The organism is Butyrivibrio sp. VCB2001, from assembly GCF_000423965.1.
Lineage (GTDB): Bacteria > Bacillota > Clostridia > Lachnospirales > Lachnospiraceae > Butyrivibrio.
In genome coordinates this window covers 1-57,671 of sequence record NZ_AUIZ01000017.1, presented here as the reverse complement: position 1 = coordinate 57,671, position 57,671 = coordinate 1, and the positions used below count along the sequence as shown (strand labels likewise).

Here is a 57,671-nt window from a genome sequence, read left to right as displayed (position 1 = left end):
GTTGCACAGTTCGCTGCAGGCGGAAAAGAGATCAAGCAGAAGGATCTTGCTTCTATCGCAATGAGCTATGGTTATGTATATGTTGCACAGATCGCTATGGGTGCTAACATGCAGCAGACCATCAACGCAATCAAAGAGGCAGAGGCTTATCCGGGACCTTCACTTATCATCGCTTATGCTCCTTGTATCAACCAGGGTCTTAAGGCCGGCATGAACAAGGTTATGGATGAGGAGAAGAAGGCTGTAGCTACAGGATACTGGGATATGTTCAGATTCAATCCTGAGGCAGAGAACAAGTTCACTCTTGATTCCAAGCCTGCTACAGAGGACTTCCAGAGCTTCCTTGATGGTGAGGTTAGATACCTTTCACTTAAGCTCAAGAATCCTGAGAGAGCTGCTAAGCTCAATGCAGCTGCTGCAGAGCACGCTAAGGAGCACAGAGCTTATCTTGAGAAGCTGGTTGCTCTTTACGGAAAAGATTGATCTTTCGATCATCTGAGAGTTAAACAGATATAATAAAAACCCCATGGCTGATGGCCATGGGGTTTTTTTATATACATCGTTAAATTTTTGAAAGTGTCTGCACTGCGTTATCTTTGATAACTACAGTGAAGTGCTCAGCCAGATAGTGCTCATCTGCTGTGTTACCGATCTCTGTCTGACCGTACTCGGTAAGAAGAGAGCAGATGTTTGCAAATACTGCACTGTCTATGTCACCCTGATGAAGTATCAGGTAGTACTTACCTTTTGCTTCGTTCTTGTAGAGAGTATTTACTCCACAGAACTTGCGATTAACTATTGCTGCGAATTTAGTAACCTCGTGAAGGGAATTGAATGAGAAGATTCTTGATCCCTTTCTGCTTGGAACGCCCTTTTTCTTGGGGCCGGATGTTTTCTCTTTAACCTTCTTGGAATCTGACTGTGATCCGAAAGGAGTATCGATGAAGTCGCTCATGTTGCTGTGCTGAAGTCTCTTGAAAAGACTCATCACATCCTCTTCCTCATCCTCTTCTTCCTCATCGTACTCGTAGTCTTCATCCTCATCGTCCTCATCCTCGTCCTCTTCATGAACGGAAGGAGCGAAATTGGAGAACCTGGTATCAAGTTCATCCGGATCCTCTACCTTGGTTATTATAAGGACAATACATTCTGAGTTGATGGGAATGGCCTCGATCATAAGTGGAGTATCTTCGGCGTCAAATCCAAACTCTATATTTGCCTGCTGCATCATGTCCTGGAAAAGCTCTTTTGCCTTGTCCGTTCCATATGCAAGCTCAGTAATCTTGAGGTCTCTCTTCGCAAGGTCATCTCTGGTAAGTGTACATCTGATCTGGTGATCGTTTACTTTTTCAATCTTCATGATGCATACCTCCTCTCCTGACTTTGGAATACATAGATATTAAGTGCTTAAATATACTATGTCAATAGGTATATCGTCATTTTAATGCTAAAAACCTACCATCTACATAAAATCTTAAGAATTCTACAAAAAATCTTAAGAAATTTCGACGGTAAATCTTAAGATTTTGCTGTTAACATTGTTTCTTGTGAGGCGCTCCTGCGAGACTTAAGTCCGGAAAGGAGGCGTGATAGGGAAATTTTAAACTTCTATTTTTCTTTTTTCTTACCAATGCGGTAAGATGTCTTAGTAGTTTCAAATATGATTCCCCTAAGAACAAACAACAAACAAAATTCAGACAAACAAAATCTTTTATTTCTACTTAAATTATACCATATTTTGTACGAGTCAAAATATGTAGCGGAAGGATTTGTGGTTGGGCGCTTCTAAATATTAAAATATGTCAACACCAAAAACGGGTATCTGAACTTACCACTTGAGGAATTTATCACGTGTATTGCCTTTTGGGAATCTGGTATCCGAATGGCGAAAGGAAAATCCATAATAACAATCAACCTTTGCAAAATGGACCCCACCATGCACACCAAGTTAGTTTTAACATAGATTGTTAACAGGATAGGAGTACTTTCATTAATGACGTAAACTTAATAGTCTGTTATAATATAGGGCGATTGTAAAGGAGCTAGGATATGAAGAAAAAGATACTTCCGGCGATTATTATAATCGTCCTTATTTTTATTTTTGCAGGTATTTACGTGGGTCAGGAGATGCTCAAGAAGTACTCCTACAGCACAGAGAAGGCTGATCTTGAGGCCTATTTCGGAGTAGAAGGCGATAATGATGTTCCAATCATTTTAGGCAATGAGAAGATCGAAGAGCACGCTAAGCTCTTTGACGGCTACTACTACATGGATTTTGCTTCTGTTCAGAAGTACCTCAATGACCGCTTTTATTACGGAGTAGAGGATGGAACACTTCTCTACACAACACCCACAGCGGTTATTACAAATGTCATCGGCACAAGCGCCTGGTCAGACAGCGAGGGCGGAAGCTCTGAAGAGAGCTACGTTATCTCAAGGCTTGAGGGAGAGACTCTCTACATTGCCCTTGATTATGTAAAGAAATACGCAAACTTCTATTATGAAGGTTTCGATAATCCAAATCACTTACAGCTCACCACAAGCTGGGAGGATGAAGAGGTTGCTACCATCTCCAAGAACACTCAGATTCGCTTAAGAGGCGGAGTAAAGAGTGAAGTCCTTGAGGAAGTAAAAAAGGGAGATCAGGTAATCGTTCTCGAGGAGCTTGAGAACTGGACCAAGGTTAAGAGCGCAGATTCCTTCATTGGTTATGTTGAGAACAAGAGACTTAAGGATAAGACCACAAAGAGCCCTATTCCTGTTGAGGATTATGTAGAACCTGAATTTACAGGAATCTCCAAGGATGGCATGGTTAACCTTGGCTTCCACAACATCGGAGGTGTAGCAGGTAATGATACAATAACCGATGTTTTATCAAACGCTAAGAGCCTTAATGTTCTTTGCCCAACATGGCTTGCAGTAACAGGCAATGATGGAACAATCAGAAGCTTTGCAACATCTTCTTATGTCAACACTGCCCATGACAAGGGCATTGATGTGTGGGTGCTTCTTGATAACTTCACCGGTGGAAGCGAAGTTTCATCCCATGAGTTCTTATCTCACGCATCCAGCAGAGCTGCCATCATCAGCAAAGCTGTTGAGGAGACACAGGCAGTCGGAGCAGACGGCATCAACCTTGACTTTGAGCTTATCGCAACAGAGGATGGTCAGTCCTTTGTTCAGTTCATGAGAGAGCTGTCCATCGCCTGCAGAAAGGCAGGGCTTGTTTTCTCAGTAGATAACTATGTGCCTATGAATTTCAACGATCACTATGATCTTGAGGAGCAGGGGATTTTTGCTGATTATGTCATCATCATGGGATATGATGAGCACTACGGCGGATCTCAGGAGGCAGGTTCTGTTGCTTCTCTTAAATATGTAGAGAACGGTATCATCAAGACTCTTGAAGACGTACCGGCAGAGAAGGTCATCAATGCAGTTCCTTTCTACACCAGAATCTGGCGCACCACAGACGGCAAGGTTTCCAGCGAAGCAGTTGCCATGAAGACTGCCAAGGAATTTATCGCAAACCACAACATCGACATGCAGTGGAATGCAGAGGCAGGACAGAACTACGGAGAATACACACAGGACGGAACCCTGGTTCAGATCTGGATGGAAGATGAGACAAGTATCGGACAGAAGATCGACTCCATGAGAGCCAATAATATAGCAGGAATCGCAGAGTGGTCACTTGGCATGGAATCCCCTGAAGTATGGGATCTCATCGCTTCATATGTAGGTGGCTGATAAGAATTATGAATACAGAGCTTTATAAGATAGAAGAACACAATATTGATGCTGCGGCAAAAGAGATACTGAAGAAGGCCGGAGATATTATAAAAGAAGGCGGGCTTGTTGCCTTTCCTACCGAGACGGTTTACGGTCTTGGCGGAGATGCCTTAAATCCCGAGTCTTCAAAGAAGATCTACGCAGCAAAGGGAAGACCTTCCGACAACCCCCTGATAGTCCACGTGGCAACCATGGAGGATGTGGAGGCAATTGTGGATGAGGTGCCGGAGGCAGCTTACAAGCTGGCAGAGGCCTATTGGCCCGGCCCCCTTACCATGATAATGAACAAGAATGAGAAGGTTCCCCACGAGACCACAGGAGGCCTTGATACTGTAGCAATCCGTATGCCAAACAATGAAATTGCCCTTGAGCTTATAAGACAGTCCGGTGGATATATCGCAGCACCCAGTGCAAATACATCGGGACGTCCAAGTCCCACCCTCGCTAGATACTGCGTAGAGGACCTCTCAGGCAAGATTGAAATGATCATCGACGGTGGCCAGGTTGGCATAGGCCTTGAGTCAACAATCGTGGACCTCACATCAGAGGAGCCCATGATACTTCGCCCCGGTTACATCACTCAGGATATGTTAAAAGAGGTGCTGGGAGAGGTCACAATTGACAGGACCATTATAGATGCAGCTTCGACCGAGAAGCCCAAGGCTCCCGGAATGAAATACAGACACTATGCTCCCAAGGGAAGCCTTACAATAGTTCAGGGAAGCCAGCAGGAGGTAGTGGACTATATAAATTCCAAGGCAAAAGAGGCTATGGCAGAGGGCAAGAGAGTCGGCATCATCGGAACTGATGCGACCAGTACTCTCTACAGTGCAGACGTCATTAAGAGCGTAGGCAACAGAGAAGACGAAGCAACCATCGCCCACGAGCTCTTTAAGGTCCTCAGGGAATTTGATGATGAGAATATTGATATCATGTTCTCAGAGTCTTTTGACGAGAGTGGAATCGGCCAGGCAATAATGAATAGGCTTTTGAAGGCCGCAGGCCATAATGTTATAATACTATAGTGGAAGGAAGTACAAAGAAATGATAGCTATTGCAAGTGATCACGGCGGATTTGATCTTAAGGAATCAGTTAAGAAGCACCTTACTGAGAGAGGTTTTGAGGTCAAGGATTTCGGAACTTATGACAAGAATTCCTGCGACTATCCTGACTTCGGAAGGGCAGCAGCAGAGGCTGTAGCATCAGGTGAGTGTGAGAAGGGAATCGTTATCTGCACAACAGGTATCGGAATCTCAATCGTAGCCAACAAGGTTCCCGGAATCAGATGCGCTCTTTGCAGCGAGACAACAACAGCAAGACTTACAAGAGAGCATAACGATGCCAACGTTCTTGCCATGGGCGGCGGAATGACAGGCGAGCTCCTTGGTAATGAGATCGTAGATGTTTTCCTGGATACTCCTTTTTCAGGCCTTGAGAAGCATGCAAGAAGAATATCCAAGATAGAAAAATAATAATTTTAATCAGGAGGATGCGTATGAGCAAAGTAGTAATTATGGATCATCCTTTGATCCAGCACAAGATTGGATTTATCAGAAGAACAACAACAGGAACAAGAGATTTCAGAGAGACCATCAGCGAGATCGCTATGCTGATCTGCTATGAGGCAACAAGAGATCTTAAGCTTCAGGATGTAGAGGTAGAGACTCCTATCTGCAAGACAACAGTCAAGGAGCTTAAGGGCAGAAAGCTCTGCGTAGTTCCTATCCTTCGTGCAGGACTTGGTATGGTAGACGGAATGCTTACACTTATTCCTACAGCCAAGGTTGGTCACATCGGTCTTTACAGAGATCCCGAGACCTTAAAGCCTGTAGAGTACTACTGCAAGATGCCTGCAGATGTTTCCGAGAGAGAGATTTTTGTAGTTGACCCTATGCTGGCAACAGGCGGTTCATCGGTTGCAGCTATCCAGATGCTCAAGGACAGAGGATGCAAGCACATTCACTTCATGTGCATCATCGCAGCTCCTGAGGGACTTAAGGCTATGCAGGAAGCACATCCTGACGTAGACATTTACGTTGGAGCACTTGACGAGCATCTTAACGAGCACGGATACATCGTTCCCGGACTTGGAGATGCAGGAGATCGTATTTTCGGAACCAAGTAATAGTGGGATTGTAGCAAATATGGGGGGAGATCATATGAAGCGTGAAGACTACATTTCCTGGGATGAATATTTCATGGGTGTTGCAAAGCTTGCAGCCATGCGTTCCAAGGACCCTAACACTCAGGTTGGAAGCTGCATTGTAAGCGAAGATAACAACATCCTTTCCATGGGATATAACGGCTTTCCAAAGGGCTGTTCTGATGAGGAGTTTCCCTGGGACAGAGAAAGCGATGATGAGCTTTGCACCAAGTATCCGTACGTTACCCACAGCGAGCTTAACGCCATCTTAAACTACCGCGGCGGAAGTCTTGTGGGTGCCAAGATTTATGTATCTCTTTTCCCGTGTAATGAATGTGCCAAGGCTATAATACAGTCCGGCATTAAAACGGTTGTATATGACGATGACAAATACAGCCAGACACCGTCAACAAGGGCATCCAAGAAGATGTTCGATGCTGCCGGTGTGAGATATTATCAGTACACAAGAAGCGGAAGGGCCATCAAGATCACTATCTGACACCATGAATCACAGGAAGAGCTTTTTTGCAAAAGACAATTTCATAGCCGGAGTTCTTTTGAAGACGACAGCTCTTTTCTGTGCGGTCATCATGCTCTTTGTAAGCATGCCGATAACTGCAGGTGCCACGGATTCTACCAAGCAGCAGCTTGAGAATGCCAAGAAGGCCAAGGAGCAGACTCAGGGTCAGCTCGAGGATACCAAGGACGACATTGCCGAGATGAATGAGGAGAAATCCTCACTTCAGGGGCAGCTTAACAACTTGAACTCTCAGCTGACTGAGGTCAGTAACAATCTGGAGTCTTTGGAAGAGCAGATCGGCGATAAGGAAACCGAGATCGAGAATACCCTGGCTGAGCTGGAAGCAGCAAGGAATATCGAGGAAGAGCAGTATGCTTCCATGAAGAAGCGTATTCAGTTCATGTATGAGAAGCAGAATAACATGATGCTGGGAATGTTCTTCGGAGCCAACAATTTCGCGGATTTCCTTAACAAGAACAACTATATTGAACAGCTTTCGGCCTACGACCGCAAGATGTTCAATGAATACGTTGAGACCAGGCAGCTCATCGAGGAAAAAGAGGCTGTTCTGGAACAGGAAAGAGAGCAGCTTGAGGATTATAAGGTCAAGGAGCAGGCCGAGCAGAGCAGAGTTTCAGGTCTTGTTAATCAGACCTCCGGATCCATCAAGCAATATGCCAACGATATCTCAGATGCCGAAGCCAAGGCCCAGGCTCTTGAGGATCAGATAAAGGCACAGGAAGCAGACATCAAAAAGCTTGAGGCCAAGCTTGCCGAAGAGATGAGGATGTCCAGACTTGCCAAGAACTCCACCTGGAGAAATATTTCGGAAGTTAAATTTGCCGAGGGAGACATATATCTTCTGGCAAACCTTATCTACTGCGAAGCCGGGTCAGAACCCTATGACGGAATGCTGGCAGTTGGCTCTGTTGTTATCAACAGGGTATTGTCTTCAGTTTATCCGGATACGGTGGTGGGAGTTATTTATCAGAACAAGCAGTTTTCACCGGCATCAAGCGGAAGGCTTGCACTGGCACTTGCCGATGGAAAAGCAACAGCAGCCTGTTACCAGGCTGCCGATGAAGCAATGAAAGGTTATTCGAATGTAGGCAACTGCGTATATTTCAGAACGCCGGTGCCGGGACTTTCAGGAATCAACATTGGTGGGCATGTATTTTACTGATCTTTGCCCTCAGCTTTTATAAGTTCTTCAATAGGGGCCGCAAGTGGCTCTATACCATCTGTATAGATTTCATTCAGGAGCCTGTTCAGGGAGAGCAGGCTCTTTTTAAGAAGAGTCTCGTTTATTAGGCGTTTCTCAAAGGCCTCGGACAGCTCGTCCAGGTCCACAACCCTGATCTTACCTGAGGGGTAAACAACAACGTCAGCAAGAAGGTCTATGATATGAAGCTCGTTTTTGGCTTCGTTCAGTTCATAGTCAACCACATCGAAGTACCAGAAGAGAAGTTCACCGTCTCTTTTTAAGAACTTGCTGATCCTGTAGCCTCTGTCCAGGTAAAAACAGGAATAGCCATCGGAAAAATCGCGGCGCTCCTTGATAACGTGCCACTTGGTCACGATCATGGAATCCGTCCGCTTTAGAATAATATCATCCTTAAGTTCCACGCATTCATCCGGGATGAAGCGCCTGCGAAATAGCGTTAAATTATTCATACAAAAATAATATACTAGCGAAAATTGAAAGTCAATTATGCAGGATAAATCGATTAGACTAACAATATTAAAAACAATCTACTTCATAGTAGTTCTTGTCATAGCGATGCTTGTCGTAAGTCACTTCTCCAATGGGGACAATGCAGATATGTCTGCCCCCATGTCCGAGGCCACACTTCCCATGGTGACGCTTGTCAGTGGGGACAGAGAGGTAAATCCTCTTCACGGCTACACTTCAGAGCTTGATCTTAGTTACCTTCGCGGCACTATAATGCCGATCGGAGCAGCAAGGGATGTTCACTACAAGGTAAATACTTTCGGAAACAAGGTCTGGAACCTTGGCTTTGAAGTCAGGAGCATAGACGGCAAGAGCCTTGTCGAGAACACAGAGATCACGGATTACAAGGAAAACGCTGATTACATCGAAGGCTCTTTTGTCCTGAAAGACCTTATAAACCCGGGGCAGGAGTACATGCTGGTAATCCTCATGGATACTGAGATCGGAAAGGCCAGATACTACTCAAGGTTTGTCTGGACTGAGGACGATTCTAAGTACTACATGGATGAGGAGCTGGATTTCGTTCTGGGATTTTCCGAGGCAACCTTCAGTAAGACAGAGGCTCAGGAGTACACCAAGTATCTTGAGTCCAACGGTGATGGCGACAACACTACCTTCAATAAGGTGAACATTCACTCGAGCTTTAACCAGGTGACCTGGGGAGATATGACCGTTACAAAGCACACTGAGCCGGAGGTATTTGTTAAGGACCTTCATGGACAGACCGGTATCTATGAGCTCATGTACAGGGTTACTATCAAGGATGGCACTGCCAGCAGGCTCTACAACGTGACGGAGTGCTACAGGGTAAGATATACGTCGGACAGAATGTACCTTCTCAACTTTGAGAGGACTATGAACTATGTGTTTGATTCATCTTCCTATGCGCTTGGAACCAACACTATTGCAATGAATATTTCAAGTCCTGACCTTCAGCTGGTGGAGAGCAGCGGCGGAAGCGCCTTTGCTTTTGTCAGTGAGAACAGGCTTTACATGTTCAACAACTCAGAGAGTAAGCTCGCTTACCTCTTTGGTTTCTATGATACAAACAACGATGATCCAAGGACCAGATGGCAGGATCATTCCATCAAGATCTTGAAGGTGGATGAGGCAGGAAACGTAAGGTTCGCTGTTGCAGGTTACATGAACCGCGGAATCCATGAGGGTGCTGTCGGAATCGCAGTCTATGACTATGATTCAGCTATGAACTCTGTGGAGGAGCAGGTCTTCGTAGAGAGCGTTCAGTCTGCAGAGATTCTTTGTAACTACGTTTCGAACATAGCCTACGCAAGCAGCGCAGATATCTTTTACGTAATGCTGGATCAGAATATTTACGCCATAGACCTGCTTGGCAAGTCAGCAAGCCTCGTGGCTCAGAACATCGGAGCAGGAGAGTACAAAATCTCAAGGTCTGAGAGCACCATAGCATGGCAGAGCGATCTAAAGAGCCTTAAGCTCATGAACCTCAGTAACAGAGTGGAGTCAGAGATAAAGGCAGAGCCGGGAGATCACATAATCCTGCTGGGATTTATGGGAGAGGATCTTGTGTATGGTTTGTGTCATGCATCGGACGTTGGCGTTGATACAATGGGCAATCCTCTTTATGCGATGTACAACATAAGGATTGGTGACCTTGATGGAAACATCCTTGAAAACTACCATCCAAGCGACATTTATGTGACAGGCGTGTCAATCGGAGAAAATCAGATAAAGCTCACCAGAGTCGTGAAGGATGAATCCGGTGAGAATTATATTTCAACCTACGACGATCAGATAACCAGCACACTTAAACCGGAGACCGGAAACAATCTGGTTACAGTGGTCTCTGTAGATGTATTTGAGAAAATTGTTCAGATCACAACAAAGAGTGATATTAAGTCCAAGCAGCTAAGAGTTCTTACACCTAACCAGACGCTGTTTGAGGGCAGCAGAAATGTTAAGCCCGATATAGAAAGAGATACCAAGGAAAAGCCTTTCTACTATGTATATGGCATGGATGGAATCAGGGCTATCTATACTAATCCGGCGGATGCTGTCAAACTAGCGAACGATGCGCCTGGCATGGTTGTCAGCGATGACAATGATTATGTATGGCTCAAGGGAAATCTCCTTCGCTCAAACCAGAACATGACCATAACAAGAACCGCCGAGAGCTACGAGGGTATGGATGAGATCAGTTCAACTGCTGTCTGCATCGATCTGATGCTCAGGTATGAAGGTATCAACAGGAATGTTCAGTCACTTCTTGATGAGGGCGAGAGCGTAGTCAGCATCTTAAAGAGCTCGCTCCCGGATGCCCAGATATTGGAACTGGATGGTTGTCCGCTGTCAGCTATGTTATACTATGTCAATCAGGACATACCGGTTCTGGCAATGTTAAATGACGGATCATCGATGCTGGTGATCGGTTTCAATGACCTCAACACGGTGCTTATGAATCCGCAGACAGGCCAGGTTTATAAGTATGGAATGAATGATTCGGACAAGCTCTTTTCCGATAATGGATACCATTTCATCACTTATATAAAATGAAAGGATAGGCAATGACAGATAACAGAAACGACGATCTCGATTTCAGGGAGGTCAATGAAGAAGGGGAGAAGCTGACATCTGATGAGAAAGTAGATGCTCAGGATACTTCTGCTAAGGATTCTTCAAACAATGACAAGACAGAGCAGCCTCAGTACGAGGATGTGTGCTTTGTCTGCAGAAGGCCTGAGAGCAAGGCGGGCAAGATGTTCCACCTTCCCAACAATATATGTATATGTGATGACTGCATGCACAAGACAATGGAGGCAGTCAGCCAGTTTGATTACAATAATCTCTTGAACAACCCGAATCTTATGAATGAGCTTAACAAGAACTCAGGAGGCTTTCCTAACTTTGGCTTCTTTAACATGGACGGGTTTAATGGCGGAAATAACTTAGGCGGTGGAATCCCCAACTCACAGAAGATCAAGAAAAAGAGCGAGAAGGCTGAAAAGCCCGTTATCAACATTAAGGATATTCCCGCTCCTCACAAGATAAAGGCCAAGCTCGATGAGTACGTCATCGGACAGGATAAGGCCAAGAAGGTCATGAGTGTTGCTGTTTACAACCACTACAAGAGAGTTGCGACAGACACCATGGATGAGATTGAGATCGAGAAGTCTAACATCCTGCTCCTTGGACCTACAGGAAGCGGTAAGACATATCTGGTCAAGACGCTGGCAAGGCTCCTTGATGTGCCTCTTGCCATAGCTGATGCTACATCTCTGACAGAAGCCGGATACATCGGCGATGATATCGAGAGCGTAGTAAGTAAGCTCCTGGCAGCAGCCGGCAATGATGTTGAGAAGACCGAGCACGGTATCATCTTCATCGACGAGATAGACAAGATTGCCAAGAAGAAGAACACCACATCCCGTGATGTCAGCGGAGAGTCCGTTCAGCAGGGAATGCTTAAGCTCCTTGAGGGCTCCAATGTGGAAGTTCCCGTGGGTGCCGGCAGCAAGAACGCCATGGTTCCTCTGGCAACCGTTAATACCAGAAATATCCTCTTTATCTGTGGAGGTGCATTCCCGGATCTTGAGGAGATCATAACCCAGAGACTCAACAAGCAGACTTCCATCGGTTTTGATGCTGACCTTAAGGACAAATACGAGAATGATCCGGATATTCTTACCAACGTAACCATTGAGGATCTCAAGAAGTTTGGTATGATTCCGGAGTTCTTGGGAAGACTTCCTATCATCTGCACACTGCGTGCCCTTGATAAAGACATGCTGGTTCAGATCTTGAAGGAGCCCAAGAACGCTATCCTTAAGCAGTATCAGAAGCTTCTTGCGCTTGATGAAGTTGATCTTAGATTTGATGATTCCGCTCTTGAAGCTATTGCCGAGAAGGCTATGGAAAAAGAGACCGGAGCGAGAGCTCTTCGTGCGATCATCGAGGAGTTCATGCTGGATATCATGTATGAGATTCCCAAGGATGAGAACATTGGTCGTGTGACCATCACCAGGGACTATATAGAAGGAAAGGCTTCGCCGATCATTGAGATAAGGGGCGAGAGCGTGCCAAAGCTTCCGAAACTTAATACAGAAGCGGCAAAAGAAGTATAAATAAGTGGGGAGTAAATGGGAGTCAGTGGGGACGGTTCTCTTGGGGAGTCAGGGGGGACGGTTCTCTTTGACTCCCTTTTTCGATAATCAAAAGGTATAAAACACCTAAACAAAAGGGAGTCAAAGAGAACCGTCCCCCCTGACTCCCCAAGAGAACCGTCCCCACTGACTCCCATTGACTCCCTTATTTCAGTTTACTCAAATGTCACAAACGTTCCAGCCTTGCCCTTAAGCGCATCCCCTACAGTACTGATGGATGTGATAAGAACCGAACCGTTATGGTTAGCCTCAAGGAACTCAATAGCTGCCTCAACCTTAGGAAGCATATCAACTTCTCCGAACTCACCGGCAGCGATATACTCTTTTGCCTGAGCAACATTCATCTTAGTGATGGGCTCTTCCTCAGGTGTCTCGAAATTCTTATAAACATAAGGCACTGAAGTCAGAATAATGAGCCTGTCAGACTTAAGGTCTGTAGCGAGCTTGCCGGCAATGGCATCCTTCTCGATGACAGCGGACGCGCCCTTAAGTACATGACCCTGCTGGATTACAGGAATTCCGCCGCCTCCGCAGCAGATGACTTCCTGACCTGCGTCAACCAGTGCTCTGATGGCGTCGATCTCAACGATGTCGATGGGCTTAGGCGCTGCGATTATTCTGCGATAGCCGTTTCCGGGCTCTTCTCTTACAAAATTACCCTTCTTTATCTCAATATCCGCATCTTCCTTGGACATGTTCCTTCCGATGGCCTTGGTTGGCGCATAGAAAGCCTCGTCATAAGGATCAACGGTAACCTGAGTTAGAATGGTGCTGACAGGAGTTGAAATACCGCGGCTTGAAAGCTCTGTCTTTAGCGAATTCTGAATATCGTATCCGACATAACCCTGGCTCATGGCGTTACATACGCACATTGGAGCGGGAGTGTAGTCGATATAGATCCTGTGAAGCTCAGTCATGGCCTTGTGTATCATGCTGACCTGCGGACCGTTAGAGTGGGTGATCACCAGCTGATATCCGGCCTCCACCAGATCTGCCAGGGCCTTTGCTGTGATCTTGGTAGCTGTGAGCTGGTCGTTTGTTGTTACGCCCAGTGCCTCGTGACCAAGGGAAACTACTGCTTTGATGTTGTCCATTTCATCCTCCTATGAGCTATTTAGATAAAAACATTTTAGCTTATCGATATAATATGTGCAAAATGATGATTGAATTTTTCAAAATAGAATTGTATTATATAGCCTTGTCGGTAACTCGTTAATTTTTGTTTGCCATTTCTGTTGGCGGATCGGATATATATGAAGAAAACAAATACCAAGGACCTTACAGTCGGCAATCCCATGGGCCTTATCTTCGGCTTTGCCCTGTCGCTCTTTTGGGGAATGCTGTTCCAGCAGCTCTACAATATCATAGATACAGCTATCGTCTCATGGTTTTTGGGAAAAGAGGCTTACACCGGCGTAGGTACTACCGGAGCCATCAACTTCCTTATCATGGGGTTCTGCATGGGAGTCTGCAACGGTTTTGCCATCCCCGTAGCTCAGAGATTTGGGGCAAAAGACCTAAAGAGCATGCGCAAGTTTGTATCCCATGCCATTATTTTATGCGTTATCCTGGCATCTGTCATGACATTTTTTGTCAGCATATTCTGCAGACAGATCCTTGTTGCCATGTATACACCGGCGGACGTTCTTGACTACGCCTACAAATATATCCTGGTAATATTCCTTGGAATACCGGTTACATATATGTACAACCTGCTCTCGGGTATCATCAGAGCCCTTGGCGATTCCAAGCACCCTGTGCAGTTCCTTATCATTGCATCTATTGTGAACATCGGCCTTGACCTTCTGTTCATCATACCTCTTAATATGGGTATCACAGGTGCAGCCCTTGCAACAGTAATTTCCCAGGGACTTGCGGGAGTTATGTGTCTTATCTTTATTATCAGAAAGATCGAGATACTTCAGCCCTCAAAAGAGGATTGGGTTTTGGACAGCTCACATTTCCTCATCCTGCTTAACATGGGCCTTCCCATGGGACTTCAGTATTCAATCACTGCAATCGGAAGCGTAATCCTTCAGACTGCTATCAACGGACTTGGCGTAGATGCAGCAGCTGCAGTCACAACAGCCGGTAAGGTAGGAATGTTCTTCTGTATTCCTTTTGATGCCCTTGGTTCAACCATGGCAACCTACGGCGGACAGAACGTCGGAGCCAAGCAGCTCGACCACCTTCAGAACGGTCTTGTTGCAGCCATCAAACTGGGATGCGCTTATTCGCTTATAGCTTTTGTTGTCCTTTACTTCTTCGGAAGAAGCTTTGCAATGATATTCCTGGAGGCAGGAGATGTGGCTTGTCTTGATAATGCTCATCTCTACCTGATAATAAATAGTGCCTTCTATATACCGCTGGCTCTTGTAAACATCGTAAGGTTCCTCATCCAGGGAATGGGATTCTCACTCTTTGCAGTACTTGCCGGAGTGATGGAGATGATCGGAAGAACCATTGTTGCGGTGGTTTTGGTGCCTATATTCGGATTCCCTGCCCTTTGCTTTGCAAGCCCCATAGCCTGGGTTCTTGCGGATGCATTCCTGATTCCGGCTTACATTTCTGTGAAAAAGAAACTTGCCCGTATCTTCAGGGGTCAGGTGGAAGTCTACTAAATAATTCGGAAACGCTTTGTGGCGTTTCCGATTTTTTTATTCATTGATATGAGTTGTCATGTGCGGATCAAGATCGGGATTGATCTTGGTGATCCTTCGGTCATAGGTCATAAGACCGTTCACCTCTTCCTCAACATCGCTGACCTGTGTGTAAACTGCTCCGCAGAGTCCCTTTGGAATAAGAGGTTTCATGCTTGCGTTTATAAGGTTGTAATATGCGACGCCCAGAGTATCGAGGTTGTCGTATTTTTTATATCCGTAAATCCTGTCAACACTGCTGTGACCGTCAATGTGGCAGGCAAGTCCGCCGTACTCGGAGATAACAAAGGCGCGCTCTTTTTCCTTCTCTACATCAAGGGGTCTGAAGTAGTTGTGGACGCTTCTGAAATTGCCGCTGCCCTCGTCAAACCAGCCACTGGCCTGGTCGATTGGACGGGAGTCATCAAGCTCTTTTGCCATAATGGTGGCACTTGCGGCGTTGAACTGCCCCCAGCCCTCGTTGAAGAGAACCCAGGTTGCGATGCTCGGTACGTTGTAGAGATAGCTGATGGTGCCCTTCATCTCCCAAAGCCACTCGCTGCGGCCCTCAGCAGAGCCCCTTGAGAAGGTCTTGTAATGGGAAGGACCATCGCTCATGCGGCCGAAGATCTTGGGGAACGCAGTCGGAAGATAGGAGACCACGGGCTTGGCGTAGCTTGAGCCTCCGCTTACCATATCCTGCCAAACGATCATTCCAAGTCTGTCGCAGTGGTAGTACCAGCGCGCGGATTCCACCTTGATGTGCTTGCGCATCATGTTAAAGTGAAGGCGCTTCATTTCCTTGATGTCGTAGATAAGAGCATCGTCTGTCGGAGCTGTGTAGAGTCCGTCCGGCCAGTAGCCCTGATCCAGAACTCCCATGAGGAAGTACGGCTTATGATTTAAGCAGAACCTCGGAGTTCCCTCGCTGTCAGGCTCCACGGTAAAGCTTCTCATGGCAAAGTAAGAAGTGACATGGTCGTCACCAATCTGGATGTGCAGAGGATACAGATATGGGTTCTCCGGAGTCCAGAGATGCGCATCATCTATAGTGAAGTTAAAGCCGTAGTAGTACTGCTCGGGAGCCTTCTGTCCTTCAACCGTGCAGGGACATGTGTCTGAGGCAAAAGACAAGTCTTCCGCAAATTTAGTTTCATAACCGCCTGAAGCTTCTGCTGACTTTATCATTTCATGTCCCGGGAATTTAACGGATACCTTGCCGGGAAGGTTGGTTGAAACTTCGATGAAAAGAGTCTTAAGATCGCTCTCGGGGCGGATGCGGATCTGTTTAATGTATGTAGCCGGAACTTCTTCAATCCAGACAGTCTGCCAGATTCCGCTCTGACAGGTGTAGTACATTCCGCCGCGGCGAAGTGTCTGCTTGCCTCTTGAGTGATAGGAGGAGTCGCTGGTGTCGGAGACTCTCACTGAAAGGTAATTGCCCTCGACAGCTCTTTTATCCTCTGAGAAATTGAGCTGGTCGGTGATATCGATGGTAAAAGGAAGATAGCCGCCCTTGTGGGATGCCACGAAGGCGCCGTTTACATAGACGTCGGCGAACTGATCCACAGCACCGAAATGGAGCAGGATCCTGGAATCTTCATATTTTCTGTTGATGGTGGGAAGAGCTCTTTTGTACCAGAGAAACTGGTCCGGCTCAAGGCGCCTCTCAACTCCGGAGAGCATGGCCTCGGGCGAGAAGGGTACAAGTATCTGACCGTCCATCTGTGACGGTATCTGAGAAGCAAAAGAGTCATTGAGGCTCTTGTTGTCGAATTCCGTTGGTGCCGGGACTATGCAGTAATCCCAGTAGCCGTTTAAGTTTATATAGCTGTCCCTGACAAATTGGGGTCTTGGATACTCGGAAAGTACGTGGTCCTTATCAAGGTTTTCTCCCCAGGGGGTAAAGAGCCTGTTGAGGACGTCGTCTTCATGTGGCTTATCTATACTTCTGAGTGCATCAATGAGGTCCATAGGAACACCTTTCTTAATCTGTAGTAGTTTGCTGCCCTGCAGCTGTTGCGATGAGATCCTGATAGAATGCGCAGTTTGTGGCATTTCTGTATGCGCTGACCCACAGAAGCGGGATGAACATCGTGATCGCGCCAAGGAGATAGAGCGGAATGAAGGACATATTCAGGTAAAAGAGCCTGAAGACATTGCCTTTCATGAGTCTCCTGCTGGTTGCCAGGATCTCTTTTGCCGACCTGTCAGGAAAGTCGTGGAGTATGTAAAACGCCTGGGAGTAGATAAGACCAACGATGATATTGATGATCAGGCCGATTCCAAGAAGTAGGAAGGCGGTCGCCACATCGCTGGCAGCTCTGGTTGCAGCATACCTCATCACGAAGAGCTGTGCAGGAACGCTGGCAATGAAATCAACCAGTACGAAGAGTGCCTGGATGGTCACGGCTTTCTGCGGCTGCTGACGCAGTCCGAAAAAGACATCTGCAGTGGCCACGGGCTGTGAATACAAAAGATTCATGTAAAGATAAGCTCTTCCGGACACAAGTACACCCAGAAGAATGTTTATGATTATGGTTATTAAACTGTTGATGATTATTAAAAGGATGCTTCCCGTACCTGAAACGGTCGAGAAACCGGAGACCAGAAGCTGGATAGCCAGAATAAGCAGATTTGCTCCGATCAGAGTTCCGTATTTTCCGAGTGACTGTTCTTTTGCGATAGCTTTAAGCTCCGCCGATGACTTGTAGTTCAAAGTAAAATGCTCCCCAATAATTCCCCCGTAGTTCATTTAGCCGGCCATGTCGACATTTGCTCCCAAAAGGCCCTGCTTGTTAAGGCCTTTTCTTGCCTGAACATAAGGATTTTCTTCATTGCTGTATGCAATCTTGGTGCAGGTCTCACCACCTGCAACATAGGTACGTCCGCATTCGGGACATACTGCGGTTCTGATAGATACTGAAGCCTGAAGGACCTTGCCATTGTTCATGGCTGCATCCTTGTAGGCGTTGCTCACGTGCTCAGCCTCATGTCCGCGGACTCTGGAAGCTGCTGCTTGTGGGCTTATATGCTGCGCAGATTTAAAAGAAACCATCTCGTCGGAACCGTCCTGATACTTGCGGTTCTTGCAGGTTTCACATTCTGCGGGAGAAACTCTTTTGCCGGGATTGGCCTTGGTTGACTCGCCCGGATTTAATATGGCTTTGCCGGCTCCTTCTGCTGCGGCTGCTGAACCTGCTGCTATTGCGCCGCTCTGCATTCCCATAGCATAAGAGCTGTTGTATGCACTGTATCCACCTATTGCACCGATACCCATAGGCACCTCACTTCCATGCCTGTGCCGGGGATTAGCCGTCTATCTGCACGCCTAATTCCTTAAGCATTTCGTCAAAGCTTACGCCGTTCATCTGCTTCGAGATCGTATTTAGCTGTGCACGGGACTGCGGATCTGTGAGGACAGTGTAGAGGTCGTAGGTAAAAACACCGTATCCGACTACAATACCTATTGATCCATAAAGGATGGCTTTCTTGGCCTGAGGAAGGAGTTTCTCAAGTGTACCCTTACTCAGTATTGCAAGAATTATAGCTACGCCTCCGATGACTACGCCTAAGTTCAAAAACAAACAAAGGGGTATGGAAGCCAGCCCCAACACTAAAGCAGTACCTGCTAAAGCTAAATGCCCATCATTTCCCATCAAAACTTTTCCTCACAAAACCTCATTCTTACTATAGATATTACACTAAAAACGCGTCTTTTTCAATGTTTGTGCGGGATTGCCAAGTCTTGAAAAGTGTCCGAAATGCTTGGTATAATATGGGAGTGCGCATTGTTTATGAAAAATTAAGCTAAATTTCTTACTGTATTTATGCGCACTTCACAGAAATACAGGTATGGAGAGGGTTATATGGACATCGTTTTAAAGATCAAAGAGGAACTAAATGTTGAGAAATGGCAGGTGGAGGCAGCAGTCAAGCTTATCGACGAAGGCAATACCATTCCTTTTATTTCACGATATAGAAAAGAGGTTACGGGATCTCTTAATGATGAGCAGCTCCGTAATCTTGATGAGAGGCTCAAGTACTTAAGGGGCCTTGAGGAGAGAAGAGAGCAGGTTCTTGCTTCTATTGAAGAGCAGGGCAAGATGACAGACGAACTCAGAGCCAAGATCGTAGCTGCTGAGACAATGGTAGCTATTGAGGATCTCTATCTTCCTTACAGACCAAAGAGAAAGACAAGAGCATCAGTGGCAAGAGAGAAGGGCCTTGAGCCTTTGGCAGAGATCCTTCTTGCTCAGGAGACTGATAAGCCGCTTCTTGATGAGGCAGCAGCTTTTGTGGACGCTGAAAAAGGCGTTGAGAATGCAGCTGATGCACTTCAGGGTGCTATGGATATCATCGCTGAGGATGTTTCCGACAATGCTGATTTCCGTACCTACATCCGTGAGGCAACAATGGAGAAGGGTGTTCTTACCAGTAAGGCCAAGGATGAGAAGGAACAGTCTGTTTATGAAATGTACTACGACTATGAGGAGCCCATTACTAAGGTTCTTGGACACAGAGTACTTGCCCTTAACAGAGGCGAGGCAGAGAAGTTCCTTGTTGTTAAGATCGTAGCTCCCGAGGAGCAGATCCTTCAGTTCCTCAACAAGAAGATGCTCAAGAATGAGAACCCTGTGACTACTCCAGTTATCGAGGAGATCAACCAGGATGCATATGAGAGACTTATTGCTCCTGCAATTGAGAGAGATATCAGAAACGAGCTTACAGAGAAGGCTGAAGATGGCGCCATTACTGTATTTGGCAAGAACCTCACTCAGCTTCTAATGGCACCACCTATCGCAGGCAAGACAGTTCTTGGCTGGGACCCGGCTTTCAGAACAGGATGTAAGCTTGCTATCGTAGATCCAACAGGTAAGGTGCTTGATACAAAGGTTATCTATCCTACAGCACCTCAGAACAAGGTTGAGGAGTCCAAGGCTGAGCTCAAAAAGCTCATTGATAAGTACGATGTAGATCTTATTTCCGTAGGAAACGGTACAGCATCACGTGAGTCTGAGCAGGTTATCGTTGAACTTATCCACGAGCTTGACAGACCTCTTCAGTATGTCATCGTTAATGAGGCAGGAGCTTCTGTTTACTCAGCAAGTAAGCTGGCTACAGAGGAGTTCCCTCAGTTTGATGTAGGACAAAGAAGTGCTGCTTCTATCGCAAGAAGACTTCAGGATCCGCTGGCAGAGCTTGTTAAGATTGATCCCAAGTCCATCGGTGTCGGCCAGTATCAGCACGACATGAATCAGAAAAAGCTTGGTGAAACCCTTGAAGGTGTAGTCGAGGACTGCGTTAACAAGGTTGGTGTTGATCTAAATACTGCATCAGCACCGCTCCTTCAGTATATTTCAGGTATCAGCAAGGTTATCGCCAAGAACATTGTTGATTACAGAGAAGAACACGGTAAGTTCGAGAGCAGAGCAGATCTTCTTAATGTGCCCAAGCTCGGACCTAAGGCTTATGAGCAGTGCGCAGGATTCCTCAGGATCGCTGACGGCGAGAATCCGCTTGATGCAACCAGTGTACATCCGGAGTCCTATGAAGCTACCTTAAAGCTCATGGACAAGCTGGGAATTACCTTTGATGATGTAAGAGCAGCTCAGAAGAACGCAGCCAAGGCTGCACTTGAAAAGCCTGCAGCTAAGGCAGAGGAGAAGCCTCGTCCACAGAAGAAGCCTAAGCAGGTTGTTATCAGAAATACTTCAACTGCTATGGGAGCAGCTCTCGCTGCAGCGCTCGCAGGAAGTAACCTCGCAGTCGTAGAGGATGAGAACGCCGGCGGAAAGGGCGCTAAGGGCGGAAAAGGCAAGGAAGCTCAGAATGGCAGCGCTCAGGCAAATGGCAATGGCGCTCAGGGCGCAGGCGCAGGAAGTCTGTCCAGGAAGGTATCTGAGTCTGACAAGAAGAAACTTGCTGAGGAGCTTGGAATCGGTGAGATTACTCTTACAGATATTCTCTCCGAGCTTGAGAAGCCTTCAAGAGACCCTCGTGAGAGCATGCCTGCTCCTATCTTAAGAAGCGATGTCCTTGAGATGAAGGATTTAAGACCCGGCATGGTTCTCAAGGGAACAGTAAGAAACGTTATCGACTTTGGTTGTTTCGTAGATATAGGCGTTCACCAGGACGGCCTTGTACATATTTCTCACATCACCGACAAGTTCATCAAGCACCCGCTTGAGGCTGTCAGTGTCGGAGACATCGTAGACGTTCAGGTTCTTGACGTAGAGCTTGATAAGAAGAGGATCTCTCTTACCATGAAGATCCAGGATCCTGCCAAGGTAGCTGCCGAGGCAGCAGCCAAGGCTGCCGAGAGAGGCAAGAGCGGATCCGGTTCTTCCGGCAAAGGCGCAGGTGCAGGCAAGGCTTCAGGTGCTTCAGCTTCCGGCGATGCAAAGCCCGCAGCCAAGAAGGTTTCCGTTGTAGACCAGCTTGCCAAGGAAGCTGGCATCAAGAGATCAGCACCTGCCAAGAAGGCAGAGACTGCAGGCGATACGCCTGCTACGTCTTCCGCAAGAAGACCTGCTTCTGCAGCAGGTGATGGCCCAGCCACATCTTCAGCCAGAAGACCTGCTAACGCAGATGCTCCTGCAACTTCATCAGCTCGCAGACCTGCTCCATCAGCATCCGCTGATTCCGCTTCTGCAGGCACCGAGGCTCCTAAGAAGTTCAAGAAGAAAGGCATCGTAATCTTCAAGGGTAACGCCAACGACTGATGATGTAGGTGGCGCTCGGCCGGCACAAAACTGCAGCTATTGCTGAAGAGCCCAGACTGCCAATACACCCTTTATGCAAATTTTTCCCCGCGAAGCCATGGGCTCGCGGGGATTTCTTTGTCTTTCTTTGTGAGAGGGCATAGCCGGGGCTCTTTGCTTTTTTTGGAGGTATCGCTTGGCTGGTAGGATATGGGCCTCGGCGTGGGGGTCATCCTCGGCGTTAGGCTGAGTTAAAGCTTGCACAAGAGGATATTTCTATATATATGCTTTGAAGTAGCCTTGAGGTATGGAAAGCCAAGGTATCAAAAATTTGCACAAGAGATATTTCTATATATACGCACTGAAGTAGCCTTGAGGTATGGAAAGCCAAGGTATCGAAAATTTGCATAAGGGGATATTTCTATATATACACTCTGAAGTAGCCTTGGGTTATAGAAATCCGCGGAATCAAAAATTTGTACAAGTGACTATTTCTATATATAAGTTGAAAAGTAGCTTAAGGTTATAGAAATCTGGAAGATCAAAAATTTGCACATATGGCACTTTCTATATATACACAGATAAGTAGCCCTGGGGTATAGAAACGCCGTAGATAAGAAGCAAGGACAGTATGCATATGTTCAAGCAACTAGCTTAGAGAAAAAACTTTTGTATAATCTCTTCTACTTCCAAGAAGTCTAACGGATGCTTGCTATCTTCATAGGTTGTGATCATGTTGACCCCGGGAAGATAGCCGTCTCTGATATAGCGATACATTTTATAGTCGACAGTAGGCTGATAGCTGGGATCGTCACAACGTCCGAAGTGTTCCCAAAGAATGATCTGATGCGTCTTGGGATGCATGATAGTAAAGTCGGTTGCAATTGGATGGCCGTAGATATCATGTATTTCCTCATACCTATATGGGATGTTATGTGAAAATAGAGCCTGTGCAATCTTTGCTTCGGATTTTGAGCGCACCATTTCCCCCTTTGGAGCAGGATGAGTTAAGTGCTCCGGATGATCAGTGCTCTTATTGTAAGGAGCGTATTCCCACTCGTTGGCGATATGACGCTGATCAATTAAAAGCTCTCTATATGGTGAGTCTGGGCCAAGCATTTGGGAACAATCATCAGCGATCCTGTGATTTAGGTAATAATTGATGCACTTAAGCTCATTGTACATGTCTTTTTTCAATTTATTCAAATACTTTTTCTTTGCAAGCAGCTTGGCTTCTTTTATATTCTCTTTCTTTGAAATGTAGGTGTGAACTTTCTTGCCATCTATTGTTCTTTGCTTGTAAAAAAGATTATAAGTCTTATTATCTTTTACCTGCCTCAGGCACAATAAGTTTTCCTCAGGCATTGAAGATAACTTCTTTTCAACTCTCTTAATGTCTTCTTCAAGCTTTTTCTTTCGGTCAATAAAATAAGTAGTCTGATCCAATTATTCAGTTCCTTTCTCTAAATATTTTTTCTTTCTTACTGGTTGAAATGTCCCTGCGAGAGCAGGTAGATATCAAGACACCATCTGAGCAGAATGCTTTTGATGAAGCGTCGCTAGAAAATATAGCAAAAGAAGAGTTACATGTAAATAGATATGAGTCAATCTTAAACAAATCTTAAGAAGTTAGCGATATTACGATTGTATTGGGGACTCATCAGAATTTGGCGATGAAAAGTCCTTGCGCTAATTTTTCTATATATACGCTCCGAAGTAGCCTTGGGGTATGGAAAGCTGATGGTCGAGAAATTTGCACAAGAGATATTTCTATATATACGCATTGAAGTAGCCTTGAGGTATGGAAAGCCAAGGCATCGAAAATTTGCATAAGGGGATATTTCTATATATACGCTTTGAAGTAGCCTCAGGGTATGGAAATGCGCGAGATCAAAAAATTGCACAAGAGACTATTTCTATATATAAGTTGAAAAGTTGCTCAAGGTAATAGAAACCCGGGAGATCAAAAATTTGCACAAAAGGCGCTTTCTATATATACGTTATAAAGTGGCTCTGGGGTATAGAAAAGCAGAAAAACCCTGACAAAAAGAAGACATGTACCGTCATTGATAGCACTGATTAAGTACTCAACACCTCTAATAGACAAATCTACCCTCAACAAATCCAATAAGAATTTCACCAAACGCGCCTGCGCTGTAATTAAATTCCCAAAACACCCGAATTTAAGAAAAAAAATCAATTAGCCCTATTGATTTTATTTAAGCCATGAGGTATTATTCATTAACGGACTTCAAATAACTTAAAGTCCGCGCAATAAAATATTGTTAATGTTCTCTTATTCAGAGTGGTGGAGGTACATAGGACCTGTGAAGCCACGGCAACCCCTTGACGTAAGATCAGGAAGGTGCCAACCTGAGCGTGCAACTTTCGAGGCCGCAAGGCCGAGATACAACGAGCAATAAGAGGATCTGAAACCCAAATCAGTTCCGCTTGTTTGTGTCTTGCACGCACCAAACAAGCGGTTTTCTTATGTATGGCAAAAGAGACCCGTAATGATCTCTGATCTGCCATATCGCATCGGCGCAGGAAGCGCCAGAAAGGAATTTATAATGGATAAATTTATTTTCACATCCGAATCAGTAACAGAAGGACACCCCGACAAGATTTGTGATAACATTTCAGACGCGATCCTTGATGCCTGCATGGCACAGGACCCTATGAGCCGTGTTGCATGCGAGACAACAGCTTGCACAGGTTTCGTACTTATCACAGGTGAGATCACAACCAAGGCAGTAGTTGACTACGCTAAGATCGCAAGAGAGACAGTATGCGAGATCGGTTATGATTCATCAGAGAAGGGCTTTGATGGCAACACATGTGCTGTTCTTGTAGCACTTGATCAGCAGTCAGCTGATATCGCTATGGGTGTTGACAAGGCTCTTGAGGCTAGAGAGAACCAGATGACAGATGAGCAGATCGAGGCAATCGGTGCCGGTGATCAGGGTATGATGTTTGGTTATGCTACAAACGAGACAGAAGAGTACATGCCTTACGCAATCAGCCTTGCACACAAGCTCACAAAGAGACTTACAGATGTTAGAAAGAACGGAACACTTCCTTACCTTCGCGCTGACGGTAAGAGCCAGGTTTCAGTTGAGTATGATGAGAACGGTAAGGTAAAGAGACTTGAGGCTATCGTTATCTCAACTCAGCACGATGAGAAGGTTACACAGGAGCAGATCCACGAGGATATCAGAAAGCACGTTATCGATCCTATCGTTGATGCTTCACTTGTTGATGACAACACTAAGATATACATCAATCCTACAGGTCGTTTCGTAATCGGTGGACCTCAGGGTGATGCCGGACTTACAGGACGTAAGATCATCGTTGATACTTACGGCGGAGCAGCTCGTCACGGCGGCGGAGCTTTCTCTGGTAAGGACTGCACAAAGGTTGACCGTTCAGGTGCTTACGCAGCAAGATACGTTGCTAAGAACATCGTAGCAGCAGGCCTTGCAGATAAGGCTGAGATCCAGCTTTCATATGCTATCGGTGTTGCACAGCCCACATCAATCCTTGTAGATACATTCGGAACAGGTAAGGTTTCTGATGAGAAGCTTACAGAGGCAGTTCGTAAGGTATTCGATCTTCGTCCTGCAGGAATCATCAAGATGCTCGACCTTCGTCGTCCTATCTACAAGCAGACAGCAGCTTACGGTCACTTCGGCCGCAACGACCTTAACCTTCCTTGGGAGAAGCTTGACAAGGTTGAGGAGCTCAAGGCAGCCGTTCAGTAATCCGATCAGTTAAAAGACATTTATGAAGAAGATACATTTGATGAATATTCATCGGATGTATCTTCTTTTTGGTTAGTCGAAATTATTGATATCACTGAAATAAAAAACGTGCAGATCATCTGATCTGCACGTTCTCTTTGCCGAATCTTTTTTCCAGAGATTCCATCATTACTTTATCAGCTTTTATTGCAAATGCCCTTCCGAGCTTCTTGATCTGCCTTGTGGATGAAAGGAAAATAGCAACTTCATCATTACCGTCACTTGCCTTTATAAGCTCATTTAGATCTGCAGAAACAGCTTCGTAGCTGTCTTTATCCGCAAACCTTATCCACACAGTCTTTGGCACCTCATCAAAGGTGAGCACCTTGTCGGCGATCAGCTTGGCATCACGCTCATCTTCAACAGACACGCGGCCTTCAATGAAGACCTTTCCGTCCTGATTAAGCCTTGGCGCATTGCTCTCATAGGCCTTGGGGAACACGATGACTTCCGTGGTTCCGACCATATCCTCCAGTGTAACAAAGGCCATCACCTGGTCGTTCTTGGTGTATTTGATCTTCTTGTCAGCGATGAGTCCGCCTATTGTGGCTCTTGCTCCGTCGTGGACCTTCGGCACACCGGTCTCTTCATCAAGATAGAAGTCCGTGGTGATGTTGGTGATCTTTTTTCTCCACATGTCAGCGTATTCCTCAAGGGGATGACCGCTGACATAAAAGCCCAGAACCTCTTTTTCAAATTCCAGCATCAGCTCTTTGTCGAACTCACCGACGTCCGGCATAGGGATCTGGTACTGGCTCTTGTTCTCTTCGCCGGCGATATCGAACAGCGACATCTGCCCAGCCATGGAGTTCTTGCCTGAGTTGTGGAGCTTGTCCATGATCTGTCCGTAGATGTGCATCTTCTGCTTACGGGTTCCGGGGAAGCAGTCCAGAGCACCGGCTTTAATGAAGTTCTCCACGGCACGCTTATTGACATCGGTGTCAGAGGAATCCATCCTGGTCAGGAAATCATTGAGATCCTTAAAGGGACCTCTTGCCTTTCTCTCGCGAACGATGGCGTTTATGACCGGCCTTCCGACGCCCTTTATTGCAGTAAGGGCGTACAGTATAGCCTTTTTCCTGCCCGGAGCACTGGTCACAACCGATCCGGGGATAGGTGTTTCGCCCTCTGCTGCATCTACCTCTGCCACAGAGAATCCGTCATAACCCTGGTTGATATCAGGGGGCAAAAGAGATATATGCATATTCCGGCAGGTCATGATGTAGCCCGAAACTTTGCCGGGGTTATCGATGACGGAAGTCATAAGAGCAGCCATGAACTCAACGGGATAGTAGTATTTAAGCCATGCTGTCTGAAGTGCGACAACTGCGTAGCAGGCAGCGTGGGACTTGTTGAAAGCATACTTTGCAAAGTCCATCATGGAGTCGTAGATGCTGTTGGCAACCTCTGCTGAGATGCCCTTGGATGCGCATCCCGGAACGCCCTCATCGGCATTACCGTTTACGAAGTTGGCTCTTTCAACCTCCATGACTTCCTGTTTCTTTTTACTCATGGCACGGCGAACCAGATCCGCACGTCCCAGCGTGTATCCGCCCAGCTGCTGAACGATCTGCATAACCTGCTCCTGGTAGACGATACAGCCGTAGGTGGGCTTGAGGATTGGCTCAAGCTCGGGAGTGGCGTAGCTGATGGCGCCAGCATCGTTCTTGCCGGCGATATATTTCGGAATGAAGTCCATAGGACCCGGGCGGTAGAGCGAAACTCCGGCTATGATGTCCTCTAAGGACTGAGGCTTAAGCTCCTTCATGAAGGACTGCATTCCTGCAGACTCCAGCTGGAATACGCCATCGCAGTGTCCGGAACCGATGGAATCAAGAACCGCAGGGTCATTGTAATCAATCTCATCTATATTAATGTAATTGGCATCACCGGGCTTGGCTCCCAAAGACCTGTTGGCAAACTCGGTAGCGTCCTTGATGACTGTAAGGGTCCTAAGGCCCAAGAAGTCCATCTTAAGAAGGCCCAGATGCTCAATGGTGGTCATGGTAAACTGCGTCGTGATGTTACCTTCAGCTGACCTTGATAACGGAACCAGGTCCTCGGCGGGAGACTGGCAGATAACGACACCGGCAGCATGGATTGAAGTGTGCCTTGGAAGGCCTTCCAGCTTCTTGCACATATCGATCAGCTTGTGCACTGTCGGGTCGGACTCGTACTGATTTCGAAGCTCCGGATTCATGGCAAGAGCCTTATCCAGAGTGATGTTTAGCTCCGTCGGCACCATCTTTGAAATCTGATCGCCAAAGCTGTAGGGAAGATCCATGACTCTTGCCACATCCCTGATAACACCCTTGGCTGCCAGCGTACCGAAGGTTATGATCTGCACTACCTTGTCGGCGCCGTACTTCTCGGTAACATAATCTATTACATCCTGCCTGCGCTCGTACTCGAAGTCCACGTCGATATCGGGCATGGACACACGCTCAGGATTAAGGAATCTCTCAAAGAGAAGATCATACTTGATAGGATCAATGTTGGTTATGTGCATGCAGTAGGAGACGATACTTCCGGCAGCAGAGCCTCTTCCGGGACCTACAGCGATTCCGTTCTCTCTGCAGTAGTTGATGTAGTCCCATACAATAAGGAAGTAATCGACATAACCCATGCGCCTTATGACACCCAGCTCGTAGTCAAGACGCTCTTTTAACCTGCCATCATCATCCGGGTATCTCTCGTGAAGACCGTCCATGCAAAGCTTGTTGAGGTAAGTCCAGGAATCGTATCCTTCAGGAACCTCGTAGTGTGGGAGCTTGGTAACGCCAAACTCGATCTCCACATGACACCTGTCGGCAATCTTCTGCGTGTTCTCAATTGCTTCAAGAGCATAGGGGAAAAGAGCTTTCATCTCCTCTTCACTCTTTATATAGTACTGACCGCCTTCATAGCGCATGCGGTCCTCATCTGAAACCTTCTTGCCGGTCTGGATGCAAAGGAGAAGATCGTGTGCCTCTGCGTCATCGGCGTAGGTGTAGTGGCAGTCGTTGGTGGCAACCAGAGGAATATCAAGCTGCTGAGACAGAGCCATGAGAGTGTTGTTTACCTGGCGCTGCTCGGGAATTCCGTGGTCCTGGAGCTCCAAAAAGAAATTGCCGTGGCCGAAGATGTTATCGAGGCGCATGGCAGCTTCCTTGGCCTTCTCAGGAGTACCTTTTAAAATGTTCCTCGGAATCTCGCCTGCAAGACACGCTGAAAGCGCAATTATACCCTCGTGGTATTTCTCAAGAATCTCCATGTCAACACGTGGCTTATAATAGTAGCCTTCAGTAAAGCCGCGGCTGACGATATGGGAGAGGTTGGCGTAACCGACGTTGTTCTCGGCAAGGAGGACCAGGTGATAATACCTGTCATCGCTTACGGAAGTCTCCTTGTCAAAACGAGAGCCGGGAGCTACATATACCTCACATCCGATAATGGGGTTGATGCCTTCCTTCTGGCATTGCTCGTAGAAGTCAATGACTCCGTACATAACGCCGTGGTCGGTGATGGCGCCGGCATTCATGCCAAGCTCCTTAAGGCGCTTCACATATTCTTTTATCTTATTGGAACCGTCCAAAAGAGAGTATTCTGTATGGACGTGCAGATGCGTAAATGACATTGTAAATCTCCCCCAAAGTGATAGTGAAATTATAACATTTTCTGCACAAAAATGTTAAAAATAACTAAATCGGAAACATTTCCATTGCAGATTTTATGACGCTGCGGTAGTATAATAGATTAGGAAACGTTAATAATGTAACGATTTACTTTTTTAGAGGAAATATAGAGGATATTATTATGGCTAAGCAGATCAAGACTATCGGCGTACTTACAAGCGGTGGCGATGCACCCGGAATGAACGCAGCGATTCGTGCAGTTGTTCGTAAGTCTCTTGCCAACGGACTTAAGGTTGTTGGTATCAAGAAAGGCTATCAGGGTCTTTTAAATGAAGAGATCGTAGAGATGGACAGACGAAGCGTTTCAGATATCATCCAGAGAGGTGGTACAATCCTTGGAACAGCTCGTTGCATGGAGTTCACAACACCTGAAGGTCAGGCTAAGGGCGCAGAAATCTGTCGTAAGCACGGCATCGACGGAATGGTAGTTATCGGAGGAGACGGATCCTACCGCGGAGCTCAGAAGCTTTCAGCTCAGGGCATCAATACAGTTGGTATTCCCGGAACCATCGACCTTGATATCGCTTGCACAGACTATACAATCGGATTCGACACAGCTATCAACACAGCTATGGACGCTATCGACAAGATCCGTGATACATCATCATCCCACGAGAGAGTTTCAATCGTAGAGGTTATGGGACGTCACGCAGGATACATCGCACTGTGGTGCTCAATCGCCAACGGTGCAGACGACATTCTTCTTCCTGAGAAATACGACTACAACGAGCAGCGCATTATCGATAACATCATCGATAACCGTAAGAAGGGTAAGACCCATCACATCATCGTTAACGCAGAGGGTATCGGACATTCAACATCAATGGCTCGTCGTATCGAGGCTGCTACAGGACTTGAGACAAGAGCTTCAATCCTTGGTTACATGCAGCGTGGTGGTAGCCCAACCTGTAAGGACCGTGTATATGCTTCAATGATGGGATGCTATGCAGCAGACATTCTTGCAGCAGGCAAGACCAACAGAGTAGTAGGTTACAGAAACGGTCAGTTCGTAGACTATGACATCGATGAGGCACTTGCAATGAGCAAGAACATCAACGAGTACATGTACGAGATTGCAAGAACAATCTGATCATAAAGAGAGCATTAAGTGGACTTTTTTGTGTTTGTCTAGCACAAAACAAAAAAGTCCACTTTTTCTATTTGTGCGCATCTGCTAAAATCTGCTTATGAAAAATCAAAAACAAGTCAGTTATGAAAAGAGAATAGTAAGGCAGTATCTTCTGCTTGTTGTAACACTTATATTGATGCTTGCTACCCTCGTGGCCGGGGGCCTGTTTTTCAGATTCTACAGAACAGGCATGGTGTCTCAGGCGGAGTCCAATGTCTATGACAAGTATTACGTCATGATCACCGATAACTACAAGTCGGATTTCTGGCAGTCAGTATATAAAGGAGCTTTTGAGAAGGCCAAGGAGAGCAATATCTATGTGGATCTCTTCGGTGAGCAGTTCAGCAAGGATTACTCCGTGGAAGAGCTGATGGAGATAGCCATTGCATCAGAGGTTGACGGCATAATAGTCTATGCTAACGAAACCCTTGAGATGTCTCACGTTATAAATAAGGCTGTGGACGCCGGAATCCCGGTTGTTACACTGTACGGCGACTGCACAAGGTCTGACAGGCTCAGCTTTATCGGAGTCGGAAGCTATAGTATAGGTAAGATGTACGGCGGTCAGATCATCGACATCATCAAGGAGAAGCGCCGTGAGGAACTCATCGAGTCCGAGACCATCGAGGACAGAAGCCAGATCAAGATAACGGTGCTGGCTAATGCAGATACCAAGGACACCGGACAGAACATCATCATTTCAGGAATTCAGGAGACCATCAATCAGGACAACGTAACAGATTCCGAGTACCTGGTTTCAATCGTCACCGTAGATAATACCAACAGCTTTTCGGTTGAGGAGTCCATCAGGGATATCTTCCTTGGGGAGGAGATTCCTGATGTTATCGTGTGCCTAAACGAGCTCAGCACAGTCTGCACCTATCAGGCTGTAGTTGACTTTAATATGGTAGGAGAAGTGAGTATCCTCGGATATTATGACTCCGAGGCGATTGTCAATGCCATTGAAAGAGGGGGTGTCTATGCCACTGTTTCCATTGACGCAGCCCAGATGGGCGAGTACAGCGTTACTGCTCTTACCGACTATCATGAGTTCGGAAACATAAGTGAATACTACCTTGCGGACGTTACCCTCATCAATCAGGACAACGTTGAACAGTTTAAAGAGGAGGACGGAGATGAATAAATTCCTAAACCGCCCCCTTCAGTTCAAGATCATCAGCGTCTGCGTTTTTGCAAACCTCATAATCTTCGTGGTTAATATCTTCATGATCCTTGGGATCAACAACATGTCAAAAGACATGGAGATGGTATATCAGGATAACCTCTCTTTGAACCGCTTATCTGAGGCTCTTACAGAGGTTCAGGATTCAATGACTGAGTACTTAAGTTCCAAGACCAGTGAATCACTTGAGGAGTACTACCGCGATGCTCAGGCTTTTTCGGACCTTGCCCAGGCTCTTGATGACAACGTAACAGACCTGACCTTCAGCCGCATGGAGCGCAACATCCGCTACATGTCCCAGAATTATCTGGAGGAGGTTGCCCAGACCATCGAGGCCAAGCGTGGCCGAAATGTAGAGAAATACAGAAACTATTACGAGAGCAGCACAAGGCTCTATGAGGATATCGATGAGTACATCACCAGTCTTAACATCGAGCTCTTTGCTGTAAACTCCGGTAATTACCTGGCTATTCTGAAGGCTTTCAGACGCTTTGAAGTCGTAGGCGTGATCGTTATGACGCTGGTAATGATCGGAAACGTAATCATCATCACCAACTTCGTAAGGACCATGATCATGCCTCTTAAGAATCTGGCAGATTCAGCGGACGAGGTATCGGAAGGAAACTTCGATGCAACAATTCCACCTGCCATGTATCACGATGAGGTCGGCATAGTTATCAATGCCTTTGGCAAGATGGTTGTCAGCATCAAGGATTATATTGAGAAGTTAAAAGAGAGTATGGCCCACGAGAGGTACATGCAGGAAAAAGAGCTTATCATGGAGGCCAACCTTAAGGACGCGCAGCTCAAATACCTGCAGGCCCAGATCAATCCGCACTTCCTCTTCAACACCTTAAACGCCGGCGCACAGCTGGCCATGATGGAGGGTGCTGACAGGACCTACGAATACGTGCAGACCGTGGCAGACTTTTTCAGGTATAATGTACAGAGTCAGAAGAGAGATGTAACCATCAGGGATGAAGTAACTCTGGTGGACAACTATATCCAGATCCTTAACGTAAGATTTTCCGGTGACATCGGCTATGAGAAACAGGTTGACGAAAGGCTCCTTGACCTTGTAATGCCCAGCATGATCCTTCAGCCCATCGTCGAGAATGCGGTAAATCACGGCATCAGAGAAATGGCCGGAGCAGGTCGCATCACCCTTAAGGTTTACAGAAAAGATGACAGTGTCTGCATCAGCATCAGCGATAACGGTAAGGGCATCAGCCAGGAGACTATAGACCAGCTGCTTAACGGAAGCTTCAGCCATATCGAGGACAGCTACGACAACAACGGAATCGGTATGGACAACGTAATCTCCAGAGTCAGGATATTTGCTGAGGATGATGATGCCATCAACATCATCAGTCACGGCGAGAATAAGGGCTGCGAAGTTGTGATCATACTTCCCATGGGAGGCAAAGAATGTATAGAGTGATGGTTTGTGATGACGAAGGTATCGTCATCGATTCCATGAAATTCATAATAGAAAAAGAGTTTGGCGGAGCCTGTGAGGTTGCCTGCGCAAAGAGCGGAAGGAGCGTCATAGAGCTTGCTGAGAGCTTTCGCCCTGACATCGCAGTGATAGATATTCATATGCCCGGCATTAACGGCATCGAAGCTATCAAGGAGATGAAGGTCTTTTGCCCGAATACCATCTTCATTGTAATGTCGGCCTACGATAAGTTCGACTACGCCAAGGAAGCCATCGCTCTGGGAGTTATGGAGTACATAACCAAGCCCATGGAGAAGATGAAGGTCGTATCTGTCCTTAAAAGAGCTATGGCTCAGATTGACGGCGACAGAGAAAAGCGAAGGGGCGACCTTCTTATTAAAGAGAAGCTCGAGACCGTAGAGCCCATCATCGAAAACGGACTTATCTATGACATCCTTCTGCAGGAGCATTTCGACGAGGATATCGAGAGCTACAGAACGATCCTCGGCATAACCGAGAACTACGGATACATGCTGGCACTGGTCTGTGGAGATTCCCAGGTCGGAAACCACATGACCAATGCGGTAGGAAGCTCAGTCAAGATCTCCGGCCGTTATCACGAAATCCGCGAGGGAGTGAAATCTCTTTTCAAAGGAAAAGTCGGAAACGTAATGGCCAACAAGATCGCGGTGCTCATTCCCTGCAGCGAGCCAAAGCTTGAGTATAACGAGAGAACCGAGCTCATCGACAGAGCAAGGGAGCTGGCAAGGTATCTTCGCAAGAAGACGGACATCAGCTTCAGAATCGGAATCGGCGGAGTCAAGCCCCTTAGGGAACTTGGGGATTCCTACAGAGAGGCGCTTAATGCACTTATCGCCACAACAGGTTCTGTTGCGCACGTGGACGACCTTGTCATAAACTGCGACTACGAGGAGGATTATCCCAAGAGCATGGAGAAGCCTCTTTTCGAAGCAATCTCCAAGGGAGATCTTAACGAAGCCCAGGTAATGACTGAGAAGTACGCCGACTGGATGTGTCAGAGAGCCATGGACGGAGACCTTATGTCCATGAGGCTCAAGGCCCTTGAGTTTGCGCTCTACGCTGAGCACCTGTCTTATCAGAACGGTGGTCAGACCTATCACTACTCGGGGAGAAAAGACTATCTTCCGCAGATCATGGAGCTTAACAGCCCAGACGAGATCAGGGACTGGTTCACCGACAAGGTGATGAATGCCTGCAGGAATGTAGTAAGCAAGCGCCAGGAGAGGTCCGGCGACATCATAAAGACTGCAAGGAAGTACATTGAGGACCACTTTGACAAGGACATTTCACTTGATGATGTATCAAGGGTTGTAAACATTTCGCCCTACTATTTCAGCAAGGTCTTCAAGGAAGAGTGCGGACTTAACTTTATAGAATACCTGACCAACATCAGGATTGATAAGGCAAAAGAGCTTTTGGAGAAGAGCAATCTGTCGATCAAGGAGATCTGTGTTTCCTGTGGATATACGGATCCCAACTATTTCAGCAGGAGCTTTAAGAAGAACGTGGGGGTAACTCCTACTGAGTATAAGGAGAAGTTGTATGAACAAAAGGGTTAAGCGTTTATTGGGGAGAGCGCTGGCTGTAGTTCTAATGGGGGCTGTGCTTAGCGGCTGCGGAGCAACAACAAACAATGGCAATGCCGACGGCGCTGTAGAAACTGACAAGATTGAGATAGGAATGTGCTTTGATTCCTTTGTTATTGAGAGATGGCAGAGGGACCGTGATGTCTTTGTCTCATCGGCAAAAGAGCTTGGGGCGGAAGTCAACATTCAGAACGCCAACGGCGATGTTGAACAGCAGAAGCAGCAGATCGACTACTTTATAAAGAAGGATGTGGACGTCATAGTTATCATCTGCATTGACCCGGAGGAGCTTGTAGACAGCATTAAAAAGGCTCACGATGCGGGAATTAAGGTTATTGCTTACGACAGGCCCATTCCGAATGCCGGCGTTGATCTCTATGTGTCTTTTGACAATGAAAAAGTCGGTGAGCTCATGGGAGAAGCCATGGTAAAGGCAGGACTTGCAGGTGGCAAGGTTCTTATGATAAACGGATCTCCCAAGGATCAGAACGTTCCAATGGTCAGAGAGGGCTTTATGAACGTGATGAGAAAGAACGGCGTGGAGATACTCGATGAGTATTACTGCGATGGCTGGAAGGCTGAACTGGCCAGTGGCTATGTTTACAGCTATCCGGAACTGGTCAAGGAAGCGGATGGCATCATGTGTGGCAACGATGACCTGGCCAGCCGGGTTGTCTTTTCCCTTGCTGAAATGAGACTTGCAGGCAAGAAGCTGGTATGCGGACAGGATGCGGACCTTGAGGCCTGTCAGAGGATAGTCGAGGGAACTCAGATCATGACTGTGTATAAGCCCATTGAGAAGCTGGCCCAGAAGGCGGCGGAGGCAGCAGTTGCTCTCGCAGAGGGAAAAGAGATCGAGGATGAGGGTCTTTCGGAGATGAGAGACGGAAGTGAAAAGATCCCATACCTTAAGATCGAGCCCATCGGAGTTACCAAAGATAACATTGATGAAGTCATAATCAACAGTGGATTTCACTTAAGAGAAGACGTCTACCTTAATGTCAAGGGATAAAATTTCATTTTGGTGTTGTTATAGCACAAATTTGTTTCATATGAAGTCGTGCCAGCAAAAAAATGCTAGCACGGCTTCTTTTTTGTCTTGTCCCAAGTTAAAAATATGCTTGATGTCGCAATTTATTCCTATGAATTCTATGGTAATTTACTATTGTAAAGCGCAGACAATGGTCTGCATAAACTATTCAAACCTTATAGGGAGGATTATTGCAATGAAGAAAAAGATTTTAAGTGGTATCCTTTCAGCTGTTATGGCAGCTTCACTCCTTGCAGGATGTGGACAGGCTGCACAGACAACAACTGAAGCTCCTGCAGCAGAGCCTGCAGCAACAGAAGCACCTGCAGCTGAGCCGGCAGCAGAGCCTGCAGCAACCGGAACAGGCAAGGTTGGTGTAGCAATGCCTACCAAGGACCTTCAGAGATGGAACCAGGACGGTGCCAACATGGAAGAGCAGCTTAAGGCAGCCGGATACGAAGTTGACCTTCAGTACGCTTCTAACGACATCGCTACACAGGTTTCTCAGATCGAGAACATGATCTCATCTGGCGCACAGGTACTCGTTATCGCATCTATCGATGGTGATTCACTCGGCACAGTACTTGCACAGGCTAAGGAAGCTGGCATTTCAGTTATCGCTTATGACCGTCTTATCATGAATTCAGACGCTGTTTCTTACTACGCAACATTCGATAACTACATGGTAGGAACAAAGCAGGGCGAGTACATCGAGCAGCAGCTCGACCTCAAGAATGCAGCAGGTCCTTTCAACATGGAAATCTTCACTGGTGACCCTGGTGACAACAACGCTAGATTCTTCTATGGCGGAGCTATTGATGTTCTTAAGCCTTACATCGACGAGGGCAAGATCGTAGTTAAGTCCGGTCAGGTTGACTTTGATAAGGTTGCTACAGCTAACTGGGCAACAGAGAACGCTCAGTCAAGAATGGATGCTATCATCTCAGCTAACTACGCTGATGGCACAAAGCTTGATGCAGTTCTTTGCTCAAACGACTCAACAGCACTCGGTGTTACAAACTCACTTGAAGCTAACTACACAGGTGATTGGCCAATCATCACAGGTCAGGACTGTGACGTTGCTAACGTTAAGAACATGATCGCTGGTAAGCAGTCAATGTCTATCTTCAAGGATACAAGAACTCTTGCAGCTAAGACTGTAGAGATGGTTGACGCTATCATGAAGGGTTCAGAGGCTCCTGTAAACGATACAAAGACATACGACAACGGAACAGGTATCATTCCTTCATACCTTTGCGAGCCTGTATTCGCAGACGTTAACAACTACAAAGAGCTCCTCATCGATTCTGGTTACTACACAGAGGATCAGCTCAAGTAATTTAAATTTGGTAATTTAACAATTACGTTTTCCCAAATTGAACATAGGCGGGCCGTAAATGACCCGCCTTATGTTCGCCCTAAAATGATTGCACGGAAATGGAGGAGGGCATCGTGGCAAAGATAGATCTGGAAAAAGAGAAGGCGCCGAATACGATTGTATTGGAAAAAAATACCGCGCCAAAAACAGTACCCCAAAAGACTGCCAATGCGAAGATATTACTTGAAATGAAGAATATCACCAAAACCTTCCCTGGCGTAAAGGCCTTAGATAACGTAAACCTTCAGGTTGAAGAAGGTGAAATCCACGCGCTGGTAGGAGAGAACGGTGCTGGAAAGTCCACTCTTATGAATGTCCTTAGTGGAGTTTATCCCTTCGGATCATATGAGGGTGATATAGTTTATGACGGAGAGGTTTGTCAATTTAATCAGATCAAAGACAGTGAGTCAAAGGGTATAGTTATCATCCATCAGGAACTGGCTCTTATCCCTTATATGACAATCGCTGAGAACATGTTCCTCGGAAACGAGAGAGGAAACAAGATAAAGATCAACTGGCATGAGACCAATGAACTTGCCAGAAAGTATCTCGACATCGTAGGTCTTAGAGAGGGTACACAGACCCTTATCAAGGATATCGGTGTTGGTAAACAGCAGCTTGTAGAAATTGCGAAGGCTCTTTCAAAGGATGCAAGACTTCTTATCCTTGACGAGCCCACATCTTCACTTAATGAGACAGATTCAAAGGCACTTCTTGACCTGCTCCTTAAGCTGAAGGCAGAAAGAGGTCTTACCTCTATTATTATTTCCCACAAACTTAACGAGGTTTCATACGTTGCTGACAAGATCACAGTTATCCGTGACGGTTCAACAATTGAAACTCTTACCAAGGGCGTGGATGATTTCTCCGAAGCAAGGATCATCAAGGGAATGGTTGGTCGTGAACTTTCAGACAGATTCCCGAAAAGAGAGCCTCACATCGGAGAGGTAAAGATGGAGATAAAGAACTGGAACGTTTATCATCCTCTTTATAAAGAAAGAAAAGTCGTTGACAATGTTAACTTATATGTTAAAAAGGGCGAGGTTCTCGGAATCTCAGGTCTTATGGGAGCTGGAAGAACAGAGCTTGCCATGAGCGTATTTGGGAAAAGCTATGGGGAAAACATTACCGGACAGACTTTTATTGATGGAAAAGAAGTTCATCTTAATACTGTAAGTCAGGCAATCAAGAACGGACTTGCATATGTTACAGAAGACAGAAAGGGAAATGGACTTATCCTGTCTAATCCCATAAAGATCAATACAACCTTGGCTAACCTTGACGAAGTAAGTAATAGAAAGGTTATTGATAAGCACAAGGAATACTCAGTAGCAGTAGAGTATAAGGACAAGCTTAAAACAAAATGTCCTACAGTAGAACAGAATGTTGGAAACCTCAGCGGTGGAAATCAGCAGAAAGTTCTTTTGGCAAAATGGATGTTTGCAGATCCTGAAATCCTTATCCTTGACGAGCCTACAAGAGGTATCGACGTAGGTGCTAAGTACGAGATCTACTGCATTATCAACCAGCTGGTAGCTGAAGGTAAATCAGTCATCATGATTTCTTCAGAGCTTCCTGAAATCCTTGGTATGTGCGACAGAATCTATGTTATGAACGAAGGAAAGATGGTCGGGGAGCTTGATGCAAAAGATGCAACCCAGGAAAAAATTATGACTTATATCTTACAGTCATCTGGAAACGAGGAGGAGAATCATGAATAAAGATCAAATTTTAGGATTTTTGAAAAAGAACACCATGGTGTTCGTTCTTGTAATAGTTTTAGCGTTCTTTTCATTTATGACAGGCGGAGCAATCCTGCTTCCCATGAATGTAAGTAACCTTATTTCACAGAACGCATACGTATTTGTTCTTGCAACAGGTATGCTGCTCTGTATCCTGACCGGTGGTAACATCGATCTGTCAGTTGGTTCAGTAGTATGTTTCGTTGGTGCCGTTGGTGCAACACTTATGATGAACTTTGGTGTTCCTGTATGGCTTGCAATCATTATCATGATTGCTATCGGAACAGCAATCGGTGCATTCCAGGGCTTCTGGATCGCGTTTGTACGTATCCCTCCTTTCATCGTAACACTGGCAGGTATGCTTATTTACAGAGGTCTTTCAAACGTAGTACTTAATGGCCTTACAGTTTCAATCAAGGATCAGACAAGCTTTGTAAATCTGTTCGGTGGTGGTGCTAACTGCTATATTCCTGATTTCTTAGGCGGCGGAGCACTTAACCTTACATGTCTCTTTGCCGGAATCATCGGAGCAACAATCTATGTGCTTCTTCAGGTTACAGGACGTATCAAGAAAAAGAACTCCGGTTATGAGCTTGAGAACATCGTAACATTTACAATAAAGACAGCAGTTCTGGCAGCAGTACTTGTAGCATTTGCTTACAGACTTGCTCAGCACAAGGGTATTCCTTCAGTTCTTATCTGGGTACTCATCGTAGTATTTGTTTACGGATACATCACAAGCAACACAACAATCGGACGTTACTTCTACGCAGTAGGTGGTAACGAGAAGGCTACAAAGCTTTCAGGTATTGATACAAACAAGGTTTACTTCCTTGCTTACACAAACATGGGATTCCTTGCAGCACTTGCAGGTATGATCACAATCGCTCGTCTTACATCTGCTCAGCCTACATACGGCCAGAACTACGAGATGGACGCTATCGGATCCTGCTTCATCGGTGGAGCTTCAGCTTACGGTGGAATCGGAACAGTTCCCGGCGTTATCGTTGGTGCGGTTCTCATGGGTGTTATCAACCTTGGTATGTCACTTATGGGCGTTGATGCCAACATGCAGAAGGTTGTAAAAGGTATCGTTCTTCTTGCAGCCGTTATCTTCGACGTAGTATCAAAGCGTGGCGGAAAGTTCGTTGTAAAGAACTGATTTTAGAAAAGGTATTTCCAATAGGGTATAGAACCGGGGCACTCTTGCCCCGGTTTTTTTGTGGGGGAGTCAGTGGGGAGTCAGTGGGGACGGTTCTCTTTGACTCCCTTTTGTTTAGGTGTTTTATTCCTCTTGATTATCGAAAAAGGGAGTCAAAGAGAACCGTCCCCACTGACTCCCCCACTCTCCCTCAAATGTGCTATACTATAATCTACTACCCAAATGTTTCAAAAGAGGTATCACCATGATCACAAGTACATCCAACGACCGCGTCAAGAAGGTCGTAAGTTACGTAGAAAAGAGCAAGGCCCGTCGCGAGGACGGCGTCTTTGTAATAGAAGGAATGAAGATGCTCAGGGAAGCTCCCGTTCTTCAGGTTTCCGAAGTATATGTCACAGAGAAGTTCGTCTCCGGCGCAAGCGAAGAGGACAAGGAAATTCTCTGGAGATATGGCGCGGAGGAGGTTTCCGAGGAAGTCATGAAGAAGATGAGCGACACCCAGACACCTCAGGGAGTCCTTGCGGTAATAAGGCAGTATGACTACACCTTGGAGGAGGTCATCGAGGGCTACAATCAGGAGGCTGCAGAATCGGGAAAAGAGAATGCTCCGCTCCTTCTTGTTCTTGAGAATATCCAGGATCCTGGAAATCTGGGCACCATGCTCCGTTCAGGAGAGGGTGCGGGAGTTACAGGCGTCATCCTCAGCAAAGGCTGCGCCGATATATACAATCCCAAGGTAATAAGATCCACCATGGGCTCCATTTTCAGGATGCCATATATATATGTAGAAGATGTTCCTTCTTTGGTAAAAGAGCTGACGGCTAAGGGCGTACACACCTATGCAGCCCATCTTAAAGGGGAGAAGAACTACGACGAGTTCGATTACACACAGCCAACAGCTTTCCTTATAGGTAACGAAGGAAACGGACTGACCAAAGAGACTGCAGATGCGGCTGAGATCTATGTCCTCATTCCCATGAAGGGAGAGGTGGAATCCATGAACGCAGCCACATCATCAGCAATACTTACATTTGAAGCTTCCAGACAGAGGAGGGGGTAAAGGAAATGACAGTAGGATTTATCGGATTAGGAAACATGGCAAAGGCAATGATCGGCGGCATTTTGCAGAAAGGCCTCATGGGACCCAACGAGATCATAGGCTCAGCCAACACAGAGGAGACCTGCCATAAGGTAGCAGATAAGTTCGGAATTCAGACAAGGAACTCCAACGCAGCAGTTGCCAAGGAGGCAGACATCATTGTTCTTGCCGTTAAGCCTCAGTATCTCAAGGTTGTTATCGCAGATATCATGGACAGCGTCGATGAGAACAAGGTCATCGTTAGCATCGCAGCAGGCAAGACCATTGCATGGATTGAGAACGAGTTTGAAAAGCCCACCAAGATCATCAGAGTAATGCCCAACACACCTGCTCTTGTAGGCGAAGGATGTTCTGCTGTCTGCAGGAACGATCTTGTAGACGACAATTCCTATCACTTCGTAAAAGAGCTTTTGGAGAGCTTTGGTAAGGCATATACCGTGCCTGAGTCACTGATGGATGTAGTGGTTGGCGTAAGCGGATCATCACCTGCATATGTCTTTTTATTCATCGAAGCCATGGCAGATGCAGCAGTAGCCGGCGGAATGCCAAGAAAGCAGGCCTATGAGTTCGCTGCACAGTCAGTACTTGGCAGTGCCAAGATGGTCCTTGAGACAGGCAAGCACCCTGGAGAACTTAAGGACATGGTATGCTCACCTGCAGGCACTACAATCGAGGCTGTAAGAGTCCTTGAGGAAGCAGGCTTTAGAGGAACCGTGATGGATGCTGTAACAGCGTGCATCGACAAGAGCAAAAGCCTGTAATTTTCACACTTTTTTGACACAAATTTAATAGAAATTTGACAAAATGGCTCATCTTTGCTATTATTACCTCCGAATTGTTTAAATCTTAATATGTTGCAATATCTTTGTAACAAATTTAAATAAAAAAGAGGATAGCAATCGGTATGGATAACTCACGAAAGTTATTCTCCGGGGCCACTAAGACCATGGCAGTACTTTTCCTGGTTGTGGTAATGTTTTTTACCCAGAGTATAACAGTAGAGGCAAGACGCACTTCAAACTATTTAGAACTTGCTACAGGAATTACAAATATTATCAGTCCCATCGCTCCACTTGGAATTGACAGCGAAGCCCCTGAGGTTAAGGCTGCTGAGAACGCAGAGAAGTCTGCAGCATCCGAGAGCAGCACAGAGAGTGCTTCAGAGAGCGAATCATCAAATCTCGTGATGGCCAATGTCAGCAGAGTGATGAATGTCAGGGAAGAGCCCAACGAAGACAGCGCTAAGGTCGGAGTTCTTTACAAGGACTGCGGAGGTAAGATCTTAGACAGACAGGACGGATGGACCAAGGTTCAGTCCGGAGATCTTATCGGATGGGCCAAGGATGAATATCTTTTATTCGATGAGGATGCTGAGGCACTTGCTCAGGACGTTGGTAAGCAGATAGTTACCAGCAACGGAACAGCTCTTAACATCAGGGCTGAGGCTTCATCAGATGCCGAGGTTGTTGGCGTTCTTGCAGAGAACACCTTCGTAGACCTTATCGAGGATACAGGCGATGGATGGATCGCCGTTGATTACAACGATGAGACCGGATATGTTCAGGCTGATTATGTTACATCAACCTTCAAGATCGACTCCGGTGAGACCATAGCAGCCATCAAGCTTCGTGAGGAAGCTGAGAAGAAGGCAGCACTTACCAAGAACCGCGGAGCAGTCAGCGCAGATGCTGATGAGGTCAAGCTTCTGGCAGCTCTTATCCAGTGTGAGGCAGGTAACCAGCCTTATGAAGGTAAGGTCGCTGTAGGTGCGGTAGTTATGAACCGTGTTAAGTCAGGCGGATACCCGAGCAGTATTTACGGTGTAATCTATGCATCAGGTCAGTTCACACCTGCTCTTAACGGAACCGTTGCAAGAGTTTACAACTCAGGCAAGATCAGCGATTCCAATTACCAGGCAGCTCAGGCAGCCATAAACGGTGAGACAACCGTCGGCGGAGCACTTCACTTCAGACGTGTAAACGGAAGAGAAGGAATCATCATCGGAGCACACGTATTCTGGTAATTTGGGGTGCACTAAATAAAGCATATATGATAGAATGTAGGGGATTGCTAAGCGCAATCCCCTTTTTGACCCCTAGGGACGGAGTCAAGGGCTCATTTTTATATTTGGAGGAGGAGCATCATGAATTTGTACGGAAGAGATTTTCTGAAACTGCTGGATTTTACCACTGAAGAGATAGAGTACCTCATTGACCTGGCTGCAGAGCTCAAGGACAAGAAAAAGAACGGTATTCTTCACGACGAGCTAAGAGGCAGAAACATTGCCCTGATTTTCGAGAAGACCAGTACCAGAACAAGATGTTCCTTTGAAGTTGCAGCTCACGACCTTGGAATGGGTTCAACCTACCTTAATCCCACAGATTCCCAGATCGGCAAGAAGGAGAGCATCGCAGATACAGCGCGCGTTCTTGCCAGCATGTACGACGGAATCGAGTACAGGGGCTTTGAGCAGGAGATAGTTGAGACTATTGCTAAGCACAGCAAGGTACCGGTATGGAACGGTCTTACCAACGAGTTCCACCCAACACAGATGCTTGCTGATGCCCTTACAATAAAAGAGCATTTCGGACGCCTTAAGGGAATCCACCTGGTTTACATGGGCGATGCAAGATACAACACAGGTAACTCACTGATGGTTCTTTGCGCTAAGCTGGGCATGCACTTCACAGCAGTATCCAACAAGAAGTACTTCCCATCTGAGGATCTTGTTAAGACCTGTCAGGAGATCGCAGCACAGACTGGTGCAGTAATTGATTTCTCCGAGGATGCCATTGAGGGAACCAAGGGTGCTGATGTTATCTACACCGACATCTGGGTATCCATGGGCGAGCCCGACAGCGTATGGGAGGAGAGGATAAAAGACCTTGAGCCATACCGTGTAACTATGGACATCATGAAGAACGCCGGAGACTCCTGTGTATTCATGCACTGCCTGCCATCCTTCCACGACCTCAACACAGGCATCGGAAAAGACATAAAGAAGAAGTACGGTCTTGACGAGATGGAAGTTACAGACGAAGTATTCGAATCAGATCGCTCTATCGTATTTGAGGAGGCTGAGAACCGCATGCACACCATCAAGGCAGTAATGTATGCGACCCTCAAGAAATAATGCTAAGTAAAGAACATATAAGCGAACAGCTGCACACAAGATGGGCAGCTGCAAACATTTGGTATAAAGACATAACGGACTCCACCAACGATGATGCAAAGCGCCTTGCAGAAGAAGGTGCGCCTCACGGAATGCTGGTGGTTGCAGACAAGCAGGAACAGGGCAGAGGCTCACGCGGAAGAAGCTGGGAGACTCCAGCCGGTGCAAACATCGCCATGAGCCTTATAGTGCGTCCCAAGGTCCCAATAGAGTGCGTATCAATGCTCACTCTGGTTATGGGACTTTCCGTTGCAGAAGGCGCGGAGCAGGCCATAAATGAGAGCATCTCCGAAAGCTCTTTTACTTGTAATATAAAATGGCCCAATGATGTTATCCTGGCAGAGCGGAAGATCTGCGGAATCCTGACGGAGCTTCACATGGAGCCTTCGGGCGAGATGTCAGACGTGGTCATAGGTGTTGGCATAAACGTCAATATGGCGCGCTTTCCGGAAGACATTAAGGATGTGGCAGGATCTCTTTTAACCGGATGCGGACGACCTATCGACAGGAGCCTTGTGGTGGCCCGGGTCATGGAGAGATTTGAGGAGAACTACGAGAAGTTTGAAAAGACCCATGACTTATCGCTTCTTAAGGACCAATATGAAAAGAGACTGGTGAACAAGGGACTAAGAGTGATGCTCCTTGATACCAAAAAGCCTTCGGAAGTAAAAGGCAGAGAAGAAGTAGAAGAGAAATTTGCAGAGCCCCAAAATGAGCAGGGAGAAGCCCTTGGAATAACGGATAAGGGCGAGCTCATTGTCAGAATGGATACCGGAGAGGTGCGTGAAGTTACCGCCGGGGACGTTTCTGTCAGAGGACTGTACGGATATGTATAACAGGAGGCTTAAGATATGATCTTAGTCGTTGATGTAGGAAATACGAATATTACTTTCGGTGTTTTTGACGGAGAGGAGCTAAAGAGCTCGTTCCGTATGATGAGCAAGACCGACCACACTTCAGATGAATACGGAATTCAGATGCTGGAGATGATGGGCCATAACGGCATTGATAAGGAGCAGATAGAGGGCGTTATGATCGCCAGCGTTGTTCCTCAGGTCATGCACGCTCTGGTCAATGCCATCGTTAAATACATAGGCAGGAAGCCTTATATTGTGGGACCCGGAATCAAGACCGGCATCAAGATCACCACAGATAACCCGAGGGAGATCGGACCTGACCTTATCGTTGACGCAGTTGCTGCCTATGAGATTTACGGCGGACCTGTGCTGGTAGTTGACTACGGTACAGCAACCACCTATGTTCCGGTCAATGAAAAGGGCGAGTTCTTTGCGGGCGTTGTATCACCGGGCATCAGGATTTCAGCCAAGGCCCTCTGGGAGGGAACAGCCAAGCTCCCTGAGATTGAGATCAAAAAGCCCGATTCAATACTTGCAAGGGAGACCATCTCCAGTATGCAGGCGGGACTTATCTATGGACAGATCGGCCAGTCCAAATACATCATCGAAGAGATGAAGAGAGAATCAGGCCTTAAGGATATGAAGGTTGTAGCAACGGGCGGCCTTGGAAGGCTTATTTCAGAGCTTACGGAGGAGATCGATATCTACGATCCTATACTGACCCTCAGGGGCCTTCAGATCCTCTATGAAAAGAACCGTAGGAACAAGCCACAGAACAAGGAATTTGATGATCAGAATCAGCCCGAATAAGGAGTTTATTTAATGAGTGCCAAGGAATTTGAAGAAGAATATAACAAAGAGTTTGAGGAAGACCTCCATATAGATGAGATGCAAAAGACCAACAAGGGACGCGTCTTTGAGCAGGCAGCAGGCGGAAGGATAGTTCTGTGCGGAGCCAACGCCTACGAGCAGAAGTATTACTTTAACCCGCTGTTCAAGCAGATCCCTGACAGCATCAAGAAGGAGCTCAACATTATCAGCGTCCTCTTTACCCAGGAGGCAGGCGGTATCTTTACCATTGTCTTTGAGGAGGACGGCAGCGTTTCAATCGAGACCAATGCTGATGAAGAGGATATCACCTATGACGAGATCACAGCAGGGCTTTTAGTGGGAGAGGTCAGGAGAAAGAGACAGGACCTGTTCGAGGCGCTTGGAATCTACTATAAGATTTATGTGCTGGGTGAGAAGGCTGCAGATGCATTGGATGAGGAAGAAGAAAACGGCGCGTTTTAATTAGAAAGACTTTATGGCAGGATATGGTAAGCTTCAAATAGGAAGCGTAACACTTGATAACAACATAATCTTAGGACCCATGGCAGGCGTTTCCGACCTGCCTTTTCGTGTGCTCTGCAGCGAGATGGGAGCCGGCCTTGTGTGCATGGAGATGGTCAGCGCCAAGGCTATTATTTATAAGAACAGAAACACCAACATGCTGCTGGAGATCCATCCGGATGAGCATCCGGTTTCGCTACAGCTCTTTGGCTCAGAGCCCGAGATAATGCAGCAGGCAGTTGAGATGATAAAGGACAGACCCTACGATATCTTAGACGTCAACATGGGTTGTCCCGTGCCGAAGGTTGTAAGCAACGGCGAAGGCTCTGCTCTTATGAAGGATCCGGCCCTTATTGAAAAAATAGTGTCGGCACTGGTTCAGGTTTCTGACAGGCCTGTTACTGTCAAGATAAGAAAGGGCTTTACCGAAAACAGCGTTAACGCCGTTGAGTGTGCCCAGGCAGCAGAAGCCGGAGGGGCAGCAGCTGTGGCTGTTCACGGAAGAACAAGAGAGCAGTTCTACTCAGGTAAGGCCGACTGGGATATCATCAGACAGGTAAAAGAGTCTGTGAAGATCCCCGTGATCGGTAACGGAGACGTGGTTGACGGAGAGAGCGCCAAGGCTATGTTTGAGCAGACAGGGTGCGACGGAGTCATGGTGGCAAGGGCAGCCCAGGGCAATCCGTTTATCTTCAGGGAGATCAAAAGCTTTTTTGAAAAAGGCGCAGCCTGTGAGAGACCAAGCAGGAAAGAGGTCTACGACACAGTCATAAGACATGCCGATATGCAGCTCAAGTACAAGGGTGAGTACATCGGAATCCGCGAGATGCGCAAGCACGTGTCCTGGTACACCTATGGAATGCCCGGAAGTGCAAGGTTCAGGAACGAGATAAACCAGATGACAGACATGGATACACTCAAAGAAGCATGCGGTAAAATAATGCTCCCGCCTAGTGTTGACACATAAAATAAATAACAGTATAATAGCAAAGTTAAAAAATGAAATTAACTATTTTTCAGATATATCTTTTTATGAAGGGTAGGGCAGAGTATTATGGAAGCTAAAAAGAACATTTTAACTAAAGAGGGACTTGCGAAGTACGAGGACGAGCTCCACGAGCTTAAGACAGTCAAGCTCAAAGAGGTTGCTGAGAAGCTCAAGGAAGCAAGAGAGCAGGGCGATCTTTCAGAGAACGCTGAGTACGACGCAGCTAAGGATGAGCAGCGTGATATCGCAGCAAGGATCGAAGTGATCGAGAAGATCCTCAAGAATGCGGAAGTTATTGATGATTCAGATGTTGACACAAACAAGATCAGCATCGGATGCACAGTTAAGCTTAAAGATCTTGAGTTCGACGAGGAGATTGAATACAAGATTGTTGGTTCATCAGAGGCAAACAGCCTTAAGGGCAAGATCTCAAACGAGTCACCTGTTGGTAAGGCACTCATCGGTGCCAAGAAGGGACAGACAGTTTCTGTAGAGACACAGGCTGGCGTCTTCAAGTATAAGGTACTTGGCATTCAGAGATCAGAGGTCTGATAAGAGACTTTAGATAACACGAGCCGGCGATAGCAATTCGTCGGCTCTTTGTACAATATGAAAGACACATATTACGGAGGAAAAAAGGTGGCAGAGAATAATCAGCAGAACAATCAGCAGAATGCACCTGCAGAGGACGTAGGACGTCTTCGTCAGGTAAGAAGAGATAAGCTTACTGAGCTCCAGGCTCAGGGAAGAGATCCTTTCCAGATCGTTAAATACGACCAGACACATCACACACAGCAGGTAAGAGATAACTTCGAGGCTCTCGAGTTTGTAGCTCCTGTAGACGAAGAAGGCAAGGCAGTAGTAGTTCCTATGTCAGATATTCCTGCAGATAAGCTTGTATCCCTTGCAGGTCGTATGATGAGCAAGCGTGTAATGGGTAAGGCATCTTTTGCTAACCTTCAGGACAGAGACGGACGCATGCAGCTCTACGTTTCAAGAAACGATCTTGGAGATGAGGCTTATGCTGATTTCAAGAAGATGGATATCGGTGACATCATCGGTGTTAAGGGCTTTGCTTTCAGAACCAAGACCGGTGAGATTTCAGTTCATGTAAAAGAGCTGACTCTTTTATCCAAGTCTCTTATGCCACTTCCTGAGAAGTTCCACGGACTTACAGATACAGAGATCAGATACAGACAGCGTTACGTTGACCTTATCATGAACGAAGAGGTTAAGGAGACTTTCAAGAAGAGAAGTGCTATCCTTCGTGAGATCCGTAACTTCCTTGCAGAGCGTGACTTCCTTGAAGTTGAGACTCCTATGCTTGTTGAGAACGCAGGCGGAGCAGCTGCAAGACCATTCGTAACACACTACAATGCCCTGGATGAGGAGCGTAAGCTTCGTATCTCTCTTGAGCTTTACCTTAAGAGACTTATCGTTGGCGGCCTTGAGAGAGTATATGAGATTGGCCGTGTATTCAGAAACGAGGGTGTAGATACAAGACACAATCCTGAGTTCACACTTATGGAGCTCTACCAGGCATACACAGATTATGAAGGAATGATGGAGCTTACAGAGTCCATGTTCCGTTACCTCGCTGAGAAGGTTTGTGGTACAACACTTATCAAGTACGGCGACAACGAGATCGACCTCGGCAAGCCTTTCGAGCGTCTTACAATGAACGATGCCATCAAGAAGTACGCAGGCATCGACTTCGATACAGTTAAGACAGATGAGGAAGCCAAGGCTCTTGCCAAGGAGCACCACATCGAGTTTGAGGACCGCCACACCAAGGGCGACATCATCAATCTCTTCTTCGAGGAGTTCTGCGAGAAGAACCTGATCCAGCCTACATTCATCATGGATCATCCTCTTGCTATTTCACCTCTTACCAAGAAGAAGCCTACAGATCCTGAGAAGGTTGAGCGTTTCGAGCTCTTCATCAACACATGGGAGATGTGCAACGCATACTCAGAGCTCAACGATCCTATCGATCAGCGCGAGCGTTTCGCAGCTCAGGATGCCAACGCAGCAGCCGGCGACGAAGAGGCTGAGCACACAGACGAGGACTTCCTCAATGCCCTCGAAGTTGGTATGGCTCCTACAGGTGGTATCGGCTACGGTATCGACAGACTTTGCATGCTGCTTACTGATAGTGCTACTATCAGAGACGTGCTGCTGTTCCCGACCTTGAAGTCGAGCAAGTAATATAGTGCGTCTTAGAAAGTACAGGGAATCCATAGGAGTCCATATTCGTCCAATCAGGCAACTTTTTGACAGTTCCTTCATTGGACTCCTACGGAGCTATACGACGTTCTATGGATAATAATCGAGAAATCAAAGGACGCGCTATGACGAATTTTGGGGTTGGTCAAGGCCCTGAGGAATAGTCGGTTTATTTTTTGTAACAGTTTTAGCGGCGTATTTTTGATAAATTTGCAATCTTTTAAAACAGAATCTGCATCTTAAGCCACATTTCTTTTCAAAGAGAGATGTGGCTTTTTATCTTTTAGTTCATTTCATTCGTTTTACATCTCGTAACACCCAAAAGGAGGTTACAAGATGGTTCACAAATCAAATTCTCCACCGGATCTTGATAAGTATATCAAGGGAAAACTGCATAACTTCGTCACATATGAAGATGGTGCAAGGCTCTACAGCATTCCTTACTGGAGTTTCGTAAACTCAGTAAAGGAAGCAGGGGCCAATAGGATGATCAGACAACGGGTACTGGTAGATCAGGACATCTATGAAAAATTTATTGAAGATAATTGCCGGTACGAGGAAACGGTAAAGGAGAACAAGGAAATGCCTAAAAGACGAATTGTCCCTAACCTGGAGGAAATGGTTAAAAAGGGAAAAAAGAAATATGTGCGTTACCAGGAAGGCGCTGAGCTCTACTCAATGGGGCTTCATACTTTCGAAAAGCTGGCAAAGGACGCAAGAGCCACAAGAAAGGTAAGAGGAGTTGTTCTGTGTAACACGGAAAAGATAGATGAGTTTATAGAATCATGTTGGGAGGAGGACGATTTTTATGAGTAAGGTTATCAGCGTAGCAAACCAGAAAGGCGGTGTGGGAAAAACCGTCACCAGCGTAAATTTAGGGATTGGCCTTGCAAGAGAAGGTTATAAGGTCCTTATGATCGACGCGGATCCCCAGGGGAGCATGAGTATCAGCCTTGGCTGTGATGAACCCGACAGACTTGATTATTCACTTGCTACAGCACTTGTAAATATCATCAATGACGAGCCTGTAGATGTGACAAAAGGCCTCATCCATCATCCTGAAGGTGTGGATCTGATGCCGGGAAATATAGAACTCTCAAGTTTAGAGATCAGCATGACCGGAGTTATCAGCAGGGAAACAATTCTTAAAGAATACGTAGACAAGGCCAGAGAAGTATATGACTTCATTATTATTGATTGTATGCCTTCTCTTGGAATGATGACCATTAATGCCCTTGCATGTGCGGATTCAGTAATCATTCCGTGCCAGGCTGCATATCTTCCTGTAAAGGGCCTGCAACAGCTTATAAAGACAATTGGAAGAGTAAAGCGTCAGCTCAATCCCAAGCTCGAAATCGATGGAATTCTCATCACTATGGTAGATAACAGGACAAATTATGCAAAAGACATTTCTGCTCAGATTTACGAAGCTTATTCATCAAGTATAAATGTTTTTGAGACAGAGATCCCGTTATCAGTCAGAGCTGCTGAAATAAGCGCTTCTGGAAGCAGTCTCTACGTATATGATCCAAAAGGAAAAGCAGCATTTGCTTACACATCATTCATAAGGGAGGTAATGGACAATGGCACAAAGAGTTGGACAGAAAGTAAAGCTATCTAGTATTGATGAGCTCCTGGGCGTTCCAAGCATGGAGGGAACAGTAGATCTTGATGTTATGACCATTTATCCCTTCGAGAATCATCCTTTCAGAGTTGTAGATGATGAAAAGATGGATGAGCTTGTGGAGAGCATCAAGGAAAGTGGCGTTCTCACTCCGGTTCTTGTAAGACCGGATGATGAGGGCAATTATGAGATGATCTCGGGGCACAGACGCTTACATGCGGCAAAGAGAGCAGGGCTACGTAAGATTCCGGCAATCATCAAGGAAATGACAAATGATGATGCGACAATTGCCATGGTTAATGCCAATATGCAGAGGGAAGAGATTCTTCCTAGTGAAAAGGCTTTTGCTCTAAAGATGAAGATGGATGCAATGAAACATCAGGGGAAAACAACTTCGTCCACTGAGTGGACGAAGTCGCGTGCAGGAGACGAAGCTGGAGAAGCTCATGGATTACACAGATCTCAGGTACACAAATATGTAAGGCTCACATACTTGCTCCCAAAACTTTTAGATATGATTGACGAAGGAAGACTTGCTGTGGCTATTGGAGTAGAAATCTCCTATTTCAACCACACCTACCAACAATGGCTCTGGGAATACATCCACGAAAACGGCATGATCAAGCAGGAACAGCTCATGGACCTCCGCCAATACCGAGATGATGACTCTCTCACCCAGGAACAGATGATAGACATACTTATACAGAAGAGAGCAACTCCTCAGATCAAGAAAAAAGTCACATTCAACGAGAGGAAACTCAACAAGTATTTTCCCGCCTACTACTCTCAGCCTGAGATCGAGAGGATCATGATCAGTCTCTTGGAGGAATGGAAAAGAACTCATGAAAGCGAGGGCTCAGAATAATGATGGAATATTTTTATGGTGCACAGTCAGCACAGTTTGCTTCAGTGGAGATTCCCAAGGAGCTTCTGACAGGGAAGGTGTTTTCTTCCCTGTCTCCCGGAGCCAAGCTTATGTACGCAGTGCTTCTTGACAGAATGCGTGAAGCCAAAAGGCATAGTTGGTATGATGAGCAGAACCGGGTGTATATCCTTTATCCACTGAGAAGATTGGAAGAAGACATCGGCTTTTCCAGACACACAGTAATCGATTGTATGAAAGAACTTGAAGACATTGGACTGATATTGCGACTACAGGAAAAGGGAAAGCCCAATAAGATCTACGTCAAGAATTTCAACAGACAAAAGATATTTCAGCTGATTGGGTAGTGCAAATATTGCACCACTATACGTCATAGAACGTCGTAGAAAGTCATTGAATGGAGGAGAAAAGAGCTTTGAACGACAAGATAACATTTGACTATTTTTATGGTCAGGAATCTGAAATGCATGCTTATTACAGGCTGCCTAAGCTTCTTTTTACAAATAAGATATTCAGAAACATGAGCTCTGATGCCAAGATCCTGTATGGCCTGATGCTGGATAGAATGTCGATTTCGCAGAAAAACAAGTGGATAGATAGCGAAAATAGGGCATTTATCATATATTCACAGCAGGAAGCCATGGAAATGCTGGGCTGTAAGGAGAATAAGGCTATAAATCTTTTTAAGGAGCTGGAGGCTATAGGGCTCATGGAACGCAAGAAGCAGGGCCAGGGAAAAGCAGCTTTGTTGTATCTGAAGGACTTCGTTGAGGAAAATCCAGAAGAAGTTCAGACCCGGGAAAAACCAATGTCTGAACAAAATGATGAAGTTTCAGACATGGGAAAAACCAAGGTCAAGACCTTTGAAAAACCAATGTCTAGAGATGGGAAAAATCAAGGTCTAGACATGGGAAAAACCAACCCTAATTATAATAAAACGAATAATACTAACTTAATTAAAATAACAAATCATATCACATCGATGGAGCCGGATCTGAATGATGACTACAGAGCGTATTATGAGATCCTCAGAGAAAACCTCGATATGGATACCATGATAGAGCGTCATCCGGAATACAGGGATGAACTTGAAGGAGTCTTTGACCTGATCCTTGAGACAGTTCTTTCCACTCAGAAGACAATCTGGATTGCCAAGAACGAGTATCCCAAGGATCTGGTGAAGTCCAAGTTCCTAAAGCTCAACCACATGCACCTTGAGTACGTGATCGACTGTCTTAAGAGTAACACCACCAAGATCACCCACATCAAGAACTACATGCTGGCAGCACTGTTTAACGCTCCTTCAACCATGAGCAGTTACTATCAGGCAGAGGTTAACCATAACATGTACGGCACATGATCGGTATATTGACAACATTGTACAACACTCATATAATTTAACTGTGAATGAACATAAAACAACACTCATGGAGGACAAGGTTATGCCAAGAGTTAATTTAGCAATCACACAGGAATTATATGATCAGATCGAGAAAGCAGCCAAGAAGGAGAACGTAACCGTCAACTACTACATCTGCGATATGTTGGAGGAGAAGTTCGGCAAAAGAACTGTCTATGACTATACACTTGCCATCAACAACATGATCGCTGAGGCCAAGACAATGAAAGCAGAATTCGTCCTGGCAGATCTTCCAACCTTCGCAGGTGTGAACGATGTTCTTATTGAATACGACATAAAAGAGTCACCGGCCCAGGTCAGATCCCGTCTTGGCAAGATGTTTACAGAAGCAGTCAAGAAAGGGAATGCCAAAGGCATCGAGAGGGCTGTGATTGAAAGAAACGGAGTAGAAGAGTTTAAATCTGCTTCAAGAGCTGCTGTCTACTGTAACAAACTGTATAAACAAAAGACAAGCAACAAATAATGGCCAGGTGCTTTGGTCATAGAATGGAGGCATAAATGATAGCGGCAATATTTGAAATTCTGTTGGTCTTGGCATTGGGAGTGATTTTTATACTGTTGTTTGGTCTTCTAAGGGCATTACCTTTTATGACAGGGCTCTTAGGATCTCTTTTCCTGCTTCTGGTATTCCCAGGGCTTAAAGACATTATTCCCGGAGAAACTAAACTCAGCGTGATAACACTTATTGTTGTGATAGAGTTGTTAATAGCGCTCCTTACATTTAATCAGCAGACCAGTGGACCGATGATTGTGTTTTCCAGCCTCATGTTCGTTGACCTGATCATGGGCCTAAGTTACAGTTTATTCGAATGTGCATCTTGGCAGAAAGCCACGTTTGTGACCGTTGCATACCTGGCTGTGACTTATTTTATATTAGTTTCCAACTGCGATTCTCTCAAAGTCGACAGGGATGATTGCAGAAACATACTTGCCAGTTTGGTTGTGGCATGTATGTATGCTGCCTCAGTTGGCGCAACGCTTCTTGTAATACTCGGTGCAATCTGGGAGAAGTTCGTCAAGATTAAGTTCTCTGAGGGATTCTATAACGCTTATGACAGGATTGGAATAGCCGTAATTTGTACAGCTATGATTGTTACAGCAATAGGCAGTGTAATAAGAGATAGAGTGACGGCATGAAAAGCCGGCTTTGAGTCAGAAGAAAAGTGAAATGGAGAATGATATGATCAGAAAACCTACGCATCCAGGAAAAGTATTTGCTGAAGATGTGTTAAAACCACTAAATCTTTCCGTTACCGATGCAGCGAGAATGCTTGGAGTAAGCAGAAAAGCGTTATCAGAGTTTGTTAATGAGAAAGTATCTCTTAGCCCGGAGATGGCCATTAGAATAAGCAAGGCAACTAATACATCTCCGGAAAGTTGGATGAATATGCAGCAGAAACTAACACTATGGACAGCACAGCAAAATGAACCATCAAATGTAATACCTTTTCCTCTGGATGCAGTAAAAGATGGATGATTGCAATAGCTCTGGGATCAAGATTTGATTAGTTGATGTCCGTAGCTATTTTATTTTTGTCTGAAAAAAGGTATGATAATCCATAAGTTGTCGGAAAAGATGATAGGTGAGGGGAGAATGAAAAGGTTAATAAGCAAGATTCTTGCTGGAATACTCATTAAATATCATAAGCAATAGATCACAAATAAGATAAATGAATATGCCTACGTAATTGCCATGTAGTTGTTTATAACAGCTATGTGGCTTTTTTATATCATAAATTAGTTGACAAATACAACTAATGATTTTATCATTTAAATTCATAGGAGGGCATTCGATGGATAAGGTAAAACTATTTCGAGAAAGTACCAGAGAATTAGAACGTAATCTTGAGAAGCTAAACAGTTCTGATTGCTGTCAATGTAACGTTAATACATCTCAATGCTTTCTGGTTGTTGAGATAGGCAGAAAACCAGGAATATGTGTAAAGGAACTTGCTGAACTTCTTAAGATGGATAAAAGTGCTGTAAGCAGATCTGTAGAAGAACTTGTCCAAAAAGGATATGTTTTGCGAGAACCTTCAAAAAGGGACCGTAGGTGTGTAGTGCTTAATCTGACTGATGAAGGAATGGCAAGATTCAATACAATAGAAAAAGATATGAATTTGAAGTTTGAGAGAGTCTTTTCAATGATTCCAAAGGAAAAACAGAGTCAGGTTTTAGAGGCATTGAATATCTTTAATGATGCGATAAAAAAATCGGAGGTGGAATGCTGTGATTAGAGAAATGAGAGATGAAGACTGGGGGACAGTATCAGAGATTTACAAGCAGGGATTAGAAGAGGGAACATCAACTTTTAATACAGAATGTCCTAGTTTTACTGAGTGGAACGAGGGTCACGTAAAGAATTGCAGGTTTGTTTTTGAGGAAGAAGGGAAGGTTGTAGGCTGGATAGCGTTAAGTCCTTCTTCGAGTAGGTGCGCATATAAAGGCTGCGTTGAAATGAGTGTATATGTTGATAGAAACTATAGAGGTCATGGGATAGGAACAGCTTTGGTAAATACGATTATCCGAGAAGCTGAGAAAGATGGATATTGGAGCATATATTCTGCAATATTTTCAATTAATAAAGCAAGTATAGCCTTACACAAAAAATGTGGTTTTAGGGAAATTGGCTATAGGGAAAGAATAGCTAAAGATCGATTTGGAAAATGGCAGAACACAACTCTTATGGAGTACAGAGCTTCATAATTAGTTTATAGGAGAAGCTACTTATGACTATTGAAGAAAAAGCAAACAGGATTATTGAAGATATACGTAATGAAAAAGGCGTAAATCCTATCAAGATGTTTAAGTCAATGGCAAAAAAGAGTATATAAGCATACATGGGCCAGAGCATCATATATTAGATGGGGCATGTCTTTTAATGGCTTATCATAATGCAGGTGGCAAAATAGATATAGACTCTGCTTTGGAGAAGCTTTTGAAAGAAGGACTCCGGATGCCGGGAGCAATGTGCGGACTGTGGGGAATATGCGGAGCGATAACATCTATAGGAGCAGCCCTTTCTATCATTGATGGTACAGGACCACTTTCTGAGGATGGCACATGGGGAGATCACATGGCATTTACATCAAGCGCCATAGGAGAACTTGGCCAGATAAATGGTCCAAGATGTTGTAAAAGAGATGCTATGATTGCGTTCAAGCATGGAATAGAGTACGTAAGACAGCACTACGGAGTGCAGATCGAATATGAGAAGCAACACTGTGAGTTCTCATCGCAGAACCAGCAGTGCATCAAAGAAAGATGCCCTTTCTTTGGATAATGGAAAGCTTTTGGTTTCGGACGATTTAGAAATTATGGAACTTTGAATTTCAGGATAATGAAATAAGCAAATCGGGATTAGTGGAGTAGAACATGGATAAAAAAAGGGCTTTGTCTGGCGCCATAACATTTATAACCCTGATGGGAATCGTAAGTCTGTTTTCGGACATGACTCATGAAGGCGCCAGAAGCATATTGGGCGAATATCTGAACCTCGCAGGGGCATCCGCTGCAACCATCGGATTTGTGTCCGGTATAGGAGAATTGTGCGGGTATTCACTAAGGCTCATATCCGGATTTATAGCAGATAAAACGAAGAAATACTGGACATTTGTTATCACAGGCTATGTAATACAGGCTCTTGCGATTCCTGCACTGGCACTCGTACCTGAACATGGCTGGATTTGGGCCTGCGGTCTTGTGATCCTGGAGCGTATCGGAAAAGCGATAAAAAAACCTGCCAAAAACACATTGGTAAGCTTTGCGGCAAGCGAGATCGGAACCGGAAAAGGCTTTGCCTATCAGGAGTTTCTGGATCAGCTTGGCGCGTTTCTCGGACCGGTACTGCTTTTTGTAATAGCTCTTGTAAAAGGTACAGACGACCTTTTTACAACATATAGGATCTCTTTTGCGATACTGCTTGTTCCTGCAATGATCACCATAGCTCTTGTTTTGACAGCAAAGATAAGATACCCTGATCCGGAGATCTTTGAAAAGCAGGAAGATAAACCGGCAAGCTTTGAATTCAGGAAGTCATTTGTTCTGTTCATGGCGGCCATCTGCTTTTTTGCTTTTGGCTTTGCAGACTTCACCCTGATTACACTTCATTCGGCTAATACCGGAGCATTTAATGAATCCATGCTCAGCCTGCTATATGCTGGGGCAATGGCTGTGGATGCCTTTGCTGCACTATTCTTTGGCTGGCTTTATGATAAGGTCGGGCTGAAGGCTCTG

50 protein-coding genes, 1 pseudogene and 1 riboswitch (1 of these 52 running past the window's edge) are annotated in these 57,671 nt (G+C 45.8%); of the genes and pseudogenes, 42 read left to right on the top strand and 9 right to left on the bottom strand.

Annotated features, from left to right (window positions below; genetic code table 11):
• A protein-coding gene (nifJ, locus tag G589_RS0114095) for a pyruvate:ferredoxin (flavodoxin) oxidoreductase (RefSeq protein ID WP_026522576.1) crosses the window boundary here: on the top strand, positions 1-483 show its final stretch. Its footprint begins 3,048 nt before the window's first position; the window shows 483 of its 3,531 coding nt (coding positions 3,049-3,531); the start codon falls outside the window, past its left edge; the stop codon is at positions 481-483.
• A gap of 79 nt (positions 484-562) precedes the next feature.
• Here the strand turns inward: nifJ and G589_RS0114090 are convergent, their stop codons facing one another.
• Positions 563-1,360, bottom strand: coding sequence for an adaptor protein MecA (locus G589_RS0114090; protein ID WP_026522575.1), 798 nt, complete (start codon positions 1,358-1,360; stop codon positions 563-565).
• Between the two features lie 689 nt (positions 1,361-2,049).
• Here G589_RS0114090 and G589_RS0114085 point away from each other — a divergent pair.
• The 6 genes from G589_RS0114085 to G589_RS0114060 are packed head-to-tail and all read left to right on the top strand — an operon-like array spanning position 2,050 to position 7,639.
• Positions 2,050-3,750 carry a glycosyl hydrolase family 18 protein gene (locus G589_RS0114085; protein ID WP_026522574.1) on the top strand — a complete coding sequence of 567 codons (1,701 nt, stop codon included), beginning with the start codon at positions 2,050-2,052 and terminating at the stop codon, positions 3,748-3,750.
• Positions 3,751-3,758: 8 nt separating this feature from the next.
• Positions 3,759-4,817, top strand: a complete 1,059-nt coding sequence (locus G589_RS0114080) for an L-threonylcarbamoyladenylate synthase (RefSeq protein ID WP_026522573.1) — start codon at positions 3,759-3,761, stop codon at positions 4,815-4,817.
• A 19-nt stretch (positions 4,818-4,836) separates the two neighbouring features.
• Positions 4,837-5,265 carry a ribose 5-phosphate isomerase B gene (gene rpiB / locus G589_RS0114075; protein ID WP_022770747.1) on the top strand — a complete coding sequence of 143 codons (429 nt, stop codon included), beginning with the start codon at positions 4,837-4,839 and terminating at the stop codon, positions 5,263-5,265.
• 23 nt (positions 5,266-5,288) lie between these two features.
• Positions 5,289-5,918, top strand: coding sequence for a uracil phosphoribosyltransferase (gene upp / locus G589_RS0114070; protein WP_022770748.1), 630 nt, complete (start codon positions 5,289-5,291; stop codon positions 5,916-5,918).
• A gap of 34 nt (positions 5,919-5,952) precedes the next feature.
• A complete protein-coding gene (locus G589_RS0114065; protein ID WP_022770749.1) occupies positions 5,953-6,435 on the top strand; it encodes a deoxycytidylate deaminase in 483 nt (160 codons plus the stop codon).
• A 4-nt stretch (positions 6,436-6,439) separates the two neighbouring features.
• Positions 6,440-7,639, top strand: a complete 1,200-nt coding sequence (locus G589_RS0114060) for a cell wall hydrolase (protein WP_081669061.1) — start codon at positions 6,440-6,442, stop codon at positions 7,637-7,639.
• Here the strand turns inward: G589_RS0114060 and G589_RS0114055 are convergent.
• Positions 7,633-8,082, bottom strand: a complete 450-nt coding sequence (locus G589_RS0114055) for a DUF402 domain-containing protein (RefSeq protein ID WP_242826456.1) — start codon at positions 8,080-8,082, stop codon at positions 7,633-7,635. The two genes, G589_RS0114060 and G589_RS0114055, sit on opposite strands and share 7 nt — an antisense overlap.
• Positions 8,083-8,167: 85 nt before the next feature.
• Between G589_RS0114055 and G589_RS0114050 the strand changes: the two genes are divergently transcribed.
• Both G589_RS0114050 and clpX read left to right on the top strand, forming a co-directional pair.
• Positions 8,168-10,720 (top strand): hypothetical protein, encoded by a 2,553-nt coding sequence (locus tag G589_RS0114050; RefSeq protein ID WP_051192402.1) that lies wholly within the window; start codon positions 8,168-8,170, stop codon positions 10,718-10,720.
• A gap of 11 nt (positions 10,721-10,731) precedes the next feature.
• Positions 10,732-12,288: an ATP-dependent Clp protease ATP-binding subunit ClpX gene (gene clpX / locus G589_RS0114045; RefSeq protein WP_026522570.1), complete on the top strand. Its 1,557-nt coding sequence runs from the start codon at positions 10,732-10,734 to the stop codon at positions 12,286-12,288.
• 194 nt (positions 12,289-12,482) lie between these two features.
• Here clpX and arcC read toward each other — a convergent pair whose 3' ends face one another.
• Positions 12,483-13,421, bottom strand: coding sequence for a carbamate kinase (arcC, locus tag G589_RS0114040; RefSeq protein WP_026522569.1), 939 nt, complete (start codon positions 13,419-13,421; stop codon positions 12,483-12,485).
• A gap of 159 nt (positions 13,422-13,580) precedes the next feature.
• On the opposite strand from arcC, the gene G589_RS0114035 reads away from it, so the two are divergent.
• Positions 13,581-14,948, top strand: a complete 1,368-nt coding sequence (locus tag G589_RS0114035) for an MATE family efflux transporter (RefSeq protein ID WP_026522568.1) — start codon at positions 13,581-13,583, stop codon at positions 14,946-14,948.
• A 36-nt stretch (positions 14,949-14,984) separates the two neighbouring features.
• Here the strand turns inward: G589_RS0114035 and G589_RS20080 are convergent, their stop codons facing one another.
• Genes G589_RS20080 through G589_RS0114015 form a run of 4 tightly spaced genes read right to left on the bottom strand, consistent with a single transcriptional unit; the run spans position 14,985 to position 18,583 of the window.
• Positions 14,985-16,940, bottom strand: a complete 1,956-nt coding sequence (locus G589_RS20080) for a glycoside hydrolase family 2 protein (protein ID WP_035776178.1) — start codon at positions 16,938-16,940, stop codon at positions 14,985-14,987.
• 13 nt (positions 16,941-16,953) lie between these two features.
• Positions 16,954-17,685 carry a DUF975 family protein gene (locus G589_RS21320; RefSeq protein WP_051192401.1) on the bottom strand — a complete coding sequence of 244 codons (732 nt, stop codon included), beginning with the start codon at positions 17,683-17,685 and terminating at the stop codon, positions 16,954-16,956.
• A gap of 36 nt (positions 17,686-17,721) precedes the next feature.
• Positions 17,722-18,246 (bottom strand): hypothetical protein, encoded by a 525-nt coding sequence (locus G589_RS0114020; protein ID WP_026522567.1) that lies wholly within the window; start codon positions 18,244-18,246, stop codon positions 17,722-17,724.
• A gap of 31 nt (positions 18,247-18,277) precedes the next feature.
• A complete protein-coding gene (locus G589_RS0114015; RefSeq protein ID WP_155832554.1) occupies positions 18,278-18,583 on the bottom strand; it encodes a hypothetical protein in 306 nt (101 codons plus the stop codon).
• Positions 18,584-18,835: 252 nt separating this feature from the next.
• Here G589_RS0114015 and G589_RS0114010 point away from each other — a divergent pair.
• Positions 18,836-21,242 (top strand): annotated as a pseudogene (locus G589_RS0114010) (Tex family protein); the annotation flags it as partial.
• Positions 21,243-22,324: 1,082 nt separating this feature from the next.
• On the opposite strand, the gene G589_RS0114000 reads toward G589_RS0114010, so the two are convergent.
• The gene (locus G589_RS0114000) at positions 22,325-23,116 is read right to left on the bottom strand and encodes a hypothetical protein (RefSeq protein ID WP_026522564.1); all 792 of its coding nucleotides are present in this window, start codon (positions 23,114-23,116) and stop codon (positions 22,325-22,327) included.
• 847 nt (positions 23,117-23,963) lie between these two features.
• Positions 23,964-24,096: riboswitch (SAM riboswitch) on the top strand.
• Between the two features lie 144 nt (positions 24,097-24,240).
• Between G589_RS0114000 and metK the strand changes: the two genes are divergently transcribed.
• A complete protein-coding gene (gene metK / locus G589_RS0113995; protein WP_026519462.1) occupies positions 24,241-25,431 on the top strand; it encodes a methionine adenosyltransferase in 1,191 nt (396 codons plus the stop codon).
• A gap of 115 nt (positions 25,432-25,546) precedes the next feature.
• Here the strand turns inward: metK and G589_RS0113990 are convergent, their stop codons facing one another.
• On the bottom strand, positions 25,547-29,086 hold the full coding sequence (locus tag G589_RS0113990) for a DNA polymerase III subunit alpha (protein ID WP_026522563.1): 3,540 nt from the start codon (positions 29,084-29,086) through the stop codon (positions 25,547-25,549).
• Between the two features lie 179 nt (positions 29,087-29,265).
• On the opposite strand from G589_RS0113990, the gene pfkA reads away from it, so the two are divergent.
• The 30 genes from pfkA to G589_RS0113835 form a co-directional block, all read left to right on the top strand.
• Positions 29,266-30,234, top strand: a complete 969-nt coding sequence (gene pfkA / locus G589_RS0113985) for a 6-phosphofructokinase (protein ID WP_022769828.1) — start codon at positions 29,266-29,268, stop codon at positions 30,232-30,234.
• A 97-nt stretch (positions 30,235-30,331) separates the two neighbouring features.
• Positions 30,332-31,417 carry a substrate-binding domain-containing protein gene (locus tag G589_RS0113980; protein WP_022769830.1) on the top strand — a complete coding sequence of 362 codons (1,086 nt, stop codon included), beginning with the start codon at positions 30,332-30,334 and terminating at the stop codon, positions 31,415-31,417.
• Positions 31,410-32,897 (top strand): sensor histidine kinase, encoded by a 1,488-nt coding sequence (locus G589_RS0113975; RefSeq protein ID WP_022769831.1) that lies wholly within the window; start codon positions 31,410-31,412, stop codon positions 32,895-32,897. The genes G589_RS0113980 and G589_RS0113975 overlap by 8 nt, the downstream gene beginning before the upstream one ends.
• Positions 32,885-34,495, top strand: a complete 1,611-nt coding sequence (locus G589_RS0113970) for a helix-turn-helix domain-containing protein (protein ID WP_026522562.1) — start codon at positions 32,885-32,887, stop codon at positions 34,493-34,495. The genes G589_RS0113975 and G589_RS0113970 overlap by 13 nt, the downstream gene beginning before the upstream one ends.
• The gene (locus G589_RS0113965) at positions 34,479-35,534 is read left to right on the top strand and encodes a sugar ABC transporter substrate-binding protein (RefSeq protein ID WP_026522561.1); all 1,056 of its coding nucleotides are present in this window, start codon (positions 34,479-34,481) and stop codon (positions 35,532-35,534) included. Before G589_RS0113970 ends, G589_RS0113965 begins: the two co-directional genes overlap by 17 nt.
• A 214-nt stretch (positions 35,535-35,748) precedes the next feature.
• Positions 35,749-36,891, top strand: coding sequence for a multiple monosaccharide ABC transporter substrate-binding protein (gene chvE, locus G589_RS0113960; RefSeq protein ID WP_022769835.1), 1,143 nt, complete (start codon positions 35,749-35,751; stop codon positions 36,889-36,891).
• A 227-nt stretch (positions 36,892-37,118) separates the two neighbouring features.
• The gene (gene mmsA / locus G589_RS0113955; RefSeq protein ID WP_026522560.1) at positions 37,119-38,651 is read left to right on the top strand and encodes a multiple monosaccharide ABC transporter ATP-binding protein; all 1,533 of its coding nucleotides are present in this window, start codon (positions 37,119-37,121) and stop codon (positions 38,649-38,651) included.
• Positions 38,641-39,834 carry a multiple monosaccharide ABC transporter permease gene (mmsB, locus tag G589_RS0113950; RefSeq protein WP_035776176.1) on the top strand — a complete coding sequence of 398 codons (1,194 nt, stop codon included), beginning with the start codon at positions 38,641-38,643 and terminating at the stop codon, positions 39,832-39,834. Before mmsA ends, mmsB begins: the two co-directional genes overlap by 11 nt.
• A gap of 244 nt (positions 39,835-40,078) precedes the next feature.
• Complete coding sequence (locus G589_RS0113945; protein ID WP_026522559.1) at positions 40,079-40,894, top strand: TrmH family RNA methyltransferase; 816 nt, start codon at positions 40,079-40,081, stop codon at positions 40,892-40,894.
• 5 nt (positions 40,895-40,899) lie between these two features.
• Positions 40,900-41,694: a pyrroline-5-carboxylate reductase gene (gene proC / locus G589_RS0113940; RefSeq protein ID WP_026522558.1), complete on the top strand. Its 795-nt coding sequence runs from the start codon at positions 40,900-40,902 to the stop codon at positions 41,692-41,694.
• A 143-nt stretch (positions 41,695-41,837) separates the two neighbouring features.
• On the top strand, positions 41,838-42,956 hold the full coding sequence (locus G589_RS0113935; RefSeq protein ID WP_026522557.1) for a cell wall hydrolase: 1,119 nt from the start codon (positions 41,838-41,840) through the stop codon (positions 42,954-42,956).
• A 120-nt stretch (positions 42,957-43,076) separates the two neighbouring features.
• Positions 43,077-44,066, top strand: coding sequence for an ornithine carbamoyltransferase (gene argF, locus G589_RS0113930; protein WP_026522556.1), 990 nt, complete (start codon positions 43,077-43,079; stop codon positions 44,064-44,066).
• Entirely contained in the window at positions 44,066-44,941 is an 876-nt protein-coding gene (locus G589_RS0113925; protein ID WP_051192400.1) for a biotin--[acetyl-CoA-carboxylase] ligase, read from the top strand. Before argF ends, G589_RS0113925 begins: the two co-directional genes overlap by 1 nt.
• Positions 44,942-44,956: 15 nt before the next feature.
• Positions 44,957-45,772: a type III pantothenate kinase gene (locus G589_RS0113920; protein WP_026522554.1), complete on the top strand. Its 816-nt coding sequence runs from the start codon at positions 44,957-44,959 to the stop codon at positions 45,770-45,772.
• A gap of 12 nt (positions 45,773-45,784) precedes the next feature.
• Complete coding sequence (locus tag G589_RS0113915) at positions 45,785-46,255, top strand: DUF6145 family protein (protein WP_022769847.1); 471 nt, start codon at positions 45,785-45,787, stop codon at positions 46,253-46,255.
• Between the two features lie 13 nt (positions 46,256-46,268).
• Positions 46,269-47,261, top strand: a complete 993-nt coding sequence (gene dusB, locus G589_RS0113910; RefSeq protein ID WP_026522553.1) for a tRNA dihydrouridine synthase DusB — start codon at positions 46,269-46,271, stop codon at positions 47,259-47,261.
• 87 nt (positions 47,262-47,348) lie between these two features.
• Entirely contained in the window at positions 47,349-47,834 is a 486-nt protein-coding gene (gene greA, locus G589_RS0113905; RefSeq protein WP_026519448.1) for a transcription elongation factor GreA, read from the top strand.
• Between the two features lie 87 nt (positions 47,835-47,921).
• Positions 47,922-49,490: a lysine--tRNA ligase gene (gene lysS / locus G589_RS0113900; RefSeq protein WP_026522552.1), complete on the top strand. Its 1,569-nt coding sequence runs from the start codon at positions 47,922-47,924 to the stop codon at positions 49,488-49,490.
• 354 nt (positions 49,491-49,844) lie between these two features.
• Positions 49,845-50,324, top strand: coding sequence for a DUF6462 family protein (locus G589_RS22395; protein WP_330363339.1), 480 nt, complete (start codon positions 49,845-49,847; stop codon positions 50,322-50,324).
• Positions 50,317-51,129, top strand: a complete 813-nt coding sequence (locus tag G589_RS0113885) for a ParA family protein (protein WP_022769952.1) — start codon at positions 50,317-50,319, stop codon at positions 51,127-51,129. The genes G589_RS22395 and G589_RS0113885 overlap by 8 nt, the downstream gene beginning before the upstream one ends.
• Positions 51,092-51,997: a ParB/RepB/Spo0J family partition protein gene (locus G589_RS0113880; protein ID WP_026522551.1), complete on the top strand. Its 906-nt coding sequence runs from the start codon at positions 51,092-51,094 to the stop codon at positions 51,995-51,997. Before G589_RS0113885 ends, G589_RS0113880 begins: the two co-directional genes overlap by 38 nt.
• Positions 51,997-52,362, top strand: coding sequence for a replication initiator protein A (locus G589_RS0113875; protein WP_026522550.1), 366 nt, complete (start codon positions 51,997-51,999; stop codon positions 52,360-52,362). Before G589_RS0113880 ends, G589_RS0113875 begins: the two co-directional genes overlap by 1 nt.
• 68 nt (positions 52,363-52,430) lie before the next feature.
• Entirely contained in the window at positions 52,431-53,375 is a 945-nt protein-coding gene (locus tag G589_RS0113870; RefSeq protein ID WP_026522549.1) for a DUF6017 domain-containing protein, read from the top strand.
• Positions 53,376-53,457: 82 nt separating this feature from the next.
• Positions 53,458-53,898: a hypothetical protein gene (locus tag G589_RS0113865; RefSeq protein WP_026522548.1), complete on the top strand. Its 441-nt coding sequence runs from the start codon at positions 53,458-53,460 to the stop codon at positions 53,896-53,898.
• Between the two features lie 35 nt (positions 53,899-53,933).
• The gene (locus tag G589_RS0113860) at positions 53,934-54,572 is read left to right on the top strand and encodes a hypothetical protein (protein WP_026522547.1); all 639 of its coding nucleotides are present in this window, start codon (positions 53,934-53,936) and stop codon (positions 54,570-54,572) included.
• A 43-nt stretch (positions 54,573-54,615) separates the two neighbouring features.
• Positions 54,616-54,912: a HigA family addiction module antitoxin gene (locus tag G589_RS0113855; protein WP_026522546.1), complete on the top strand. Its 297-nt coding sequence runs from the start codon at positions 54,616-54,618 to the stop codon at positions 54,910-54,912.
• 316 nt (positions 54,913-55,228) lie between these two features.
• Positions 55,229-55,672 carry a MarR family winged helix-turn-helix transcriptional regulator gene (locus tag G589_RS0113850; RefSeq protein WP_026522545.1) on the top strand — a complete coding sequence of 148 codons (444 nt, stop codon included), beginning with the start codon at positions 55,229-55,231 and terminating at the stop codon, positions 55,670-55,672.
• Complete coding sequence (locus G589_RS0113845; RefSeq protein ID WP_242826455.1) at positions 55,665-56,141, top strand: GNAT family N-acetyltransferase; 477 nt, start codon at positions 55,665-55,667, stop codon at positions 56,139-56,141. Before G589_RS0113850 ends, G589_RS0113845 begins: the two co-directional genes overlap by 8 nt.
• A 124-nt stretch (positions 56,142-56,265) precedes the next feature.
• Positions 56,266-56,718, top strand: coding sequence for a DUF5714 domain-containing protein (locus G589_RS20065; protein ID WP_330366720.1), 453 nt, complete (start codon positions 56,266-56,268; stop codon positions 56,716-56,718).
• A 92-nt stretch (positions 56,719-56,810) separates the two neighbouring features.
• A partial coding sequence (locus tag G589_RS0113835) for an MFS transporter (protein WP_035776173.1) occupies positions 56,811-57,671 on the top strand: 861 nt, incomplete at its 3' end.

What these genes read in the sequence shown, in the direction of transcription:
- G589_RS0113880 (WP_026522551.1), top strand. Translation starts at nt 51,092, where the DNA reads ATGGCACAAAGAGTTGGACAGAAAGTAAAGCTATCTAGTATTGATGAG.
- G589_RS0113990 (WP_026522563.1), bottom strand. Translation starts at nt 29,086, where the DNA reads ATGTCATTTACGCATCTGCACGTCCATACAGAATACTCTCTTTTGGAC.
- G589_RS0113860 (WP_026522547.1), top strand. Translation starts at nt 53,934, where the DNA reads ATGATAGCGGCAATATTTGAAATTCTGTTGGTCTTGGCATTGGGAGTG.
- dusB (WP_026522553.1), top strand. Translation starts at nt 46,269, where the DNA reads ATGGCAGGATATGGTAAGCTTCAAATAGGAAGCGTAACACTTGATAAC.
- G589_RS0113970 (WP_026522562.1), top strand. Translation starts at nt 32,885, where the DNA reads ATGTATAGAGTGATGGTTTGTGATGACGAAGGTATCGTCATCGATTCC.
- metK (WP_026519462.1), top strand. Translation starts at nt 24,241, where the DNA reads ATGGATAAATTTATTTTCACATCCGAATCAGTAACAGAAGGACACCCC.
- G589_RS0113855 (WP_026522546.1), top strand. Translation starts at nt 54,616, where the DNA reads ATGATCAGAAAACCTACGCATCCAGGAAAAGTATTTGCTGAAGATGTG.
- G589_RS22395 (WP_330363339.1), top strand. Translation starts at nt 49,845, where the DNA reads ATGGTTCACAAATCAAATTCTCCACCGGATCTTGATAAGTATATCAAG.
- mmsA (WP_026522560.1), top strand. Translation starts at nt 37,119, where the DNA reads ATGAAGAATATCACCAAAACCTTCCCTGGCGTAAAGGCCTTAGATAAC.
- chvE (WP_022769835.1), top strand. Translation starts at nt 35,749, where the DNA reads ATGAAGAAAAAGATTTTAAGTGGTATCCTTTCAGCTGTTATGGCAGCT.
- greA (WP_026519448.1), top strand. Translation starts at nt 47,349, where the DNA reads ATGGAAGCTAAAAAGAACATTTTAACTAAAGAGGGACTTGCGAAGTAC.
- G589_RS0114020 (WP_026522567.1), bottom strand. Translation starts at nt 18,246, where the DNA reads ATGGGTATCGGTGCAATAGGTGGATACAGTGCATACAACAGCTCTTAT.
- G589_RS0113945 (WP_026522559.1), top strand. Translation starts at nt 40,079, where the DNA reads ATGATCACAAGTACATCCAACGACCGCGTCAAGAAGGTCGTAAGTTAC.
- pfkA (WP_022769828.1), top strand. Translation starts at nt 29,266, where the DNA reads ATGGCTAAGCAGATCAAGACTATCGGCGTACTTACAAGCGGTGGCGAT.
- G589_RS20080 (WP_035776178.1), bottom strand. Translation starts at nt 16,940, where the DNA reads ATGGACCTCATTGATGCACTCAGAAGTATAGATAAGCCACATGAAGAC.
- G589_RS0114035 (WP_026522568.1), top strand. Translation starts at nt 13,581, where the DNA reads ATGAAGAAAACAAATACCAAGGACCTTACAGTCGGCAATCCCATGGGC.
- G589_RS0113850 (WP_026522545.1), top strand. Translation starts at nt 55,229, where the DNA reads ATGGATAAGGTAAAACTATTTCGAGAAAGTACCAGAGAATTAGAACGT.
- G589_RS0114085 (WP_026522574.1), top strand. Translation starts at nt 2,050, where the DNA reads ATGAAGAAAAAGATACTTCCGGCGATTATTATAATCGTCCTTATTTTT.
- argF (WP_026522556.1), top strand. Translation starts at nt 43,077, where the DNA reads ATGAATTTGTACGGAAGAGATTTTCTGAAACTGCTGGATTTTACCACT.
- G589_RS0113965 (WP_026522561.1), top strand. Translation starts at nt 34,479, where the DNA reads ATGAACAAAAGGGTTAAGCGTTTATTGGGGAGAGCGCTGGCTGTAGTT.
- G589_RS0114065 (WP_022770749.1), top strand. Translation starts at nt 5,953, where the DNA reads ATGAAGCGTGAAGACTACATTTCCTGGGATGAATATTTCATGGGTGTT.
- rpiB (WP_022770747.1), top strand. Translation starts at nt 4,837, where the DNA reads ATGATAGCTATTGCAAGTGATCACGGCGGATTTGATCTTAAGGAATCA.
- G589_RS0114090 (WP_026522575.1), bottom strand. Translation starts at nt 1,360, where the DNA reads ATGAAGATTGAAAAAGTAAACGATCACCAGATCAGATGTACACTTACC.
- G589_RS0114060 (WP_081669061.1), top strand. Translation starts at nt 6,440, where the DNA reads ATGAATCACAGGAAGAGCTTTTTTGCAAAAGACAATTTCATAGCCGGA.
- upp (WP_022770748.1), top strand. Translation starts at nt 5,289, where the DNA reads ATGAGCAAAGTAGTAATTATGGATCATCCTTTGATCCAGCACAAGATT.
- G589_RS0113920 (WP_026522554.1), top strand. Translation starts at nt 44,957, where the DNA reads ATGATCTTAGTCGTTGATGTAGGAAATACGAATATTACTTTCGGTGTT.
- G589_RS0113925 (WP_051192400.1), top strand. Translation starts at nt 44,066, where the DNA reads ATGCTAAGTAAAGAACATATAAGCGAACAGCTGCACACAAGATGGGCA.
- G589_RS0113885 (WP_022769952.1), top strand. Translation starts at nt 50,317, where the DNA reads ATGAGTAAGGTTATCAGCGTAGCAAACCAGAAAGGCGGTGTGGGAAAA.
- arcC (WP_026522569.1), bottom strand. Translation starts at nt 13,421, where the DNA reads ATGGACAACATCAAAGCAGTAGTTTCCCTTGGTCACGAGGCACTGGGC.
- G589_RS0113915 (WP_022769847.1), top strand. Translation starts at nt 45,785, where the DNA reads ATGAGTGCCAAGGAATTTGAAGAAGAATATAACAAAGAGTTTGAGGAA.
- proC (WP_026522558.1), top strand. Translation starts at nt 40,900, where the DNA reads ATGACAGTAGGATTTATCGGATTAGGAAACATGGCAAAGGCAATGATC.
- G589_RS0113875 (WP_026522550.1), top strand. Translation starts at nt 51,997, where the DNA reads ATGATGGAATATTTTTATGGTGCACAGTCAGCACAGTTTGCTTCAGTG.
- G589_RS0113980 (WP_022769830.1), top strand. Translation starts at nt 30,332, where the DNA reads ATGAAAAATCAAAAACAAGTCAGTTATGAAAAGAGAATAGTAAGGCAG.
- G589_RS0114080 (WP_026522573.1), top strand. Translation starts at nt 3,759, where the DNA reads ATGAATACAGAGCTTTATAAGATAGAAGAACACAATATTGATGCTGCG.
- G589_RS0113865 (WP_026522548.1), top strand. Translation starts at nt 53,458, where the DNA reads ATGCCAAGAGTTAATTTAGCAATCACACAGGAATTATATGATCAGATC.
- G589_RS0113975 (WP_022769831.1), top strand. Translation starts at nt 31,410, where the DNA reads ATGAATAAATTCCTAAACCGCCCCCTTCAGTTCAAGATCATCAGCGTC.
- G589_RS0114050 (WP_051192402.1), top strand. Translation starts at nt 8,168, where the DNA reads ATGCAGGATAAATCGATTAGACTAACAATATTAAAAACAATCTACTTC.
- G589_RS0113935 (WP_026522557.1), top strand. Translation starts at nt 41,838, where the DNA reads ATGGATAACTCACGAAAGTTATTCTCCGGGGCCACTAAGACCATGGCA.
- clpX (WP_026522570.1), top strand. Translation starts at nt 10,732, where the DNA reads ATGACAGATAACAGAAACGACGATCTCGATTTCAGGGAGGTCAATGAA.